The organism is Halocynthiibacter styelae, assembly GCF_016123485.1.
In the GTDB taxonomy this organism is placed as follows: domain Bacteria; phylum Pseudomonadota; class Alphaproteobacteria; order Rhodobacterales; family Rhodobacteraceae; genus Halocynthiibacter; species Halocynthiibacter styelae.
On the sequence record NZ_JADCKQ010000009.1, the window covers coordinates 115,343 to 170,752 of the forward strand.

Genomic DNA, 55,410 nt, shown 5'->3' on the forward strand with positions numbered 1-55,410 from the left:
CTTCCAGAAGCGCATCCCAGAAGGCACGGCCCTGGCTGGCTGGAACAGCGATTTCATAGGACAGCTCACCCGAGAAAGAGATCCGGTAGGCGCGGCAGTCAAAGCCACCGATCTGACCATCTTTCCATTCCATGAACGGCAGGGTTTCTTTGGACACATCCATGCCACCCAGCTTTTCCAAAACCTTACGGGCGTTCGGACCAACAACGGCAACCTGCGCCAATTGTTCCGTCACATTCGCCACGTGAACTTTCCAGTCCCACCATTCGGTCTGCAGCCATTCTTCCATCCAAGCGTGGATACGATCCGCACCGCCCGATGTCGTATGGCAAAGCCAAGTGTCTTCATCAATGCGCGCCACAACACCATCGTCAGACAGGAAGCCATTTTCAGAACACATCAGACCATAACGACATTTGCCGATCTTCAGCGTCGACATCATGTTTGTATACATCATGTCGAGGAATTTACCGGCGTCCGGCCCTTTGACGATCAGCTTACCAAGGGTTGACGCATCCAGCAGACCCACATTTGTACGGGTGTTGAGGATTTCGCGTTTCACCGCTTCCTGGTGGGTTTCAGCCCCACGCGGATAGGTATACGGGCGACGCCAGTGACCCACAGGTTCCATATAGGCGCCCTGTTCCTCATGCCAGGCATGCATCGGTGTGCGACGCAGAGGCTGGAAGACCTCGCCACGGGCTTCGCCACCAATCGCACCCATAGAAATCGGGTGATAAGGCGGACGGAAGGTGGTTGTGCCTACCTGTGGGATTTCCTTGCCAAGGCTGTCAGCCAGGATCGCCAGACCGTTGATGTTGGACAGTTTGCCCTGATCCGTCGCCATACCCAATGTGGTGTAACGTTTGGTGTGCTCAACGCTTTCATAGCCTTCGCGGGCTGCAAGCTGTACGTCAGACACTTTCACGTCGTTCTGGAAATCAAGCCAGGACTTCATGCGCTGCGCATGGGTCGCCTTGCGTGGCATGATCCAGACGGGTGCCATGATTTCTTCTGGTGTTGCTTCGGCTTTTGGAGCCGCGTTACTTGTCGCGGTGAAGCCAGCGGCAATCGCCGCGGCTTTACCGGCGTCATGGGCGTTTTCCAGAACCTCAGGTGTGTCAAGCGCACCAGAGGAAATACCGGACGTGATCACGAAACCTTCGCCATTGTCGCCAAGCGGCGGGCGCGCAGGGTCTGGTGCGAACCAGGACTGATCTGCATTCCAGTTCAGCTTGCCGCCACAATGGGACCAGAGGTGCACCACAGGCGACCAGCCGCCGGACATGGCAACCGCATCACATTTGATTTCCTCACGTGCGCCGCCTTCCCCTTCCATCAGGGAAATCTCGACACCAGTCACGCGCTTGCCGCCTTTGACCTTGGCAATCGCTTTGCCGGTCTCAACACGGATCCCCATGTCGCGGGCTTTCATTGGCAGGGCGCCATTCGCATCTGCACGGGCGTCCACAACCACAGGCACGTCAAGACCTGCGTCTTTCAGCGCAATCGCCGTGCGATAGCCATCATCATTGTTGGTAACAAGCACAGTTTTCTGGCCCGGGGTCACGCCCCAGTTCACCAGATAGTCGCGCATAGACGCCGCCAGCATCACGCCAGGGATGTCGTTGCCTGCGAAAGACAGCGGACGTTCAATCGCGCCGGTTGCGGTCACGATCTGTTTCGCACGGATGCGCCACAGGCGGTGACGCGGGCCATCCATGGTTGGGGCGTGATCGGTCACACGCTCATAGCCCAGGGCATAGCCGTGATCATAAACGCCCGCGCCCATCATGCGGGTCCGGATGGTGACATTGTCCATGGCTTTCAGCGCGGCCAGAGTTTCTGCAACCCAGGTCTCGGCATCTGTGCCGTCGATCTGCGCACCGTCAACAACCGCACGACCACCGAAATCAGCGGTTTGTTCAACCAGCAGAACTTTCGCACCGGAATCAGCCGCAGCCTTCGCAGATTGCAGACCCGCGATACCGCCGCCGACAACCAGAACATCCACATAGGCGTAGAAATGTTCATATTTATCCGCGTCGATTTCCTTCGGCGCAGCCCCCAGACCGGCGGACTGGCGCACGATCGGTTCAAACACATGTTTCCAGGCAAAACGCGGGAACATGAAGGTTTTATAGTAGAAACCAGCCGGCAGGAAACGCGCGGCATAGTTGTTGGCAACACCCACGTCGAATTCAAGGCTTGGCCAGTGGTTCTGGGAACGCGCGGTCAGACCGTCAAACAGTTCCGTTGTGGTGACACGCTGGTTTGGCTCAAATTTTGAACCTTCACCCATGTTCACCAATGCGTTGGGCTCTTCCGGGCCGGCGGCCACGATGCCACGCGGGCGGTGATATTTGAAGGAACGGCCCACCAGCATCTGGTCATTCGCCAGAAGCGCGGAGGCCAGGGTATCGCCCTGATAGCCGTTCATTTGCTTGCCGTTGAAGCTGAAGGTGATCGTTTTGGAACGGTCAATCAGACGGCCTTGTTGTTGCAGACGGGTGCTCATGCGGGCATCTCCCACTCTGGTCGTTTGGCTTTGATCGCGGCAATCACATCTGCCGGAGGTTCATAGGTCTGGGCGCTGTAGGTTGCGAAAACTTCCAGCGTCATGGTGCAGCGCGCCGCGTGGAACCACTTGCCGCAGCCATTTGCATGACGCCAGCGTTCGAAATTCACACCCTTCGGGTTTTCCCGGGTGAAGAGATATGTTTCGAATTCCGCGTCCGATGAGCCAGGCCCAAAGCGTTTCAGGTGGGCTTCGCCACCGCCATGGAATTCAGTTTCTTCGCCACGTACGCCGCAGCAGGGGCATTCAAGTGTAAGCATCAGTCTTTCCACTCCGGAGAAATGCTGGGAAAATAGTTACCAAACTCAGCTCTCGCTAGTTCAGAAAACCTTTCCGCAACCGATTTTATTGTTTCAGAATCTTCTTCAAGATGTGCAATGAGAGAGTCGAGAACCGAGTCCATCGCAGCAATTTTCATGTGTGCCAGCTTGGCATCATCGCCTTCCAGAGAAAAACCAGCAACCGATGAGTCGACCAGTTCTACCTTCTCAATTCGACTATGAAGAAACTCATCATGCTGCGATCTAAGTTCGTTGAACTTTTCCATCGCAGCATGATTGCCTCGAGCACGCTCCTGGATCTCCCAAATTTCGTTCAGCAGGCTGACACCTTCTCGCCCAGTCAAAAAAATGAGTTCTGTAGTTTGAACGTCTTCGATCATTGGAGAAGCCCCAACCATCTGCCGAACTCTCAAGGCTCTATAGTCGGTAGACAGCCCTGCAATTTTGGCCCGTTGAAGCTCTCCATCGATATGCCGTTTCAGAGAGAGTGTGAAATTTGCTGTTTTTAACAGCTTATTAAACCCTGTGTAGGCCGCCAGAGCCTGTACCCTCTTCAGCTCTTCAGTTCTTTTATTTTTCTCAATTTTCTGCGCTACTCCAAACATTACAACCGTAGTAGCGAGGGAAATCCCACCGCCAACTAATGTTGGAAACAAAGCAGACCAGTCCATCAGTGCGCCACCCCGGCTGCCACGCTTTCATCGATAAAGCGGCCCTGAGTGAAACGGTCGAGGCCGAACTCTGCAGCCAACGGACCAGGTTCGCCTTTGGCCACCAGTTCCGCCATCGCCCAGCCGGACCCCGGGATCGACTTAAAGCCGCCAGTGCCCCAGCCGCCATTGATAAACATATTACCCACAGGGGTTTTTGAGATGATCGGGGAACGATCCCCAGTCACATCCACGATCCCGCCCCACTGGCGCAGCATCTTCAGACGGCTGACCATCGGGAAGGTTTCGATCAGGGCACGCACGGTTTCCTCGATATGGTGGAAGGACCCACGTTGCGTGTAGTTGTTGAACGCGTCTGTGCCGCCGCCGATGACCATCTCGCCTTTGTCAGACTGGGACATATAGCCGTGCACTGTGTTCGCCATCACAACCACATCCATGCAGGGTTTGATCGGTTCAGACACCAGCGCCTGAAGGGCCACAGATTCCATTGGCAGCTGGAAGCCCGCCATATTCGCCATGTGACCGGAATTCCCTGCCACAACAGAGGCCAGCTTGTTACAGCCGATGTGACCTTTGGTGGTCTCAACACCCGTCACTTTGCCACCTTCGCGGGTTACGCCGGTGACTTCGCATTGCTGGATGATGTCCATGCCCATATCGGAACAGGCACGGGCATAGCCCCAGGCCACTGCATCGTGACGGGCCGTGCCGCCGCGTTCCTGCCAGAGCGCACCCAACACAGGGTAACGCGGGCCGTCGATACGGATGATCGGGCAAAGTTCTTTCACACGCTCAGGACCGATAAATTCAGTCGCAACACCCTGATAGGCGTTGGCTTGCGCCGTGCGTTTGTAACCGCGGATCTCCGCTTCGGTCTGAGCCAGCATCATCACACCACGCGGTGAGAACATGACGTTGTAGTTCAGATCCTGAGACATGGTCTCATACAGGCTGCGGGCCTTTTCATAGATCGCCGCAGAAGGATCCTGCAGATAATTCGACCGGATGATCGTCGTATTCCGCCCGGTGTTCCCACCGCCCAGCCAGCCTTTCTCAACGATCGCCACATTGGTGATGCCGAAATTCTTGCCAAGGTAAAACGCCGTTGCAAGGCCATGACCGCCCGCACCAACGATCACCACATCATATTTTTTCTTCGGCTCAGGGCTGGCCCAGGCCTTTTCCCAGCCCTGGTGATAGCGTGCAGCTTCACGGGCAATGGCAAACAGGGAATAACGCTTCATCAGCAGATCCTCATGCGTTGAATCGGTAAATGCGGACACACCAGTGGTCTGGGGTCCCTTGGCTTTCTGATGCAATTTTGCGCGAAATCCCCCGCAACTGCCAGCGGCAGATTCACCACATATTGCGACATAACCCCGACATAACTGTCGCAAATCATAGCAAACAGCTGTCTCACCCATCCTGACTGCGACAAAACACCTGCCCCCTTTTGATTACGGGCAAGGCAGGTTACATGGGGGCAAGGCATCTTTTGCAAAGGAAACCTGATGTTCTGGCTGGCCGCTGCCCTTCTGATTACCATAAGCACACTTTTTATCGCCCTGCCCCTGTTGCGTGGCGCGGCGGAAAGTGATGCGCAGGCCCATAGTGACGTGGATTTTTACCGCGCGCAGCTGGCGGCGCTGGACAAAGACGTGGCCCGCGCCGTGATCACGGCCGAGGAAGCCGCAAGCGCACGGGTTGAGATTTCCCGCCGCCTGTTGGAAGCCGACAAGCGCCACGCCCAGGCTGAAGACGCCATTGCCCGCCCTGCCCGGCCCCTGGTTGCAGGGCTTGTTGTCCTGACAATCGCCGGCGCGGGTTTTGGTATGTATCTTAAGTATGGTGCGCCTGGTGTGCAGGATCAGCCCCTGGTCGCCCGTTATCAGGCCGCGGAAGATCTGCGTCAGAACCGGCCGTCCCAGGCAGAAGCCGTTTCCGTTGCCCCGGAAAACCCCTATCAACAGCTGCCCGAAGATGTCACCCTGATTGAACAGCTGCGCCAGGCGCTGCAAAGCCGCCCCGATGATTTGCGCGGGTATCAGTTGCTGGTGGCGAATGAAGCCCGCCTTGGCAATTTTGAACCTGCATCACAGGCTCAGGCCCAGGTGATCCGTATTCTGGGGGATCAGGCCACTGCCCAGCACTATGCCGATCAGGCCGATCTGATGATCCTGGCTGCGAACAGCTATGTCTCGCCCGAGGCGGAAGACGTGCTGCGTCAGGCGCTGGAACGGGATCCCCGCAATGGGACGGCGCGTTTCTACATCGGGCTGATGCTGGCCCAGATCGGGCGGGCGGATGTGGGCTTTGAAACCTGGCGACGCCTGCTTGAGGAAAGTCAGCCGGACGATCTATGGGTGCCGGCGATCCGCAGCCAGATCATGCAGGCCGCACAGGCCGCCGGTGTGCGCTATGAGTTGCCGCCGGAAGGGGCTGCACCTTTGCGTGGCCCGGATCAGGCGGCGATTGATGCAGCATCCGAGATGACACCAGAAGACCGTCGCGCGATGATTGAGGGCATGGTTGCCAGCCTTGGCCAACGTCTGGCAGAGGAAGGTGGCAGCGCGCAGGAATGGGCGCAGCTGATTGTTGGCCGCGCTGTTCTGGGGGATACCGACGGCGCGCGCGCGGTGCTGGCAGAGGCGCGCGAGGTTTTTGCGGATAACGCGGAGGCCCTTACCATGTTTGACCAGGCAGAGGCCCAACTTGAAAACGCCCCGGAGGCAAACCAATGATCTGTGAAGAACTGTCTGATTTCTTTGCCGCCCTGCCCCGGGACCGCGCCATTATGGGCCTGGATCTGGGCACCAAAACCATTGGGCTTGCGGTGTCTGACCGGCTGTTGACGATCTCCAGCCCGCTGGAAACCATCAAGCGTAAGAAATTCGGCATTGATGCGGCAAAGCTTCTGGAAATTGCAGGCGCGAAAGAGATCGGCGGTTTTATCCTGGGCCTGCCTCTGAATATGGATGGCACGGAAGGCCCGCGCTGTCAGGCGACCCGCGCGTTTGCCCGCAATCTGATGGGCCTGACCGACCTGCCGATTGGCTTTCAGGATGAACGCCTGTCCACGGTAGAGGCCGAACGTGTGCTGATTGCGGCGGATACATCACGCAAACGTCGTTCCGAGGTCATTGATTACGTCGCCGCCGGGGTTATCTTACAGCAAGCGCTGGATCGTAAGCGCCATCTGTAAGGAACGGCCATGAGCAACAAGCACGGATCAGAGGTCTGGAACCGGGACGAAATTGAATCACCCTGTGTGAATATCTGCGTCATCCAGCCGAAAACACGGCTGTGCACCGGCTGTGGGCGCTCAATAGATGAGATCCGGGACTGGTCCGCCATGGAAACAGATGAACGCCGCGATATTATGGCGGCATTGCCCGAACGTATGAAGCAGATGAAACCGGCCCGCCGTGGCGGGCGCGCGGCACGCCTGAAGCGCTAGTTTCGGATCTGTAACAGACCATTTTCACTATACTTTAACTTTTCGGAAACTCCTGTTAATCGGGAAGAACGAGTTATGTAGTTGATTGATTGAACGAGGACCGATTTGCCGGACATCACGGGAAGCTCTCAATCCGACGTGATTGTGGTTGAAAATGACACCGGCACGCTGAATGGCGCGCAGGTCGCCGGGCCGATCGTTAATATCACCGCGCGTCTCGGCGACGATCAGGTCACAATCAACAACAGCACTATCTCTGGGGACATTCTGACGCAAAGCGGAAGCGACACAGTTTCCATTACGGATTCCACCGTGAATAATGCTGCGCTGGGGGGAGACAATGACACGCTGACAGTCAGCGGATCCACGATTACGGGCGTGCTGTCCGGGAACGTTGGGGATGATACCTTCACGATTACAGATTCTGATGTTGCCTCTATTTCCCTCGGCGGCGACAATGACACGCTGATCTTTGAGAACTCGACCTCGACCGGTACTATTGGTGGCAACGTCGGAGAGGATCACATCATTGTCCGGGGATCACAGGTTGCGTCTGTTGGCCTTGGTATTGATGATGATATGCTGACGCTGATTGATAGCACAGTGACCGGCGGTCTGTCTGGCAGTTCAGGATTTGACATCCTGAATTTGCCTGCGGGGACCGCCATTCAGGACAACACCCACGGTGCCATTCTGGTGGCAGCCAACGGCAGCTATCCCCTGTCAAGAGGCACTCTGACACTGCCGACCGGTCAGGTTGTTACCTACAGCACATTTGAAGAGGCACGGGGACTAGTTTGTTTTGTTGGTGGCACAATGATCGAAACGGACAAGGGTGAGATAGCCATCGAAAATCTGCGACCGGGGGATATGATCGCCACGCTGGACCAGGGGTTTCAGCCACTGCGCTGGATCGGAACCCGCCACATCAGTGCAGACACCATGGCCAGGACTCCTGCTTTCCGCCCGGTCTGCATCCAGGCAGGGGCGCTTGGGCATAATATGCCAACCCATGATCTTTACCTTTCGCCACAGCACAATGTGCTGATCCGGTCAAGAATTGTCGAACGTATCTGCGAGGCTGAAGAAATTCTGATCCCTTGCCTGAAACTTGCCGGACAGCCAGGAGTTGAACGTCCAGACACTGAGGGAAGTATAACATACTATCACCTGTTGTTTGACGCGCATCACATCATCCGCAGTGCAGGTGCCTGGACGGAAAGCTTTTTTCCCGGCCCTCTTGCGATGAAAAGCATTACTGCAGAAGATCGCCGCGACATCCGCCGCATTCTGCAAACACCGAACCATGAATGCCCAAACTTGCCGCCTGCTCGTCCACAGGTCCGCAAAAACAAAATCGTGCAGGAACTGCTGCGGTGTCACAAGAAAAACGCCAAGGTCCTTGTCAGCGCATAATACCCGCGTCCACATCGATCCATTCCGCAACACCGCCTGCACATTCCGGGCGGAAGTAGATGATGGCACGGCCATCTGGGCCGCTCTCCACACCCTCGCGCCAGGGCGCAACCCCGTGCAGCATATGACGATGCATCAGATAGGCCTCACCCGGTTGCGCAGTGACTTCAACGCGTTCGCAAGTTTCGAATACTATTTTACGTGCAGCCTGATAGGCCGCCGTGACGTCCAGCTTGTCCATGTCTTCCGGGGCGATATTTTCCAGCAAAGGCAATAACGCGTCGCGCATGATCACATGGCTTCCTGGCCAGATCACCAGTGGGCTTGCCCCTTCAGGTGCATCATTCACCGGAATACCCAGCACCCAGGCATGGGGTTCCTCAATGCGGCGCGCACGGGTTTCAGGATCGGGCCGCAACCCATCCAGATGGGCCGCATCGCGGTTGCGACGATAGCCAAGCGCTGCCTCAGTCTCGCCTTTGCGCGGGCGTGGGTAGCCGGGCCAGACAACCGACACTTGCCCTTTATGCAAAGGCCGCGTCTGGTTGAGGTTCGCAATGAAATCCATCGCATCACAGCTCAGTGGGCCGGAATTATTCACAGCGCCCAATGCATCATTCTTCAGAGCATCCACACCAATGAACCAGGTGCCTTCGCAATCAAGCCAGGCTTTGCGCTCGGCCTCATCCTTTGATGCCGCCAGCGCCGCAGGGCTAGCGTGTTCCAGCCAGGTAAGTAAGCGTTCATCACGCGGGAATTTCACAAACCCGATACGCGTGAACTCTTCTCGCAGATTCACCATCCCATGGCCTTTCGCAGCATATTCAACGCCACCAGCAACAGGAAAACACCAAACGCCCGCTTCAAAGGTTTCGGATCCATCGCATGGGCAAGCTTTACCCCGTAAGGCGTTGTTATCAAAGTCATTGCAATGATCAGGAAAAACGCCGGAACGTTCACCGCACCCAGGGTCCAGGGCGGGGTATCAACAGGATTTGAGATCAGAAAACCGATGACCGAAGGCACCGCAATAATCACGCCAAATCCCGCCGCCGTGGCAACGGCGCGGTGGATCGGCGTGTTATAGAGACTCATGACCGGCACGCCAAATGACCCGCCACCAATGCCCATCAGAACCGACAGGAATCCGAGGATTGGTGACAAGATCATACGCAGGATACCTGTTGGCATGGCCTCCCCCAGGCGCCATTCCGAGCGCCCGAAAGCCATATACAAACCAACCACCATGGCGAGGATACCGAAGATGCCCTGCAAGGTGGAGGACCGCAAAGACGTTGCCAGCATCACGCCGAAAACCGCGCCAACCACAATGCCCGGCAGCCAGGTTTTCAGGATCTCCCAGTCCACCGCGCCCTTTTTATTATGCGATGCGACCGAGCGCAGAGACGTCACGATGATCGTCGCCAGCGACGTCGCCAGACAGACCTGAAACAGGCTGTCACCACCGTATCCCAGGGCGCTGAACGCATAGAAAAACGCAGGCACCAGAACAATGCCGCCCCCGACGCCCAACATGCCCGCAAGCGCCCCCGCAAAACCACCGATCACGATGAGAAGCGCCACCATGGGCAGGAGATCTGAAAGCTCGGGCATTATGTGGTCTCCGGTTCTGGCAGCTGTTCAAGCGCCGCGATCACAACATCCGTGCCCGCCCCGTCCTTATGCGCGTTTTCCGACAGATAGCGCCGCCACAGCCGCGCGCCGGGGCGCCCGGCAAACAGCCCCAGCATATGGCGCGTGATCTGGTTCAACTTGCCGCCTGTCGCCAGGTGGTTGTCGATATAGGGCAGCATTTCATGCACGATCTGATCCGGCGTTTTCGCGGCGGTGTCGGCACCATAAATGCGTTGATCGGCCTCCAGCAGAATGTCAGATGGGTTGTGATAGGCAGACCGTCCGATCATCACACCGTCAAGCCCGCGATCCAGCAAATCAACCGCTGTATCAAGATCCTGCACGCCACCGTTCAGGGAAATATGCAGATCTGGAAAGGCCTGTTTCATTTCAAACACCAGATCATAATCCAGCGGCGGAATGTCCCGGTTTTCCTTGGGTGACAGCCCCTGCAGCCAGGCCATACGCGCATGTATGGTCGCTCGCGTGCAACCAGCAGCGCGGATCTTTTCAAGGAAATCCGGCAGAATATCACGCGGCACCTGATCATCCACGCCAATGCGACATTTCACGGTCACGGGCAGATCTATGGCCTCGCGCATTGCGGTCACACATTCCGCCACCAGTTCCGGCGATTTCATCAGAACCGCCCCAAAGGCCCCGCTTTGCACGCGGTCTGACGGGCAACCGCAATTGAGGTTCACCTCATCATAACCATGATCGGCGCAAATCTTCGCCGCCTGGGCCAGTTCCACCGGATCAGAGCCGCCCAGCTGCACCGCAACCGGATGCTCTTCAGGCGAAAAATCCAGCAAATGCAATGCACCGCCACGCACCAAAGCAGGTGACGTCACCATTTCCGTAAACAACAGTGTTTCGCGCGACATCAATCGGTGCATGTAACGGCAATGCCGATCAGTCCATTCCATCATCGGGGCAATGGATAGACGCGCAGCCCGCCGAACGTCGGAAAATCCTGATTTTTCTTGGTTTTTTGGATTCGCCATTTTGTGCGTTTTCCCCGTTTTGGCCCGATTTAGCCCCGTTTTTAAGTGCAGTGCTACAGAATGTAGCACCGACGGCGCCGTGTAGCACTTTTTTCCGCCTGAGTTCCAGCACTCCAATTCACGCGCTGCCGGGCAACCACCCCATCCCATCGATTGTCCCCCATTCGGCCCGATCGCCCCCGGTTTGGGTGTCAAACCCAATCAAACCTGCTTCCGAAAAAACCGAACGATCAGATGTTCCGGCTATGGAAAACCCGTACTGAAAGGAGCTCCCATGGGAACTATCACAGAACGCCTCAAGACCAATAGCAAGTCAAGCTTCACCGCCCAGATCCGCAAGAAGAAAAATGGCAAGGTCATCCTCAATTTGGTCGAGACATTCACCTCCAAACAGGCCGCGGAAAATTGATTAAAGCGTCGTGAAAAAGCGTTAAAGCGGCCAGGTGGTTTGGAAAGCGCAATGAATGCAAAGGTACGTAAAAGCGTTTCTGATTGCATTAGCGACTATATCGATGCCTCCCCTGAAGGTTTCGGCAAATCCAAGTCCCAAATGCTGAGCTATTTTCAGAGGTTGGATTTTGGCGCATCGTCCATTGAAAATCTTATGGCACGGGATTTCGTAAAGATCGCCAGGGAACGTCTGGCAGGGGTTCAAGCCGCCCTTCTGACTCGAAAATGGACACTCCCGCACACGACACCTCCCCCCCCCCGTAAACCGCAAACGGTCAACGGATACTCGCTGCACGTCTGTCAGGTCAGACGGATGGGCCTTTGCCCGAAGCCCTGCGGATCTTTGCGCTTTTTGCAGCCTTCGGAGTTACCGGGGTGACCCATGCTCTGGCAGATGGCACACTGAACAGCACTCCAGAAGACATCTCCGACGCGCTTTCGGACTTTGTTTACAAAGGCATGCAGGCGGTCAACTGACGGCCGCACCGTCGCGGCCCCGGATCACCCCATGCGTTTTTGCAAAGCTTTTGCTGCAAAAATCCCGCCCATCAGAGCGATCATAAACAAAAGAACATCCGCATTTCCCGTACCAATCACCGGGATCGCGGCACCAGGGCAAAACCCTGTGATCCCCCAGCCAATGCCAAAGATCGCCGAGCCGCCCAGCAGGCGTTTATTAATCTGACGGTTCTGCGGCACATGAAACACATTGTCCATCACAGGGGCCGCGCGGCGGAAAACAAGGCGGTAGCCAATCCCGGCCACCAGAAGCGCCCCGCCCATAACAAAGGCAAGGCTTGGATCCCAGGCGCCCGCGACATCAAAGAAATTCATAACTTTCGCCGGGTTCGCCATACCGGAAATGGAAATGCCGGCACCAAAGATCAGGCCTGTCAGAAAAATCGGAAGCAGTTTCATCATATTTCCCCTTACAGGCCAAAGATATGGCGCATGACGTAAAGCGTCAGGGCGCAGGTCAGCATAAATGTCAGTGTCGCCGCAATGGAACGTGGCGACAGGCGGGCCATACCGCAGACACCATGACCAGAGGTACAGCCAGACCCAAGGGTCACGCCGATGCCAACGATGAAACCGCCAATCAGGATCATCGGTTTGCTGACAGGCACCTGAATGTCAGGCCAGCTTCCGGTCACAAGCAAAACCAGCACAGGGCCACAAATCATTCCGGCCAGCAGTGCGACACGCCACCAGCGGTCTTGCCCGCCGAAAATCGCGCCAGAGATAATCCCCGTGGCCCCCAGAATCCGCCCGTTCAACGCCATCAGAAACACCGACGCCAGCCCGATCAAAAGCCCCCCACCCAGCGATTGCCAGGGCGTAAAAACTGTTTCCATGAAATCTCTCCTGATCTGTTGTTGCCGAAGTGGCATTGCGGACATCTTGTTTCAAGCGAACCCTGACATCCCCCATCCGAAACGCTGCGTCAGTGTATCTTTCGCGTTTTATTGGCGTTCCGGGGTTTATGCGCACAATTTTGCCTGCCCTCTTATACGAAGTATGGTTCAGGACCAGGGGGCAGAGATCGCATGTCCGCCCCGGGATATGCAGCACTTGAGTCAGATGCGCGCAATCACGTTGCAAAGTAGCGACAAGGGTGTCTCAATTAACTCTTTGTTTGCAAAAACTAAACTTATTCAACACTCTCATCATCTGGTATCCTGAAAGCACCCTCAAGAGAAGGAAGAACAAAAGATGTATAAGGTTTTCATTGTGTTGCTCTGTATTGGCCTGGTCGAAACCTGCATTGTTCTCCAGGCAACGTCACCGAACACCACAGACCAGATATCTGTCAGCAAAAAGCACCTGGATGCGACCGTGTTCTCACCCCTTATTAAGAAACCAGAGACAATCCGAAGCACCACACTCGCAAAAGCCACCAGCAGCCCGCCGTCATAATCCTGCAAAGTCGAAGCACGCAAGCTATACCCGAGAGAGGTGGTCCTGGATTTCCGACCAGTTTGCAGCCTTGTTAAGTCGGATCAGGGTTCCATTTCAGGCTGCTGGTTTACACAGTCTTGAAACCAGTTGAATCCAACACGGTGTCCGTCGCTGCCATTTATGTCGTCGATACCGATCCCCTGGGTTACGATAATGAGCCAATCAGGTTGGCGGGTTTCAATATGGTCTTTCCCAACCACGCGCCAGCGGCGGCGATCGAGCACCAATTCCGAACCCTGTAGGACTTTAAATAGAGGGTGTTTCGCCATCAGCCGATCCAGATCCTGGAGTGACGACAGATGACCCCATTCCAATTCGCTTTCAGATAGCCCTGTCCTATAAGCCGGAAAATCGCCTGAAACGTCTGAGCAGACGAAAGATGACATTTTGCGATTAAGTCACTCATGAGCCAAAAATTGGTGTTTCTGGCGCACTCCAGAACCTGTGCATCAATATCAGGATCCGGTGTATTTAAAGAATTCCAGATGCGCAGAAGATTGTCGCGATATCTTTTCGTGTACTGATCGCCGTTCACGACGAATTTGTCGTCGGCAAATGACTTGGGTGTCGCTGCAAAAATGGCCCTGATTTCATCTTGTGTTTCCGGTCGCGCAAGGCTTTGCCCATGCCGGACATATACCGCCCTGCGGAATCCATCCCGAAATGTGATCCGCAGATCGAAACTGTGTGAACGCGATTTCCCATTCACACCGCGGTAAGAAACCGGCGGAAGTTGCACCTCCAGGCCATATAATTCTGGCGACAACAGCGCTTCCAGCGCAACGGCCATTTCCCGTGCGCCATCGAAGTGATAGATCTTGCGTTGCCCCTTTGTTGCAGGCCTGGCAATGGCCATCGAGATCCGATGTGCTGTATTGCTGCGGGTCAGCGGATTGCGAAATCCGTCATATGGCAAAACGCCGTGAACCGGATCAACAACCAACGCAGGTTGTTTTTTCGTCTTGCCGAGTGATGTATCCCATTCAAGTGGAAGTGACATGTCTTCTCCAATCTCATGCGCAAGTGCGGATGAGTTAATTTCTGATTTAAGGGGGCCGGTAATTAGAGCACCGACGCCCACCAATTTTTGAACGTTTCACTTATTTCTCAACAACCGGGCCTGCGCATCTTTGTCGCAAAAACGAAAACCCATCTGCACTGGAAAACAGCGTTTCGAAGCCCGCGCCGAAGAGAAATACCCCAAGCAGATTCGAGTCAATTACTGTTTTTTATCAAAGTATTGCGAGAATTTTTCTCTTCTCAATATTCACATTTGGCCACCTATCCTTGTCTCCTTCTAAATCCCCGCCGCTGTTGAAGCTGGTGGGCTGTGTCTTCTGAAGGGGAGTTAGGACTCGGAAATCGACAAAGGAAGAGGTAGCACCCGATAAAATGTGAATAGATTGTCTAGTTTACTCAATGATACTTGAAAATTGTGCCAATGGAACGCGAGCGCCGTATCTCGACTTCATCGTTCAACCACTGCAAATACACGGCCGTGTCTCGGTCCACATCCGGTGGGATTTCAATTTCCTGCGTGCAGATACATTGTCCTAAAATGCCCCCTTGCAGGCGCGACAAGTCTTCAACGAGATATTTTCGCAAACGAAATGCCGTTGCGTAAGCAATGGAATACCGATCTTTAAGTTCATGCCCCGTGGGTCTGCTGAACTTTAACCGGGCGGCCTCTATTTCAATGAATTCTTCGGCCAGCTGGAAATAGACCAACAGATCCAGACGTCGGCGGTGGAGAAGAGTTCCGGATGTCATTGAAAACTGGGTCAGGCAGATGCGGCAATGATAGATTTTACGGGCCTCGTGATACCCAAAGTTACTTTGCTCGCACTTCGGACAAAACGGGCCGTCTGGCCATCGAATTTTCTTCAGTCGGTCTTCGCATTCCAGTTCGTCTGAAAAGCGCTCAACGACCCCGCCTTCCGGCAAACGGAGGTATAACTCCATCCAGTGCATTTGGAGTAACTGTGCCTCAGAGAGCGGTTCTTCGTTCATGCGGACACGGATAAAAGAAGGCCGGGCAAAACAAAAGGGGCTGGTTGTTATAGATGAGGATTATTGGCGATTTCTGAGGTGAACAGCGCGCGGGCTGGGCCGAAATCATGCATACAGGGATATGCAGGGAAAATAGCCCTTACAATGCAGTGCCACATTGATTTAAATGTGCCGGTCCACCTATGATCTCAAAACTAAACTCAGCCATTTGGGATACGTTCAATGCCCGTCTTCAAAACGCTCTCGGATGATGACCCACTTCTTTTAACCTCCCCACTGATACGATCTGTGTTGAAAACCGCTCAATATATAGAGGAAAATGGTGGCATTGGACTGACCCCCTCTGGGGCATTCAATCGTAAGTTTGTACTTTGGGCTGCAGGCGAATTTAACTGGCCCGGGTACTCTGAAGAAGAGTTGTTTCGCGTGAATAAAGTGTTGAACGAGTGGGACTTCCCCCCTGTTGGTGACATCCATGAGCTGCTTCTGGGATTAAAGCTCGCAAGACGTTACAAGGGAAAACTCTTACTCTCAAAAGCTGGAAAAAGTTTAACCGCGGCACCCGGAGCTCTGTTCACAGAATTAGTGCCTGCCTTCCTTTTCAGCGTTGACCACGGGGCACATCTAAGACGTGACAGTCACCTGTTGGGTAACTGGGATATTTTCCTCAATGTCATCAATGTGGAAGCGGATCATGGCGCAACAAGGTCTGCCCTGCGAGAAACATTGTACGGAGCACATGATGCTTCCGGATCCATACATGATTCAATTTCCTCGGACCTGTACGTCACCGTTTTGCGACCACTATGTTGGGCCGGATTATTGAAGGAAGATGATGGCAACTCTCGTTTTGACGAAGCATTCACAAAAACCGAATTGTGGCGACGGACGTTACGGCTGAATACAGATCGAGATTTGAAGTTTCGAGTGATACATTGAGCTCAGTGTTAAGCTAACCGTCTACAATAATCCTCACAAATCCACCCAGGTCACTCCCGTTGCCCGGCAACACATGTTCACATGTGGGAAAGGAAACGCATCCAACGATTGTGCAACGTTTTTATTGAGCTATATTTATCAGATGCATCACAACATCGTAACGCGCAAACAATTTGTATCGCTTGCTGCAGACAAGGTACTGCTACCAGCGACGCATATTCCAACAATCAAATCACCTTGGCGCCTTGAGGACGGTCGAAACCTTGTCAGGGAGCTCAACGAAAAGGTACACCAAACTGCCACGGGTCATGGGCCATGGGAGAGCATTCAAAATGCGAAAGTAAGGACGAAACTATCCGTTGGGTTTATCATCAGCGCCATTCGGGATGGGCATTTACAAATCTCCAAATTTGAGGGGTTAGACGGATATAGAAGCTTTTGTGTTTCGAAAGCTGAAATGGATAAACTTGCAGCGAAAATCATTCAAGAGGCCGGGCCTGACGTTCAGTCCTCGGATAGAGCTGTCTGCACAGCAGCAGCGTTCGGACGTTCCGTCGGCATGAGAGAAAACGAAGCGTTCTTACGACTAGTGCGCGGAGGCCATACACCCGCAAGTCAAATAACGACATCGAAAGCCGGGCAGCAGCGGTTCTACCTGACACAAGATGATATTGCAGCGTTTCATGAACGGTTTGTAACACAAAACACGTTGGCAACCAAATATAGCACCTTTTGGAGAACCATAATCAGCCAGCTAAAAAGTGAAGGTATTGCCCCATTTACATTCAAAGGTGAGGAATATGGGCACCTGTATTTACGTGCCCACGCTGAAGAATTTTTGCAGACGAAATATGCCCAAACGAAGTTAAGCGATCATAAAGTTCACAATCATTAGCATACCTAACAACAGTTTCAGGTTTTTCCGTATTTTAACACGGGTAACAGTCTAGGGCTGGCTCTTCATCTTTCCTTGCTTTCACCTTTCTTCCGTGCGTCAAACTTTTCCCAAACATGCATGCGGCCCTTTTGGCGTGCGTCGGCAAGCCAAAGTTTCTTGCGGACGCCTGCGACCTCAAGCTTACTGTACTTACCACCAGAGAACTTTGGCCAGTCGATAGCGAGCCCCAGCTTAACCAGTTCCTCAGAGAGATCGCGACCATCGGGCAAAAAGCACTTTGCGACAGTTCGGCCATATTCATCTTCATCAGTGATCTCGGCACGTATCTTATGCCCTTTGCACAGGCGCACCATGGCCCATTTAGCCTTCTGGCCAAGGGGATGATGAAGTTCCGGCGCGTCTATCCCATACAGGCGCACCTGGGTCTTTTGGATCGTAATCGTATCGCCATCTGTAACGTAAGCTGGCCCTTCCAGCACGCGTGAAAGCGTGATGGAATGAGCGGTCGCGGCATCGAAGGCCTCGCCCTTTGGTGGTGCATCAGAAGGCGCCGTTTTGGGTTGCGCAGAAGAAGCCGTCATGCTTCGCCCAGCCTTATAGGCTAGCGTTTCTCTAATCGGTTTCCTGTTTGGTTTGGCCTTAGGCCGATAGGTCGGCTTAAACAGCGTTCTTAAAATAAACTTCAACATGGCTGCACAGTACGAGGCCGTGCCCCTCAGGGCAAACGAATTGAAAATGAACCAAGGAACAACATCATCGATCAGCCAGAATGATCGCAGCTCAAATGCACTGCCAGTGCGTTCTCGGCCTGCACTGGCTTGGGGCTAACATTCAGATGGTACAGGTCTGCTACACACTCGAAGTCAGCCACAGGCAGCTTTGGGCAGTTAGTGAACTTTGCAAAGTATGAGGAATGGTCCAAAGCTCTAGTTGATGGACCAAGGCTTCGGCGCTATGTCATTTTCCCAAAGCAGCCGTTCGATTATTTTCACAATATTTTCGGAGGGTCATTGATCTTAGTCAGCTACGGGTACGCTGCAGGAGAATTTGCGACCATAGGACAATTCGCTGGCGGATTGTATCAGGGCTTCGGCATCGATACGGAAATGCCGATACATGTCGGCGATGGTGCCGGTTTGACCAAAGTGTTCAACTCCATGCGAAACGGTTTTATGTCCGTGAACCGAACCCAGCCAGGACAGGGTCGCCGGGTGGCCATCAATCACTGTGATCAAGGTGCAATGGCGCGGCAGGTCTTCCAGCAAGGTTTCGATGTGGGCCTGTGCGTCAATCACACCATTGGCACGGGCACGTTGCGCTGCGGTCCAGCCTGCGTTCAGGCGGTCGGCCGATGTGACAGCCAGAACACCTACGTCGCGACGGCCTTGTGCAATTGCCCCGGCTGCTTTGATGGCTTCAGGCCCAACGGCCCCCTGGTAGGCGATCACAACTTCACAATTTGGGCCTGGCTTGCGCAGCCAATAGGCGCCATCAATCGCTCCCTGACGGAAGGCATCATCCACGCGCTTGCCCGGTTGTTCAATCGGGTTGGTCGTCAGGCGCAGATAGACAGAACCGCCGGTTTCATCCCGCAACCAGGTGCGTTCATCCGGGTCGCCTTCGCCGTCCTTCTGCATGTGTTTGAACGCCCATTCCATAATGACGGAAAGTTCATCTACGAAAGCCGGCTCAAACGAGGCTAATCCATCCTGTGCCATGCCAATCAGCGGGGCGTTGATGGATTGATGTGCGCCACCTTCCGGGGCAAGGGTCACACCGGATGGTGTCCCGACGATCATAAAGCGCGCGTCCTGATAGCAGGCATAGTTCAGCGCATCGAGGCCACGGGCCACAAAGGGATCATAGACCGTGCCGATGGGGATCAGGCGCTTGCCAAAAATTGAATGGGACAGGCCCGCAGCTGCGAGCAGCAGGAACAGGTTCATCTCAGCAATGCCCAGCTCAATATGCTGGCCTTCCGGGGCGAATTCCCATTTCGCGGTGGACGGGATGTTTTCCGCCTTGAATGTGTCCGCCTGATGGGCGCGCGCAAACAGTTTGCGACGATTGACCCAAGGCCCCAGATTGGTTGTGCCGGTTACATCAGGGGATGTGGTCACGATGCGTTGGGCAAGCAGGCTGTCGCCTTTGGACAGGTCATCCAATATCTTACCAAAGGCCATCTGCGTGGACATTTCGCGATCTGCCGTCAGCGACAGCTCCGGCACATCAATCACGTCATCGGAATATCGGCGTGTGCCTTTGGAAAAGAACGGGGCATTCCTGAGGGTATTGTCGAAAGCAACGCGGTCCGTGATGGTTGCGTATTTGTCCCACTCCTCTCCCTCAGCCACTCCCATGTGTTTTTGCCAGGCTGCCATCTGGGTTTTGTTCATCAACCCGCCGTGGTTGTCTTTGTGGCCTGCAATTGGTGTGCCCCAACCCTTAACGGTATAAGCCAGAAAACAAACGGGTCGGTCGTGATCAATCGCGGCGAATGTATCCGCCATTGTGGCCACGCAATTCCCGCCCAGGTTTTCCATCAAAGCAGCCAGCTCTGCGTCGCTGCGCTTTGCGATCAACGCGGTGACATCCCCCTGGTCCCCCAATGTCTCCATCAGTCGTTCACGCCAGACCGCGCCCCCCATAAAGGTCAGAGCTGAATACAGCTGGTTGGGGCAGTTATCGATCCAGTCCCGCAGCTTTTCACCGCCGGGTTCTTCAAAGGCCGCACGTTGCAAAGCGCCATATTTGACACGGACAACATCCCAGCCAAAGGCATCAAAGATCTTTTCAACCCGTTGAAACAGGCCTTCGCGCACAACACCATCCAGGGATTGGCGGTTGTAATCAATGACCCACCAGCAATTGCGCAGGTCGTTTTTCCAGCCCTCTTGCAGGGCTTCATAAATATTGCCTTCATCCAGTTCCGCATCGCCAACCAGGGCGATCATGCGGCCCATATCCTGATCCTTACCCCAGGATTTCGCCTGAATGTAATCCTGAACGATGGAAGCAAATGACGTGATCGCAACGCCAAGACCAACTGAGCCGGTAGAGAAATCCACATCGTCAATGTCTTTGGTGCGTGACGGATAGCTTTGCACCCCGCCAAGCCCGCGGAAGTTTTCCATTTTCTCGCGGGTCTGATTGCCCATAAGATACTGGATCGCATGAAAGATCGGTGACGCATGAGGTTTCACCGCAACCCGGTCTTCCGGGCGCAAGGTGTGAAAATACAGTGCCGTCATGATCGAGACCATAGAGGCCGAAGATGCCTGATGTCCGCCCACCTTGATGCCATCAGCTTTCGGGCGAATGTGATTTGCATTGTGGATCATCCAGTGGGACAGCCACAGCAAACGTTGCTCAATGGTTTTCAGATCATCATGCATGGTTGCGCTCCTTAAGCTGCTTTGCTTGCGGCTGGTTTCGGCAGGGCCTGCACAATATCGGCGATCACATCATCGATGCCTTCAAGCCCGATCGAAAGGCGTACAAGACCTTCGCTGATCCCATGCAGGGCGCGTTCTTCGGGGGTGTAGGTCGAATGGGTCATGCTGGCGGGGTGTTGCACCAGGGTTTCCGCATCGCCCAGAGACACAGCGCGTGTGATCATCTTCAGCTTGTTCATCATGGTGCAGCCCGCGTTGTATCCGCCTTCCAGTTCAAAGGCGATCATGCCCCCAAACTGCGACATCTGACGCGTGGCCACATCGCGTTGTTCAAAGCTCTCAAGGCCAGGATACCAGACCTTTTGCACGCCATAAGACTGTTCCAGCATCGCCGCCACTGTGGCCGCGCTGGAACAGTGACGATCCATGCGCAGTTCCAGTGTTTTCAAACCCCGCAGGATTAGCATTGCATTGAAGGGCGCCATCACTGCACCGGTCATATCTTTCATACCGTACAGGCGGATTTGAGTGACCAGTTCTTCGGATCCCACAAGAAGCCCGGCAACAACATCACCATGCCCGCCAAGATATTTGGTGGCGGAATGCAGAACAATATCCGCCCCATGCGTGATGGGCTGTGTCAGATAGGGTGTCGCGTAAGTGTTGTCGACCACGACATAAGCGCTGTTGGCGTGTGCAATGTCTGAAACGGCCTGAATATCAACCAGACGCATATTGGGGTTCGCAGGGGTCTCAAAATACACGACTTTTGTCTTGTCACTGATCGCGGTCGTCAGGTTTTCGGGATTAGTCAGGTCCACATGCGTGACGGTAACACCAAATTTGGCCAGCCCATGCTGCATGAATGAGAACGTGCAGCCATATAGTGTTTTATCGAGAATAATCTCATCGCCTGGTGCAAGAAGGGTCCACATGGTCGCCGTGATCGCCCCCATGCCTGAAGCCAGAGCAAGACCTGCCTCTGCGCCTTCCAGAACCGCAATGCGCTTTTCAAGCAGGGTGCAGGTCGGATTGGAAATACGCGAATAAATGTGACCTGCGCGTTCACCTGCAAACATCTCGCCACCGGCTTCAGCAGTTTCAAAAGCGAAAGTCGACGTCAGATGCAAAGGCGGCGTCAAAGCGCCCTCATTTTCCATCGGATCATATCCGTGGTGGATTGCTCGGGTGGAAAAGCTTTCAGGGTGATTGCGCATGCTACGGCTCCGTTGATCAATAAGAGCAGAGTACGTGCCGGGAGTGATTAATTGTTGCTAAATTTTCCCTATTTCTGTCTAACATTGGCACAATCTGCCACGAATGGGTCAAAAATGGACGATAAAGATCAACGCATTATTCGGACTCTTCAACGTGAAGGTCGCATGACAAACCAGGATTTGGCCGCAGAAGTAAATCTTTCACCGTCTCCCTGTCTTCGACGGGTAAAGCTGTTGGAGCAAAGTGGTGTCATCAAGGGCTATAGCGCCGACATAGATGCGGAAGCCTATGGATTGGGCGTGACCGTATTTGTGCGCGTCAGCCTTGCTGATCATACCGAAGCCACGGTAAAACAGTTCGAAAGTGATATTGAGCGCGTGGATCAGGTCCTTGAATGCTATGTGATGACAGGATCCTCAGACTACCTGTTACGGGTTGTGGTTGCGGACCTTGCGGATTACGAAAAATTTGTGCGTCAAAAGCTTCATCCCATCGGTGGCGTGGCATCGTTAGACAGTAGTTTCGTCTACGGAGTGGTCAAAAAAACCAATGTTCTACCGATGTTAATTGATTGATCTCATCGCACGTCTGCCTTTTACGGAGGAACTTTGGTTGGCCAGACTGGCATATATTTACTGCCCGCTTACAATGCATATCTGGACAGAGGCACGCAGTTGAAATGCTGCTCATCCACGAGCCAAGACATGAATAAATGCAGTTCAACCTGTTATCGGAGAATTTTCCCAAATGCAGCAGTCAAATCTGCTTCCCATGGTATTCGCACGCTTCCCATGGTATTCGCACCAAGTGGCCGTCTGCTGAGCGGACTAAACTGCCATCCCAAATTTGGCTTAGAATGTCAGCATTGGGAGCGGCAATTTCTTTTTACTGTCCGTAGAGACGTTCAGCTTCATCCTTTTGCTTCGGATCACTCTACCCACTTCGGAGGTATGGCCATGAAGGTGACATTCACTTCCCCTTGCGGACCAAAGGCAACGGTGCTGGGGCGAACATCAGCCACGATGTCCTCTATGTCGTACACATCGCTCAAGAGAAAGACGCGTGCGCCCACTGCGATCACGATGAACGCTGTGAGGCCGAGCAATGTACGAATGATCCATTTACGTATGGATCTCTTGGGCTTGTCTTCCACAGTATCGACTTTCAAGAGACCTCTCTGTGACATGCCTTGTTGTTTGAGTTTTTCGGCATGGGTCTTGGTAGACCCCGTGCACATGGTTCAGGATTGATCAGCTTCCCGGCTTTCTGCCGGTGGCAGCAGCATCTTGGCCATCTGGTCCAGAAAGTCCTGGTGCGGCATGGTTTCAAGCATCGAGAGCATCATATCTGCATCCGCACCAACCGTGTTGTGGATGGGGGTGTCTTGCGTCACACATTCAAACACTTTCTCAGCGACCAGTTCCGGGTTAGGTTCAGAACCGCCTTGCGCCCGCATGTTGGCGCGGGTGGCCTCAATATGCTTTGAAATGGCATTGCCCCAAGAACTTAGAGCCTCGTCAGCATGAGCGTCTTTACGGACACTCGCACTCAGAAAGCCGGTGCCAAAGCTGCCCGGCGCAACGCTGCGCACGTTGATGCCAAGTGGCCCGTATTCATACGCCAATGATTCCGTTAATCCCTCCAGGGCGAACTTGCTAGCGGAATAGATTGAGACCATCGGACCCGCGAAAAAACCGGCTATCGACGTGATGTTGATGATGGCACCCGCCCCATTCTTCCGCATCATGGGCAAGACGGCGCGGCTTGTTGCCAGCGCGCCAAAGAAGTTGGTGTCAAACATTGCGCGGGCGTCCTCATCTGAGAATTGCTCGAACAGCGCAAAACCGCCGTAGCCTGCGTTATTGACCAGAGCGTGAATGTCACCAAAGGCGTCGATGCCTGCCGCGACTGCCTTTTCGATACTGTCTTGGTCGTTAACGTCCAGACGCTCGACAAGGACGTTTTCCAGTTCAGACAGATCTTCTTTTTTCTCAGGTGATCGCATCGTTGCGATTACGTTCCAGCCTTCATCGTGGAACTTTTTCACGATCAGGCGGCCAAAACCCGAGGATGCGCCGGTAGCGAGGATTGTTTGTTTCATCTTATGAATTCCAAATTCTTCGCCAAACGGGACAACCACAGTCGCAAGACCGCAGTTGCCCCGCCCAGTGGGGGTTAAACTGATTTTTTGTAGAAGCTGTCGACGGCATCCACGGCTTGATCAACGAATTGATCCTGATCATAGAGATCCATGTGCGACGCGCCTTCGATTTCGAGGTATTCCTTTGGCTCGGCCGCAATTTCAAAGACGTTCTTGTCCATATCCCGGGTTGCCGCTTCACTGCCCGCGATCACCATGAGTGGTTGTTGAAAATACTTGGCCTGCCCGACAAAGGTGCGGGCTGGATCGAGCGGCATCCCGATCAATGGGAACTCATTTGAATAATTCGGACAGGTGTCTGCGCCTACCCGGAAAAAATAGTAATCAATGGCTTCTCGCATCGCAGCCGGGGCCTGTTCGGGGGCTGGTCTGGGAAGGCCGCCGAAAATATCCGCCGTCGCGTATTCGCCTGCCTCATAGTAACGCTGCTTGCCTTCGGCCGCCGCTGCCATCAGCTGATCAATCGTTTCTTTCGGATATCCGCCAAACAGCAATGCAGCGGCGTCAAAGTTGCCAACGACCGTTGCGACAGCTTTCACCCGCGCATCACCAATTGCGACATTGCAAATATAGGGCGCACCAGCGCAAAGCCCGAGACCGAAGAAACGGTCGCGATCAACAAACGGCATGGTCCGTAGGAAGCTGATCGCATCCGTTGTGTTGGGGGCGGCGTTGTGAATGCTCTCATAGTTACGCACGTGACCCTCGCTATCTCCAAAGTTCTTTGGGTCAAATACAAGGAAAATGTATCCCTTCGCTGCCAATTTTGCGCCATAGACTGCGCCGGTCTGTTCCTTAACTTGGGAGCCGGGGCGAGTGTAGACGATCGTTGGATAAGACCCCGATGAAACAAAACCTTCCGGTAAGTAGAGATCACCGGCGATCTTGCTACCTTCACTCATGAAATGGACACGATTTTTGCCAGCCTGAAGCTGGGTTGCGTCAACGGGGATGTGGTGTGGTTTTATCATCATCGGGCCTCTGGGATGTTCATTTTACACTTTGTAGTGTAATGCAGATAAAAGTAGACAAGGTAAACTCGAAAGTGCAAAGAGTGGTTGGACCTCACGTTTGCCGTCATTGTCGACCAAACCTTGTTGAAACAGGAGCGCCTTCCAAAATGCCTAAAGGGCCTCAGAAGTTAGATCAGGTGGTTGAAGGAGCCATTGCCGAGTTTCAAGATGCTGGCGGCTTCGCAGCTGCGCACATGGATCGGATAGCCAACCGCGCAGGCGTCTCAAAACGCACGCTTTATAACTACTTCCCAAGCAAGGAAGCGTTGTTTGAAGAGATCATTCTGCGTGCAAGTTCGGTCTTTCAGGCGCAAGATGGCGTAGGCTTTGATCCAGCAGGTGATCCGCAAACCGAACTTTACGAGATGGCGATACGTCAGATTGCACCCTATCAGGATATTGGTCTGATACAGATGGCGCGGCTTGTCTTGGGCGAATGGATGCGCAATCCCGACCTTGTCGCCGGTATTGTGGGTCAACTTAATCGCACAAATGAAACACGCCAGTTCTTCAAAGATGCGGTGGTTGCCGGTGCGTTGAGTGAAGAAGCCGCCCAACGCGCCATTGACGACGTGAATGCCTTTATCAAGGGCAAATGCCTTTGGCCGAGCGTTCTATCCGGCAAGCCGGTTTCAAAGTCTGAGGCCGACCTCATCGCAAGCACAGTCAGCGATATGTTCGCAGCGAGATTCAGATAATCAGTGGACAAACCCGAGAAAACCGGGTTGTTGACCATAGCCTAAGACGTGTCACGCACGTATTTCTCTGTTGGTTAGTTGATTATCGAAGTGTTGAGGAACTGGAGTAGATCCTCAACACTTTGATCCCTATTTTCCATCATCAACATATGCCCAATCCCTTCGTACATCCTAAGTGTGGAATTGGGCAGTTCGCGTTGAAAGCGGTCTGCAAATTCGGGCCATGCGATGGTGTCCTTGTCGCCCCATAAGATCAATGATGGGATCGTGATCCGATCCAAATCTGTGACATAGGGTGTGTTGTCGATAGAATATGTTAACAGCTTTAGAGTCACGCCACGGTTGGGTGAGTATCGTTGTAGGCTCCAAATTTTGTCGGTGTAAGCCTCGGCGTTAAAGGAGGCATCATAGAAATAGCTTTCCACTCCGTCCCGCATGTCTGACCTTGCACCGATATATGTAAACAACACCTCTCCCCACCAGGTGCCCGCCATGGAAAGAACGTCTTTTTCGGTCTCGGATATTCTATCCACGCTTGGCCTAAACCCGCCGGATGCAACAAGTATCATTGCTGTAGGGTCGTTTGGGTATTCCAGCACATATCGGACCACACTGTCCCCACCGAATGAATGCCCTGCGATGGCAAAGTCATTGATCTCAAGCACATCTATCACATCTTTGATAAATACAGAAAATCGGATCGGCCCATAATCTTCTTCTGGCAGGGGGGCGGTCAAACCATGGCCGGGCAGATCAAAACGCACGATACGATACTGCGCTTCCAATGCAGGCACCCAGACATCCCAATCCCCAATTGAGTCCCCACCACCATGGACAAAAACCAACGTTGGGCCATTTAGGTTGCCCTCAACCTTATAGTTAACCTGCATTCCATCTGGAAGGATCAGAGTTTCAAATGCGTATTCGGAAAGCTCATCATAGGACAAACTACTCGAATAGTTACGGCTGAGCCAAAGACCAGCAGTCACAAGCAGGATTGTGCAAATGCCGGTCAGAATTTTCAAAAACTTGGCCATGGGTTGGATGCCTTTTGATCCGTTGGTTTGCGGACCATCTCCGCACTGTCGAAGTGGCCTTTTGCGATCCAGACTAGTTAGGTGAAACGTTGAGTTCGGCCGGGTACAGATACGCGTATCCGGTCGAAGCTGAAACAACGTCTACGCCAACAAATGTCGGGTCTACCAGACTGACAAGCGTCGCTTCAGGATTACCGCGATGGGTAAATGCACGGATCGTGGTCCCTACCGGAAACACGCATTCGGTGACCAGAAAATCAGTTATCCTAGCAACTTCAAACACTGATGCCATTGCCAAATCATCTGCTATTTGGCGGCTGTCATCGGGGATTTCCTCTAAATGTAGTCCTGAACGCCATGCGCGGGTATTCCGCCACGCGCTTTAACCGACCCAGCAACAGGCAAGGCATGATCCGCTTTAACAAAGTGACGTCCCTGTTCATATCCCAGTGCCTGCGCAAGACGGGGAACTTCGATCAGCTCTGAAGAAACAACACCGCCTGTTGGTTCAAGTTCAGGAAAACACTGTGCCAACAATGGCGCAAGGTCGCGCCAGTTTTGCTCTGCCTCCTGAACCTGTGCAGGTGACACAGGCACATTCGCGTCCGAAACAGACCCCATTGCCGTGTTAATCCACATCAAAGGGGTACCCGCCCGAAGGCGTGATTTGAGTTTCTCGGTCATTGTACGGATCTCGTTTATTTGATGCGTATTTTGTTAGAAGGGCTCTGCTGATAAAAAGCAGCAGAGCCAAGTATGTAGTTCGTACATAAAACTACAAGGGAGTATTTATGCGTCGTAAGACGGATGCGCCTTGCAAAGCTGGGCAACCGCATCATTACAACGTGCAACCGTTGCATCGGTGTCACCCGCAGCTTCGGCCTCAACCAGATCAGCAATCATATTGCCCAAGGCTTCGAATTCTGCCTCTTGCATGCCGCGCGTTGTTGCGGCACCGGCGCCCAGACGCAAGCCGACCCATTCTGGTGGACGTGGACTGTCGTTCGGGATCGCGTTCTTGTTGGCGGTAATGTCAGCCCGTTCAAGAACCACTTCAGCACGTTTGCCAGTGATACCCTTAGAGCTGAGGTCAACCAAAACCAAATGGGTGTCTGTCCCGCCAGAAACGAGGCGCAAACCACGGTTCTGCAGAGTTTCCGCAAGCTTTGCAGCATTCGCTTTGACCTGTGCGCCGTAGGCTTTGAACGCGTCGCTCATGGCTTCGCTCAAACACACTGCTTTTGCGGCCAATACTTGGCTGTGGATCGAACCTTGCACACCTGGGAACACTGCAGATTGCAGTTTTTTGAACCACTCTTCGTTGTTGGTCAGGATCAACCCACCGCGCGGACCGCGCAGAGTTTTCGTCGTGGTACAAGTCACGATATCGGCGTGTGGGAACGGGCTTGGGTGAACGCCAGCGGCAACCAGACCTGCGATATGCGCCATGTCTACATGGAAATATGCGCCAACTTTTTTCGCGATCTCGGCCATACGGGCAAAGTCGATTTCACGTGGGTAAGCAGAACCACCGGTGATGATCAGCTTTGGCTGGATCTCTTCAGCTTGTTTTTCCAGCGCGTCATAATCAATGACTTCGCTTTCAGCATCCACGCCGTAGTGGTGTGGTTCAAACCAACGACCAGAAAGGTTCGCTTTTAAACCATGGCTCAGGTGACCACCGGCGGCCAGATCCAAAGACAAAACCTTGTCGCCAGGCTTTAGCAACAAGAAAAACACAGCAAGGTTTGCCTGGCTACCAGAGTGTGGCTGCACGTTGACATAGTCACAGTTGAACAGTTCTTTTGCGCGATCAATCGCGGCCTGTTCCACGACATCAACAAACTGCCCACCACCGTGGAAACGGTTGCCAGGATATCCTTCCAGGGTTTTGTTGGTCATCGCGTGACCCAGGGTTTCAAGAACCGCGCGGCTGACGATATTTTCAGAGGCGATCAATTCGATCTGATCCTGCTGACGGGCCTCTTCGTTTTTCAGAGCCTCAGCGACAACTGGGTCGGTCTGGGTGAGAGCGTTTGAGAAATGCTGCGACATGGGGATCTCCGATTGGTTCATGTTTTGGCAACAATCTGTGAAACCCCCTGTTCAACGCAAATCAGTATTGCTATTATTTTGATGTAGAAAAAATAAGGCTCGAAAATATGTCTCTTAGCCCTGCCCGCCCCAAAGGGCCACATCTGAACGCACTGCGTGCTTTTGAAGCGGCCGCACGCCTTGGCAGTTTCACCGCCGCAGCCGAGGAATTATCGGTCACACCAGGGGCGGTAACCCAGCACATCAAAACCCTAGAGGCATGGGCTGAAACCCAGCTTTTCGTGCGCAATGCGCGTGGTGTAAAACTGACGCCCCTGGCCGAAGAGTTGCTACCAGGATTCACTCAAGCCTTTGACCAGCTTGGATTTTCCGTTCACGCCCTGCGCAACAAAGCGACACCACAAAAGGTCAAAATGGCAGCACTTCCAGCGATTGCACAATTGTGGCTGGCCCCGCGTTTGGGTGCATTACGCGAAGTGGCGCCTGAAATTTCAGTATCTGTCGTGGCGATGGACACGCCCCCAAATCTGGTCAGAGAGCCGTTTGACATGACGCTGTTTTTCTCATCAGATCCAATTGGCAAAAACGAAGCCAAAATCACCGGAGACCGGATTTTTCCCGTTTGCGCCCCTTCGGTTGCCGCGCGCCTAAATGATATCACCGACCTGCCGAAAGAAACCTTGTTGCATGATGGCGCCTGGGGCACGGATTGGGACATCTGGTTGAAACATCAACCCGATGGGGGATCTGTGTTGCAAACCGGCACAACACATTCTTTGTATTCGATCGCCCTGGAAGAGGCCCGCCATGGCGGGGGGGTTTTGATCGCGCATGAAGCCTTGGTGGAGAAGCATTTAGAACGCGGTGAACTGGTCCGCCCTTTTGCAGCCTCTGTCGACCTGCCGCGCCACATGGTTGCCAATATGGCGCCAACATTCCATGCCTCAGAAACCTTTCAGAAAATCGCATCCATCTTGCTGCCGCCCCAGCCCTAATCACACTTTGCCTACCCTGCGCCATGCGCTTGGGATCACTCTGCAACGGATTTCCGGGCGGCACAGCATTCTGGTCTGCGGCATTAACTACCACGGGCATGAGCTGGATCTGCACTTCAAGAAATTTGGCGGTCAGGAGCTGGAGGTACGGGTCGATCCGGAGGATCTCAGCCATGTCTCTGTCTGGCTCGAAGATGCCTGGTATACGCTGCCCGCCATGATGGACGGTGTCGAGGGTGTTCCCTTTGCCCTCTGGGAAAGCATGATGTTTGACCTGCGCCAGAGCAATCGCAATGCGACCACCATTGATCAGGATATGATGGATCGTGCGATGGCCCGGATCCGTGAGCTTGACGCGGAGCAACGCGCCCTGCGTCGTCTCGGACCAGTTCAGGTTTCCGCTTCCGACATCCGGCGGGCGGAACATGAAACCTTCCTGGGCCTGAAGTTCAGCTCAGGCGCAACCACCAGCATATCACAGGACGAAGAGCTGCTGAGCGACACGCTCTCAGCCATTGCCTCTGCCCCAGCTCCCCATGATCCGGAAGTGGCGCAACCGGAAACCACCTTCGAAAACCGGATCTTTATTGATGAAGACGAGTAAGTTCAGAAACTGCCCAAAGGTCCGCGAAATCATTAAGGATCTGCGTTCCACATACATGCCAACAGACGGGTTCCGCGCCCTTTCAGACCGGTTCGACATGCTCCTTGATCAGAGACGTGCAGACATCAAAAACGGGGTTCAGTCCAATGTACGCGGCATTGTCCTCATCGGACAATCCGGTGCCGGGAAGACCTCTGCGATCCGGGAACTGGTCAATCGTAACCGGAACAAAATGGCGACCGATCCGCAGGAGGATATCTGCGAGTTCATCAGCCTGAAGGTCCCGTCCCCCGCGACCATGAAGTTTGTCGGAACCTCCGCGCTGCATGCGCTGGGGTATCCGATCAGCAGCCTCAGATCCGGACCTGCAATCTGGGATATGGTTTATCGTCAGCTTTATCTGCGTCAGGTTAAGTTTCTGCATTTTGATGAGGCCCAGGATCTTGCACGCAATCAGACCGACAAAGAACGCCAGTCCCTGGTCAACACGCTGAAGTCTGTCATGGAAAATATTGTCTGCCCCACCGGACTGATCCTGTCCGGCATGCCGGAACTCAAAACCATCATGAACCAGGATGCACAGCTTGCAAGGCGTCTGTATCCGGTGGAGCTCACCAGGCTTCATGAAATAGGTCATAGTAAGCCTGTCATCAATCTGGTGCAGTCTTACGTCAGATGCGCAGGCATTCGCGCCGGTGGGGAATTGCAATCCGATATATTTGCGCAACGTCTGATGCAAGCTGCAGATTACGAGTTCGGTCTGCTGGCCGAGCTAACTGTTCAGGCAATCACCGGAGCACTGCTGGAGCGCGGCCTTGATACAGAGCTTTCCCTGCGGGACTTCGCCAATGTCTTCCGGATCCGCTCTGCAGCCACCGAAGGCCTCAATCCCTTCATCGCCGAGAACTTCAAAAGAATTCAGCCACGTCAGGTCCTGGGAGGAACGCATAATGCCCCACATCCTTAAATCCTGCCTGCCATATATCCCCGGAGAAACCGGGGCCAGCTACGCCAGCAGACGGGCGGCACTATTTCATCAGTCCCCGCGCGATTATTGCTCAGACTTTGGCATGCGCTGGCCTTTCCTGTGTTCAGGAAAGGCAGATCAACTGGACCGCCTCGCGATGCTGAGCGGAGAAAACAAAGATCAGATCATATTGTTCTGTCCCCAGAAACTGGGGATTGGCAAATATCGGGTGGGCAAGACCACGTCGGGATCAGGTGTTTTTGGGCAGATAGCAACCTTTGCAAAGTCACGCGGATGGCCCGTACTGGACTTTGACTGGCAATTTGGATGCTGCATTGCAGCTTCACCAAAGCCGACATGTCACATTTTCAATGTGTTGTGGTTTCGCGTTCCCGATGGTCGGCCTGAATGCCCATAGTATGATGAAGAATGGGTCAGATCATCAGCCCATCCGTCACGTCGACTAAGAAAGCTGTCTCAAGATTGGCGTGATCTTCGATGACAATCGTAAGCCCTTCGATCGCAATGGTTACCCCAATGTTGCTGTCATAACTGACACACGTGGCAAGCCAGTCTTCAATATTGGTGCCATCGCTCAGAAGATTGAGTCCACGCAAGTCAATCCGGTCATTTTCGCCACCGTCACATGTAAAGTCAGTAATGATGTCCTGACTGCCATCAAGATCGCCAGTCCGGAAAACGAACGTGTCATGCCCTGCGCCGCCAGTCAGAATATCGCTGCCGCTGCCGCCATAAATCTTGTCCTTCCCCTGACCGCCGTCAACGATGTCATCGCCGGAATGCGCATTGATGTAATCGTTGCCATCACCGCCATTGATGACATCGTTCCCGCTGCCGGATTTAATCCGGTCATTCCCCTGACCGCCACTGACAATGTCATCACCTGACCCTGCATCGATGACATCGATACCAGATCCCGCGTCGATAGTGTCATCACCGGATCCACCTTTTATGGTATCATCACCCTCGCCAGCTGACAGTGTATCGTTCCCGGAACCACCATTCAGCAGATCGTTCCCGTCACCGCCAAACAGAATGTCATCATGCTTACCGCCATAAAGTTCATCGTCACCATCATCACCGCTGAGCCAATCTTTTCCGCTCCCGCCACTTAAAGTGTCATTGCCGATGCCTCCGGACAAAGTGTCATACCCGGCGGAACCATCCAGGATATCATCCCCTTCGCCGCCGTATAAAACATCATCATCTTCCGACAATGGATTTCCAAACTGATCAAAGCGGTTTCCGTCATCGTCATAGAAGGAAACGATCCCACTGGCTTCACCACCAGGGCCTGCGCCACCGTAAATAACGTCGTCTTCAACGCCACCTGCTATAGTGTCTCCCAGGGATGCGCCGATAAGGGTGTCATCACCCAAACCTCCGTAGATTTCATCGGCGCCACCCTGACCGTTGATCGTGTCATCATAAGTTAAGTCCGGGTTGATGGTTGGGATCAGCTCAGGTGTGCGGATCAGCACAGAAACAAAAACATCAACCTCTGTGAACGGGTCAATGGCGCGTGGGTCGAGGGCCCCGTCATTTGAATAAGCCTTAGGTGAAGCCGCCACCAGACGCAGATATTTGATGCCGGTATCAGGATCGGTTTCGATGCGGTAAATACCACCTGAGGTGCCTGTGCTGTCATCCATATCATGATCACCGCCGTTCCCACCTGCGTAGAGATTGCCATCAGCGTCAATCATTAACGCACCAAATGTCAGGGCAGGCATACCGTCTTTCATTTCACCGTCAATCAAAGTGCCATCAATTTCAACCGATGAAAACTCGGGTACGCCACCATCAGAAACTGCGGATATATCGATCGTGTATAACTTGCCTGGAGCGCCTTCCTCACTGGGTTTCACAAGGCCATAGAAACACTGGTTGGCTGCGTCATAGGCCACGTCCCACATTTTATCCGTGATCATATCTTTGGGAAATTTGAAGGTTGTGGAAATCGGATTGCCGTCGCCATCAAAACTGTCAACATCAATCATAGTCACGCGGTCCATGCTGGAATGGAACGCCCAGAGATTACCGCTGTCATCAAAATCAGCAGTCCAGGACCGGTAGGGCGTGGATCCCATAGAATAACTGTTACCTTCGGCATCCATCATCACAAGGTCAGCCTTTGCAACCGCGTTCCCAAGTGAATCCGTGCCATCTGCCACCGCAATGCCGTAGATCATGTCATCTTCCATATTGAAGCCGATCGCGTTGATTTTCACGGTCGCTTCCGTGCCGGCCTCTGCGTAGGTTTCGGTTTCAGGATCAAAGACATGCAACTGCCCTTCGATCACCTGGTAGATGTTGGTCTGACCTTCAGCGAAGGCTTTGACGGTTACAGTCTGCCCTTCGACTTCCATGTCTTTGTCGTAGTGGAAAACCGGACCATCGGTATTGATTGTCGGGCCTGTTGGTTCAGATGTGCTGTCCGCAGATCTGAAAGTCAGTTCGCCGGTTCCACCTGTGCCTGTGAAGGAAACTTCATGGGCTTCAAACACGGCGCTATTCGTGTCAAAGCTGTCAATGACCTCACCATTCCAGATAACTTCAACCGCGCCACTGATTGTGCCTGAGCCATAATTTGCGGCCAAGTCAAAGTTGATGCTGTAATTGGTGCCGTTCTGCGTCTCTACGGTTTGGCTCATGGAAATATGACCATCTGCACCCGTGCTGACATCCCACGCACCATTTTCACCGTATTGGGAAAAACTGGTGGCCCCCTCACTGCCCTCTAAAAGGTTTTCGACCACATAGTCCCCGTGGATGGTATCCGCGCGATCCCCACCTGTGATCTGATCATTCCCGGCAAGGCCTATAATGAGGTCCTCTGAAGCAGTGCCTTCCAGCGTTTCTGATGTGTTGTTTCCGATAATATTTGGCATGATATTCTCCGATTAGGCGATGTTCCGGGTTGTTTTCTGATGGGGGTTACCAACCAATTCCTTCATAATTTTCAGCACATTCCGTGACTGAACTGATGCGAACAAGATCCAGAACCGGACGCTTGCCAGCCCGGGCTACGGCACGGCGGTAGGTGTCATTTGCATGTGTCACGATCAATGCGTCTGATTTTTCCAGAACATCACTGATGTCCTCTTGCAGCATGTCAGGCAGATCGGCGACCAGCGCTTGCAGGCCTGGACTTCCGTGCCGCACGTACCCCATCTGGCCGGAAACCGGCGTGTCAGAGGTGATCGCCATGTCATGTGCGACGACTTTAATCCCCTCAGCGGTAAGGGCCGCCATGACTTCAAGTATAGGGCTTTCGCGCAGATCATCTGTGCCAGGTTTAAAGGCGATGCCCAAAACCCCAACCCGTTTCGCACCGGTGCGGCGTACCATTTCGATGGCGGCCTCAATATGGGCTTTGTTTGTGCGATCCAGAGATTGAATCAGAGGCAAATCAACGCCCATATTTGAAGCGATATGAGCGACGGCACGGACTTCTTTTGGCAGGCATGACCCGCCATAGGCAAAGCCAGGTTTCAGGTAGCAGGCACTTATATTTAACTTCGTGTCTTGTACAAACACATCCATCACATCATGGCCGTCGACACCCAGGGATTTGCATAACCGACCGACTTCATTGGCAAAGCTGACTTTTGTCGCATGCCAGATGTTATCAACATATTTCACCATTTCTGCGGTTTCGATCGACGTTTCGATCACGTTTTCGTCCACGGGCAGGTAAATCTGGCGCATGATGTTGGCTGTCCTCGCGTCGGTTGTGCCAACCACGGTTTTCGGCGGGGTGTAGAAGTCGTCCACCGCAACACCTTCGCGCAAAAACTCAGGGTTGAAGCAGATACCAAAATCTTTACCCGCCACTTTTCCAGATATTTTCTCAAGGATAGGCGTCATAAGACCCAAAGTGGTGCCTGGCGGGACAGAACATCGCATGACGACGACGTGGAATTCTGTTTTCCGGGCCAAGCCTTTACCAATGGATCGTGCAGCGGCCTCGATATAGCTGTAATCACAGCCCCCATCCTTTGCGGTCGGCGTGCCGACAGACAGAAAGGTGACGTCAGTGTCGCACACAGCCTGGGTGAGGTTATCAGTGGTCGAAATAAGACCTCCCTCAACACCGGCTTCAAGCATTGTATCAAGGTCTTTTTCATGAAATGGGGCAACACCCCGGGCAATCTGTTCTAGCTTCACCCGATCAACATCCACCCCAAGAACAGAGTACCCAAGATCAGACAAACAGGCACAAGACACGGCACCAACATAGCCAAGACCCACAACACTGATTGCGGGTTTTTGCTGGATCGCCTGAAGGGCAACTGGGGTTGCACGGGTCATATCATGTTGGGAAATATTCATCATCTTCAGGTTCCTTATTCAAATAATGATTGATTTAAGAAAGAATAACCTGCTGTTTTAAAATGAACTTTTGGGAAAAGAATATGGAAAGAAGCAAAAGTTTTACTGTGCTATACTTTCGATATGACGGGCGTGAATTAAAGATATCCCTGGCCAAAACAAAAATCCCGCAAGCGGTACAGAACGCTTGCGGGAATTACCTGACAAGTAAGCTGAGGGGCGCGTCAGGCAATATAGTGCTCGATCTAAGCCACATGTTCCTCAATGCGGGCATATACATCTTCATAACGGATTAAATCGTCTTCCCCGAGGTACGATCCGGTCTGAACTTCGATCAAATGCAGATCCACTTTTCCTGGATTTTCCAGACGGTGTATTGCCCCCAGGGGGATGTAAACCGACTGATTTTCCGTCATGAGAGTGATGCTTTCATCTACAGTCACATTGGCAGATCCTTTCACCACCACCCAGTGTTCGGCACGGTGGACATGGCTTTGCAGGCTAAGGGCTGCCCCTGGCTTGACCATAATGCGCTTCACCTGAAATCGTGCGCTGAGGCTCAAAGTTTCGTAATAGCCCCAGGGACGATAGCAACGATCAAATTCATCGGCTTGGGGGGCCTCTTTTTCTTTCAGGGCCTGCAAGGCCTCTTTTACCTGTTCACTGTCCTCGGTACGCGCCACAAGGACAGCATCCCGGGTCGCAATTGCAGTGATCCCCTCCAGACCGATGCCAACGAGTTCTATATTCGTATCAACAGATCGCAGTTGCGTATCCGAACAGTTCAGTGCTGTCGTGTTGGCGCTTAATACATTTCCATCACGATCGCTGGGGCTGTCTGTCATCACAGATTTCCAGCTCCCAAGATCCGACCAACCGCAATCCAATGGGATTACCGTAAGCGATTCAGCCGCTTCCATCACTGCATAATCAATGGATATATCTTCACACCGCGCCCAGGCATCCGGGCCGAGACGTGTAAAGCACAGGTCTTCTTTGGCCATGGCAACAGCTGCGCGGCAAGGCATCAACAAAGCGGGGGATAGCTTCTCAAAAGCGTCAATGATTGCGTCGACGCGGAACATAAATATTCCGGAATTCCAAAGGTGCCGCCCGCTGGCAAGCATGGTTTCTGCCACATCAATTTGTGGCTTCTCGATAAAAGAACGCAACTCAACAGGTTCAGGAGTAAAACCTTCCAATGGCTTGGCAAGCCCCAGGTACCCATAACCGGTTTCAGCACGCACAGGGCGAATGCCAAACGTCACGAGCTTGCCCTCTGAAGCGGATTTTTCTCCAGCTTTAATTGCGGCCAAAAAGGCGTGCTGGTTCACTACGACATGATCTGAAGGCGCCACCAGTAATACGGCGTCAGGTGTGTCTTCATGCGCCAAAGCGGCGGCAAGGATTGCAGGGGCTGTGTTGCGACCAGTCGGTTCAATCATGATCGAACCAGGCGCCACGCCAATATCATCCAGCTGTTCCGCGGCGATAAAGCGAAAATCACTATTCGTCAGAATTGTCGGGGCCTCAAATTCAGGGCCAGAAAGACGCTGTGCTGTGGCCTGAAACAAGCTTTCCTCGCCAACCAATTCGGTGAATTGTTTCGGGTAGGCCTTACGGGACAAGGGCCAAAGGCGGGTACCGGTGCCACCGGCAAGAATGACGGGAATAATCATCTGTACATCTCCGTTTAAAATACTGTTTCTCACAGGATCAGTGTAGAAAGAGGAGGATTGATGATCTGCTGTGCCAAAGGTGATCTGACAGGGGAAATGGCGTAGTCATACGCCTAAAGGATAGGGGTTAAAAAGGTGAGGGCACCAGACCAATGTAGATCGCAAGGCCCAAAACAAACCCGCAAGCTGTTGTGAGTAATTGAAATTTCGCCATGCCATTTTGCAGAGACGCCTGGAGGCTTATCCCGCGTTCGGTTGATTGATTGCCCCGGTTTGACCAGTTTTGTTTGCTGAGGTGAAAGATCATATATACTTTCACAGCCGCATTGGTCACTTGATTGATATACAGAATGAAAGGCCAGCTCAGATCGATGGTGCGACTATATCGGAACAAGAACAGGCACAGCAAAATGCGGCTGGCGATCACCCAGATCAGGCAACTCCAGAAATATACGGGGTCTATGAATGACCCTAAAATGGCAAGAATAGGACTGACCAACATGGTCCACATGGCGATACGTTGATCAACAATACACCACCAGATAAAAGGGTTTACCTGTCGTGGCCCAAGGGCAATCGCACGGCGTCCATTGCGCAGCATATTGCCTGACCAGCGGCGAAAATTCTGCACCATGCGTTCGAAACCATTCTCTTTGATCACCTCGATCGTATAAACAGTAGCATCCGGCACATAAGTCATCTTTGCGCCACAGGTCAGCATGTAATACCAGGTCGATTTGTCGTCCCCCGACAGAAACCGAAACCTTCCCCAAAGCCAGTGATCCAGGTGGTCTGCCTCAATTGTGCGAATGAACCTCTCGGACATGATGTGTTTGGCACGAAACATCGACATGCGGCCGGTTAGGGTCAAGACTTTGTCAGACAGTGCATGACTTTGCATCGCCAAACGTCGCTGGGCAAACCGCATATTCAACCAGCTTTGGATCCAGGCCGGGCCGTAACAAATGACCTCTTCATTGGTGGTGAGGGCCTGAAGATCTGGATCCACACCAAACATCGGCATGGTCTTTTCCAGCACATCCGTACCGTAAAGCGCGTCTCCGTCCATGAAAATCACCAGATCATCAGCTTGCGCGCCCGCCCGATTGATTGCACGTAAAATCAAACCAATCGCCATGCGTTTTCCCGGCTGGTTCTGGCGCACGAAAACAAGCTGCGCGAGATCACCAGTGATATCTGCGGCGTGGGTTTCGACAAATTCACGGATGATCATTTCATCATAGGCGGACCCCGTTCCTATATAGAGCGTCGTCGGAATACCTTCGCGTTTAATTTGTGCCAAAATGGACCCGATCACACGTTTTGTAATGGCAGGCTCTTCAAAATAGGTGGTCATCTGAATGTGCAGATGGGGGGGGCGCCAGCCACTTTCCCAAAGCTGCGATGCACCCGCGCGCATGGCGGGCCATTTTGAACGCTGATAGATTTCAGCGCGGACCGCATGATTAAACCACCATCCAAAGCGCCATATGCCAAGCGTACCCAGGGTAATCGTGATATGCATTAAGTCAGGTTGGAAAAACCGATTGGACACGCCTGTCAGCAACCAGGCTATAACAAGGATCATGCAGCCCAGAATGAACAGCTGTAGCAAACTCCATTTCCGGAAGCCCTTTACCGCTGGCTTTGAAAACGCGCGCAGTCTTACGGTCAGATCTTTGTCAAAGCCATATTCTGTTTCAGGGCATGACATGACTTAGCGCTCCAGGCCAATCAAGGACCCAAAATCTGCCCAATCTTTCGACGCACTTAAGGTTACCGGGGCATTGGTGCGGAACGTGTGACGGGTTTGTGTCACATTCATATCATTAAAAGCGACAGATACAATGATCCCAAAGTCATCAGATATATCGGGATCGATACTGGCCTGAATATCGGAAATCGTCCCCATGACAGATCGCGTTTGCCCTGCTTCTGAAAACCGAATGCGAGATTGCATCCCAATATGAACGGTCTGCGACATCTCTTCACTCAGCCATGCCCGGACCATACGTGGACGGTTTTCCTCAATCGTGATCGCCAGCATGCCGCGCGCGATATATTGATCTTCAAATACGTCAATCTGCAGAATTGTACCTGCGGTGGTTGCCACAATATCGACTGCATCCATTGCATCTTTGTGATTTCCAAGTTCACGCTTTAAACGCCCAAGCGCATCGTTTTGAGCCTGAATTTCGACGTCGAGCCCGCGCAGAATATCATAAAAAGGCCCTTTTGCGAGGCGGGCAAGGTCATCAAAGTCACGAAGGTCATGCCAGGCATTGATGACGTCATCAAGATCCCGACCCGAAAAGAAGTTCCGGTCGTTAAGTGATGCGACTGTCTGATTGTAGGCCTGCAAAAGGACGCGACGTGTTGGGTCTCCGGTGTTCAGATGCACCTGACGTGTGTTCTCCAATGCCTGCAGACGCGTTTCTGCAGCGCTTATTCTGCCGCGAATATCTGTCAGCTTAGCATCATGTTCAGGCAGGTTCAGCCGGATCAGTGTCTGGCCACGCTGAACTTCATCCCCGATGGCCACAAGGATTTCATCCACATAGGCCGCGTCCGTGTTTCTGTGTTCAACCAGAGGGGCCACAACACGGGCATGCATCAGAGAAACCTGTGATATGCGGGTCCAGATTTGTTGACCTATCAGCCCAAAAACCACCACGCTGAGTATAAGATAAAAGGCGACATTCCAGATTACGCGCAGAAACTGGGGGGAGGCCCGTGCGGTGTCGCTGGCTTTTTCATCATCAGTTTCCCCCATTGGCACCAGATCAACGGGCGTATCAAGGCTGGTGATCATATCACCTGTGCTTACCATTTTTCCTGATAAAATTGAGCGGTAAAAAATTGCTAATGTTTCACGTTGTCGACCCGTCAGGTTTTTGAATTTCAGGTATGTGTCCTGTGTGTCGGTTTCAAACTCGACGAAAAACTGAATATCCACACCTTGAAAAGGGATGCTGAGCAGGCCTGACTTTGGCAGGATATCTACCGCTTCCGGGTAATCTATCCGGTCAAGGGACCAATGTTTTATTGTCACGATCTGACCTGCCTCAAGCGTAAGCTTAAGCGGGGCAGAGACTTGATAGGAAAGCTCTGACATGGGGCGTTCGTGTCGAACTTGCACAGCTATTCCCTTCCTGTCGTTTCCTCATTGGTGTGGTTAAATTGCAAATTCCCCTGGCGAGAGGGCCTACTCAAATTCAGCATCTTTTGCGATCAGCGCCGCTTGTGTTCGGTTTTTAGCGTTTAGTTTTTTGCATAGGGTGCGAACGTGAAGCTTGATCGTGACTTCCTGCAAATTCAGATCACGCGCTATTTCTTTGTTGGAATGACCCTGACACAAACCACGCAATACCTGACGTTCCCGCTGGCTAAGTTGTTTTGTGAATTCGGTTTCCGCTGTTTCACCTATATCCGCCATAACGTTGTGGGGTACGTAAGTTTCCCCGGCAACCATGAACCGCACTGCATTCATAAGCGACTTGGCCCCCATGGTTTTGGGGATGTATCCGACGGCACCTGCTTCTAATGCATCTTGTGCAATCCGGTTGGGCGCGGTTCCACTGAGAATTGCAAAGGATTGCCCGGGATGTTGCTTGATCGCGTCTTTCAAGCCATCCAAACCATTCATGCCTGGCATGTTAAAGTCCAATAAAACCAAATCAAACGGGCCTTTATTGGTCAAAACTTTCATCGAACTCATATAATCCGGTGCGGTGATAACCGCCGCCCGACCTTCGGTTTCAAGGTAGGCAGAAATCGAATCCCGCACCATCTCGTGATCATCAGCGATTAAAATACGCATTGGAAAATATCCTTTTTAATAAATATGGCATCGCCATTATATCCTTTAGGGTTGCGGTTATCCTAGCTTTGCACGTTCTCCATCCGTCCGGGTCGTTATTCAGGGCAGGTTTGATCTTCCTTTTCGGTATACAGTACATACGAAAGGATAGGTCCCTGACCCTTTGCACCCATCCTGAATTTTCAAACCAGACTAACCTTACCTGATCAAATGAGATTATAGACAGGGGAGGTTGCCCAATCATGAACCGTATTTTCCGCGTCATAAGTACGATACTCGCCATTTCTGCCGCAAATGTGGCATTCGCGGGTGATGTTATTCTGACCGTTTCCGGCAAAGTTACGACATCAACAGATAGTAATCTGTGGGAGTTCGACAGAGCAGCTTTAGAAGCGCTTCCCACCTCAATGATCCGGACAACAACAATCTGGACCGACGGACCGCAGGTTTTTGAAGGGGTCTCATTGGCGGTGTTGTTGGATCATGTTGGTGTTGAAGGCGGAACAATTCTTGCGGTTGCATTGAATGACTATGCCGTTAAAATCCCAACGACTGACGCAATTGAGGACGGGCCAATCATTGCCTATCAACGGAACGATGCGCCCTTATCCGTCCGCGATCGCGGGCCGCTGTGGATTATATATCCGTTTGACGATAACGAAATATACAGATCGGAAGAATATTATTCGCGCAGTATCTGGCAACTGGATCGTATCGTAATCGAAGATTAAGGGGATAAATATTTCTAAAACACTCCCCCCCCACATCATTAGCCGATGGCGCATGTTTTTTGTGGCTTGCATGATTGTGATCAGCGTTGCCTTTATCGCCCCGCTGGGACGCACAGTTGTTGCAGATCTGGAATCCCTTTCACGTGCAGAAAGCGACGACATAAGTTGGAACGTTGCTCAGGTGGAAATCGAACTTTTACGCATGCAGAATGCTGCATATGCAGCCATGAGTGGCCCGGAATCTGATTTTTCATCTTTCAGGCAGCGGTATGATATTTTTTACAGCCGAATGTCGACACTGTCCCAAAGCGCATTCTATCGTTCTCTGGAAGGCGACAGTCGCGCACAGGGTTTATTCACCTCAGCGCGCGCATTTCTGACAACGGTGACACCGGTGGTAGATGGGCCTGATGACAACCTGCGCGCAAGACTTCCCCTGATCCAAACCCAGATTGAGGTATTGCGTCCGATGCTCAGACAACTCGCTCTCATTGGGCTTGAACATTCGGTAAACCAGGCATCCGCACGCCGTGATAAGCTTACCAGCACACTGATCCGTCTGGCAGTGGCAAGCTTATCGCTGGTCCTGGTCCTGGGGGTTGGCTTCGTCATTTTGCAAAAGCTACTCAGGGCACGCGAACACATCTTGAATGAAAACCGCATCATGCGATCACGTTTTGAAGCGGTGGTCAGCTCTTCTCTGAACGCCGTCCTTGTTGTTGATGTTCATGGAAAAGTAATTGAGTTCAACGGATCAGCCGAAGCCATTTTTGGATATTCTCGCGATGAGGTAATTGGTGAAGAGATGGCCGAGCTAATCGTGCCAGAACACTTGCGTGACATGCATCATCGGGGGATGCAAAGATTTCTTGATACGGGAGAAATGAAGGTCATTGGTGCCGGGCGGGTACGCCTGGAAGCCATGCGTAAATCGGGCGAGATTTTCCCTGTTGAACTGTCAATTTCGCTGGCCGAAGCGGGTGGTGTGCGCGTGTTTGTATCCTATCTGCGCGATATTACACAGGAACTAAAAGCTGAGGATGAATTGCGTAATGCACGCGATAAAGCCCTGGCCGGCGAGAAGGCGAAATCCGAACTGTTAACCGTGATGAGCCATGAGATGCGTACCCCCCTGCATGGCATTCTTGGCTCTCTTGAGTTGATTGACCAAACAGCGATGGACGCGCGGCAAAAACGTCACCTCAATTCGATTGCGGTATCCGGAGAATTGCTGTTGTCGCATGTGAACGACGTCCTTGATCTGTCCAGTCTGACAGCTGGCAACGCTCTACCTGAACAAGCATTGTTTGACTTAGAGGGAGTTGTTCAAAACGTTGTTGACAGTTTGCTTGCCAGTGCGGCGCAAAATGAAAACAGCTTGCAGATCAATTTCCTCACCCCCAATTTGCATACGGTACAAGGGCATAAATCTGCTTTGCAGCAATGTCTGGTAAATCTTGTGGGCAACGCAATCAAGTTTACGAAGAACGGCACGGTTACTATTGAGGTCGAAAAATTGTCTCAGGATGATGTTTTTGAGATCCGGGTTTCAGATAACGGTGCGGGTATTTCCCCTGAAAACCTGACGCGCGTTTTTGAAGAATTTGTCACACTTGATGCCACATATGCACGGGAAAATACCGGAACAGGTTTGGGCCTGGCGATCACCAGGCGCCTGGTCGAAGCGATGGGCGGTGAAATCTCTGTCGACAGCGTGCTTGGTGAAGGCAGCATGTTTACAGTGCGATTGACATTGCTATCGGCAAGCCCGATCGGAAATCTTCAGCGACCTCAGCAAAACAACAGCCCTGCAGTAAATGCGGATGGGCTGCGTGCCCTCATTGTTGATGACAATGAAATCAACCGTCTTATCCTGGTGGATATCTTACAGGATATGAAATTTGATGTCGCTGAGGCGGCAGATGGATATGAGGCAATCAGACAAGTGGCAGCGGGTTATTTTGACGTTGTATTTCTGGATATCAGCATGCCCGGAATTGATGGCATAGAAACGCTAGATCGTCTCCGACAGTTGGATGTGGCATGGCGTGATTTACCTGCCATTGGGGTGACAGCACATGTCTCACCAAGTGATCATGACGTTATTTTAAAGGCCGACTTTTCGGATCTTTTGTTGAAACCGGTTGACGTGCCCGGGTTGCAGAAGCGGCTTGCGATGGTTCTTGGGCTTAAGTCGGATACGGTTCCCCCAGCAAACATCGACGATCAGGTTCATGTCTTCATCAGGAGATTTGGGTCGGTCAAATATGATCAATCTGTACTTGAGTTAAAACAAGGTGTTACAAAATTACTGCGTGATTTTGATCAATCCCCTTTACTGACACCAGAAATAAAACAATGCGCACATAAGCTTGCCGGAAGCGCCGCGATCCTGGGGGAAACGAAGCTGCACCACGTATTGCAAGAGATCGAAGCATGTAAAAACACTGAAGGTTTGATTGAGTGTTTCAATACGCTGCGGACCCAAAACACAACAGTAGATAATGCCGACCACGGACGGTAACAAATCACCTCCTGTGACAAGAAAAGATAGTAGTGAAAGCCGTTACCAAAAGGTTAATTTAATGACCACTTAGGGCCTATTCTGTTGAAAAACTCGGGTTTTTCGCGGGACGGCTTCACAGGATGAATGGCTTCCGCCTCTATTTCACAGGACGGCTCTGGCCTGCCTCGCGTTTGGTGCCAGCTTGGCTAACTTTTTGAGGTTCTGGGCGGTTGCGGCGAGAATAAATTCATCATGTGCGCCACATGCGTTGCCGGCAGGGTTATGGCAAAGCCATGATCCCGAGAGGGGCCGCGCAATCGAAGCCGCTCTAAGCCGTGAATGCGTTTCAGGTGGGCGAACGACATTTCGACCTTTTTGCGCAGTCGGCATGAGATGGCATATTGCTGCGGTTGCGACAGGGCGCGCGGGCGACATCCCGAGATGGTTCATAAATGGAGCGTGTAACTTTCCGCTGTGGCTCCCTGGGACAGCATCGCTGTTTGAGAGGGCAAATGTCGCAGTCGAATTGGCTTGCCTTGTAACGGATTGTCTCATCTTTGTTTATTCGCGAACAGCGCGTGGTGCATCCTCTGGGTCAATTCCCTCAGGATCCCAATCTGCCTTTGGCATAGATTTTTGACGATTGGCATTAGCGGCAATGATGCTTGCGTCCGCTGCGTATCTCTGACCGCTTGCGAGACCTGCACCGATGCATTGCGCGACAACGTTTTCGAACACATGCCGCAGGAGATCACTGTCACGGAACCGGCCATGCCTATTCTTGGAAAAGGTCGAGTGATCCGGAATTGTGTCCGCCAAATCCAACTTACAAAACCAGCGATATGCCAAGTTGAGATGGACTTCATCACACAAGCGCCGTTCAGAACGAATACCCATGATATAGCCAACCAGCAACATGCGCATCATCAGTTCAGGATCAATCGAGGGACGCCCAGTTGAGCTATAGAACTGCGCCAGATGCCCACGCACCCCAGATAGATCGATGATCCCGTCAATTGCCCGCAAGACATGATCAACAGGAACATGATCCTCGATAGAGAAGTCATTCCCTCTCATGGTTTGTGATACAAACCATTGCCAGTCATCGAAACAGGGCGCTTTGCGTTTCTTGCCTTGGTCCCAACATCCAAACAATCTCCTATCTCAATAAGGAAATTGAAGCAGTCAGGCGTAACTAAATCAACAAGAGTTTTTCAACAGAATAAGCTGAGTGATGCCATGCCAGCTTAGAATCCACTGGAGATTAGTGGCCTGCAAAGCTCAGCAATCTGATCTCCCCGTCGGTTAAGTCTTCTTGGCGATCGAAACGCAATCTGATGCTTTCCGGACGCGCCGTTCCGAGCATCCCTATATCGACCCACCAGTCGGCAAATTGACCATGTGCCGCCATAGAACGCTTACGTCGTAATTGGATGGTTTTCATTCGGCCGTTTGGAAATGTCAGATCCACCTTAATCCACCGGACACTCAACGTGTTCAGACGGACATGGAGTAGCTCAGCCTCGCGGGTTTCTAACGGCAATTGAAAAGACGCCTCGCCGTCAGTAATCATGCGGAACTGGCTCGTGATGATCTCACTGCCAGATGCGCGTAACACGCCAAGCAATTGGCGCAGAGCACTGGCTTGAGGTACTTCGGTGTAAGGAAACTCCCAGATCACCAACTCGGGTGCGTTATTGCCAAATCCGCCGGACAGGGCAAATGCTTCAAGTGGGCCAATCAACCCGCCACCAGACACAGACGCGTTGATGACGTCCCGACCCAAAGCCGACGATATCGCATCCGCAACCTGGTATTGGTCACGTTTATAGCGGTCACTGAAACTGGTACCAAAAAGCATTGCCTCGGGTACATCACTGGCTTCATCCAACAGGCCAGGGCTATTTTCCTCACGCACAACTGAGTAATCAAATTGGTATGTTGCTTCAGCATCACCACGATGCCCGCATGTGGCATCCACAATATCGCTGAGCGAGCCGCGTTCATCAAACACGCCATTGTTCGGCATATCGGACAGGTCAAAGCCCGGGGCGACATTCAGAGCTTCAGCGAGCGCCAGGGCACTTCGTGCTGCACCCGTGTTGGTCCAATGTGTATCACGGCGAAAGTAATATTCTGTCGCGGGATCAGCCAGTGCGACCCGCAACGAATTGGGCACCACAGCCCCGGCTGATCGCATTTGTTCGAGGAATTTTTCAAATGACACGGCTGCTTCATTCACATTGTAGATACCTGATGCACCGAGCGTTTCGTTCACGATTTCCTGGCCGGCAATGACAGCACGCGGGGGAGCGACCATAATCGCCAGCAAGATATTACGGCGCTCAAATTCACCGATGACCGCACGCATAAGGCCTTCTGCTTCGGTGGACATCATAAAATCCGGATCCAGTTGATCTGATGTGAAAATCCAACCGTTGTCCGTATTGCTGTATATCGGTGCCAGTCGTTTATATCGGTCTGCAAGTTGGCTTTCATGCATCAGCGCATCACAATAGGGGACGCCCAATGCAGATGTTCCGAGCAGAACAGTAGCGACAACAGATAAGCAAAGCGAATTCATGTCATATCCTCCATATTGATGTAACGTTCTGGAATTTCCCAAATGACGACTTCGGGAAATGTTTCGGCGGTTACCAGTGTATCCAAGAACCTGCGCATTGGACTGAACGGGCCGTTGCCTTCTTCCGCATAACTGATCAGATCAAGCCCAAGTTCCTGACGCAGAAAACCGGGGAAATTGAATTCCTGGCGTGCAGAAAAGCTGGTTCCCACCAAAGCGACGGGGACTTCAGCATTTCCAAACATCGCGCTGGCACCCGCCGTACTGACCGTTACGGATGGGCGAATGCGTTCGATTGTTGGCCCCGTCATCGAACGAAAGGGGCCGGTATCGATTAATGTCAGCAAATCGCCCTCAAACGGTTTGGACGTGGATGTGGTTGTTTCAAATACAACACGGCCAGTCATCTCAAGTTTCCGCGCGATTTCCTGTGCAGATAACCTCGCGCCGTGGGGGCTCCAATGGGTGTCGGTGATCATAAAGGTTTCACCACTCTCACGCCCGGCTATCAGAACCGCGCGCAAATCAATTGCCGTTAAGCCGTGCCTGCGAAGGATCGCTTGCAATGCCGCATATCTGGCTTCAAGACCTATCATACGGTCATGATCAAGCTTGTCAGAATAGATCCTGGATTTATCAGGTACGATTACGGGTATCAGTCGAATATCGTACTGGTTCAAGTGATAGGAAACCTCAAGAAGTTCGGCTTCAAAATCAAATGCCTCCGGAAGCACAAATTCTTCAGCTGTGAACAGCCAGCCATCTTTGCCGGATACCACTTGTGTGCCTGTCTGCCCCAGAATGCCATATCCAAAAGCATTCCAGACATGAATTGCCCGGCTGCGCAGAGGCAGGTTTTCAGTAAACTTATTTTCAACCGCACGTTGGTACTGCCCGGCCCAGGGCGTTCGATCGTATAGCCGCAGATCCGTGCGTGCCAAACCCATAGCGCCAACACCGATCGTCAATGCCGCAATCGCTGTGGTGCTTATCTGCGGTGCTTTTAAATTATGCATTATGACGTCTCCTAAAACTGAAAGTAGAGGAATGGGGAAAATGTGCGGGCCATCATCACCATTGCGCAAAGGCCAAACAGGAACACTGATGTGACATGCGACAGTGCCCCCCGCATCCGAAATTCTGCAAGGTGACCATATGTGAACAAACACGCAATAATCAGCATGATGAATTCGAGCGGCTGATTGAAATGCACTGTTTGTGGGCTGATTGCGATGCCATTTTTTCCAATCATGCCCGCGTATATGGCAAAAGCGTCCGAAACGTTGGGGGCGCGAAACATCACCCAGCCCAGCATCACCGCCAGCATCGTAAGAGGCCAGCCGAGATAGCGTGGCCAGATACTTGCCCGGCGTGTCTGTGCATGCTGCGTTTTCCAGCGCTCCAGAGCCAGAAAGGTTCCGTGCCAGCCGCCCCAAAGGATAAAGGTCCAGTTGGCCCCATGCCACAAACCGCCCAGCACCATCGTCAGCATCAGATTGCGATAGGTTTTGAACGTACCTTTTCGGTTCCCCCCCAGCGGCACATACAGGTAATCACGCAACCAGTTTGAAAGGCTAATATGCCAACGTCGCCAAAACTCGGTTATGGATTGGCTGACATAAGGCGCGTTGAAGTTTTCAACAAAGCGAAACCCGATCATAAGACCCAGACCGATGGCCATTGCAGAATAACCCGCAAAATCAAAAAACAATTGCATTGAATAGGCCAGCGCGCCCAACCAGGCCTCTGCCAGAGTGGGATGGGACAATGCGAACATGCGATCGACCATCGGTGCAATGCTATCCGCCACCAGAAGTTTCATCGCAAGACCTGTCACAAAACGACCAACCCCGGCAGTGAAAATTTCAAGACTATGCTGACGCTCTGAAAACTGATCGGCAAGGTCTTTATATCGAAGAACCGGACCCGCGATAAGTTGGGGGAATAGCGCTGTAAATGCCAGAAAATCAGTCAGATTGCGCGCGGGTGGGGCGTCTTTTCTGGCGACATCTAGGATGTAACTTATCGACTGAAACGTCAGAAACGAGATACCGATAGGCAAGAGGATCTGTATCGCAAGTGATGTCGTAATCCCCAGGATGTTCAGGGCCGGCGCCATATTCTCAAGCACAAAATATGTATATTTAAAGTAGGCTAACACAGCAAGGTCCAGCGCGATCCCGATCCCAATGGCCCAATTGCGTTTTTGTTGTGTACGACAGGTTATAGCCAGGCTGGCTGCGACGTAGCTGATGACAGATATGCCGACCACCACCAACAAATACCCCAGTTTCCACCAACCATAAAATACGTAGCTGGCAACTAGAATAAGCAGAGATCGATGCTGTAAAGGCGCAAGATAATAGGCTGTTAAAAACAGCGGCAAAAATGCGAACAAAAAGATGGGCGATGAGAAAACCATTTTTGTTCACTTCGCCACAACAACCGGGCCAAAGGTATTTGGGATCATCATGATGTCGTCACCTACGACAACAAAGGTTATATTTTGCCCCCGCCGCAATGTGACGTCGAATTCCTTTGACCCGTGACTTGCCACCACCTGCAGGGTGGCGGTCACTGGGTTCACGGCTCTTATCGCGGCTGTCTTTGGGGCGACCTCGTCAATAACGCCCGGGCCGCCCCCGGAAACCACAACCGATGCGTCACTGTCATCTGCATTGAGAAGGATCAGGTGAACTTTGGAGGCTCGTTCTCTCGGCGGCTCAGAAATAATGGCCACCTGTGCGCTCTCAATTGGAATGATACTGTAATAGCCCCCTGGGCTGATATTGGTGAAAAAGCCGGCCGAAATGGCAATATAAGTATTCGCAGGTAAGTCTCGTTCAGCAAGCGAACTACCCCACACTGGCTCTGACCAGGGAGCATCATCTCCGATCCAACGAATGAAGACGGAATCCGCGGGCGGAGGCGTTCCATAAAGCCCTGTATCAGTTGTGTCGGTTAAGCCGGGTTTCGCGCAAAAGATTGCAGCTATAATTACACCAGTAGATAAATTCCGCATCGCATAAACTCCTTCGATCAGAAGGATAGGCGATAGGAAGCGTTTACCATTGAACGCATTGGATTAAGCCAACTGTACAGAAGGATATAGTGTTCGGTTCTTACATTTATCAAACCAAACGAGAGTAGTTTTCCGGTTATTTGGTTGTACGTAATATTGTGCAATATGGCCTCGGGTATTTAGAGAAACCGACTTCCGCTTTGGGCTGGGTGCCGTCAATCACAGAGGCAAAAACTATGCAAATCCCCCACTGCCGGGGCAAAACGTATCGCTGCAACGCCGCAAGTCAGCAACGAGCCCTAATTACCTCGTATGCGTGTGCCGTCGTCAAAACAAACCATCTGTTGATCCGATCGATTTTCATACCGTAAGCGAATTTCTTCAGTGAGCATGTCGATAGCGTTTGGGTATTGACGCGATGAACGGGCAAAACCTTGTTGTGCGAGGGATTGTTCGAATTGATGGGCAGACGGAGTTTCAAAAAAATCCCGACCTAAGAAATTAGTGCTGCCTTTAAAGTTAACTTTGTGATCATCAGAAGACGCAAGATATAGAAATACGGTTGATAACACTCCGTTTTTGGCGGTAATCTCAACCCCATCATCCGGTAACTCAAAGCATGTCGCGTCGACTTCTGGGTCATCGCCTTGGTTAAATCGTCGCGCTGACAGAAGAAGTGAAATGTTTTCGACGGACGTACCCAATGGCAAAATTATGACTGTCTCGCCAAGCGTCAACTCTATATATGGGACGGTCATTGTCGTTGGCTTCCTCTATCTGCTCAGCCGAGTGTCTGACTTTGGGCCCCAATTAGCAAGGCAGCTTTGTCCGCATAGCAGAACTTAGCACCGAAGAAATGCTGCGACAACGTACCAATGTCCGCTTCGGTGAAGCTGCAATGCAGCGAAACCAAGCTGTGCGAAGGCTTGGTTAGCGTCGGATGCAAGACTTTGCATATGTCACTATCTGCCCATTGCCGTCCTTGGTGGAGAAGGCATCTAAGGTCGGCTTTCCGCCTTTGGGAAAGGTTGTAGCAATGGCCCTAAGCAATGCATGGAGGTTGCGTCGTGGCCGTCGGTGGAATTGCATTCAGTCTCTCTCAAGTGAATTTCTGCCATCATATGCCCCACATCCTTTCTAAATTATCCCTTCATTAGACAGGGTAAGTATATTCCCATATAGAGATGAAAATTGAATGTATCGCTCTAATATGGAGATCATTGTGAAGATCAAATCGTTACATACTTTTACAACCGTCGCCAGAATCGGAACCATTGGCGGTGCATCGAAAGAGCTGAATTGCGTTCAGTCGAACGTAACCACCCGGATCAAGGCATTAGAGGCAGAAGTGGGTGTCAGCCTTTTTAATCGAAGTCGCACCGGAATGACTTTGACGTCCGCGGGCGTCGCGTTCCTGCCCTATGCGCAAGAGGTCATTCATGCCGAAGAGCGCGCCCGTGCTTCGATTGAATCCTTCGAAAGTTCGGTTCGTATGCTCAGAATCGGCAGCATGGAGAGTACTCTTGCTGTGCGCTTGCCTGGTATTCTCTCGTCATTGCGCGCAAAAAAACCGAACCTTCGGCTGCACATTCATTCAGGGCCAACCGAAGAGCTGATCGTAAAACTGTTGCAGGATCAAATTGATATCGCGCTGATTGGGGGGAAGTTCACACATCCAGAGTTGCGGGGGTATCCGCTGTTTGCGGAAGAAATGGTGATGATCTCGGCAACGGAATTTGAAACGCCGGAAGACCTAAAATCGCTTCCCGTAATCGTATTCAAGCAGGGCTGTTCGTACCGGGACTACTCTCGTCGCTGGATGCGCAAGTCTGGTCTTGCCCCCAATGAGATATTCGAGCTGGGGACGCTTGATGGCATATTGGGATGTGTTGCATCTGGTGTTGGTGTCAGCTGCCTACCGCGGTCCGTTGTAGATGGAAGCCAACTTCGCAACCTGCTGCGAATACACACATTGGATGACCCTGAACGCTTCATCGATACATATGCCATGCTCAATCCAAAATCGGTTCGCAACGGTGCCGTGGAAGCATTTCTACATGATGCACGAACAACATTGCTCTCAAATTAGGAGAACCGTTTTGAACTTGAACTTCTCTAGTTGAGAATGTTGACATCAAGAATTTGAACTAAAACGGATGACGGCTACAAGCTATGCTCCTCTCACTCATTGAGGAGACCTAATGTGAAACTCAAAGACACAGGATTGCATTTCGGCATCGTAAGTGTGTTTGCCCATTGGGCAGGTGCGATTTGCATTCTGTGTTTTGCGGTTGGTGTCGTATGGGAGATCGTCAACCCGTCGCATCAGATCCAGGCCTTTATCCAAAGCATTGCCTGTCTCATCGCCTGCCTTCATGTGTTCCGGTTGGTATGGCGACTGAGAAAGTACCATCCGGACCTGTCGGGTGGGGAAAATCCTGCCCAGGTTTTGTCTGCAAACGGCGTTGCTTTTGGGGTGTTGTCGGCGGGGGCCGTCTTGCTCGCAATGCTCTGGATCAGAGAAGGGGGCGCGATTGTTGGGGATTCTTGGTGGTTCACATCATTGTACTGGCTGGGATTTGTCTTCTTTCTTCCTCGCTTACTGCTGCACCTCTTTGAGGTTTCCGGCCATGTTTTCAAGTTCAGAGATGAGAGCCGGAACCGCATGTTTGATATCGCTATTGAGCTTTAGTCCACCCCGAGAAAGGAATTCTATGTCCTATCAATCAGACATCCTCGACAAACTTGGTCTAACGTCGCCAATCATTCAGGCACCGATGGCAGGCGTTTCGACGCCGGAAATGGCTGCGGCTGTATCCAACGCTGGTGGCCTTGGATCTATGGGGCTTGGCGCTTCTTCGGTCACAGGGGCCCGCGAGATGATCCACCAAGCCAAAGCTTTGACCGGACGCGCATTTAATGTGAATGTATTCTGCCATCGCCCGGCTCTTTCTAACCCCGAAAAAGAAACGGCATGGTCAGCGCTTTTGGCGTCAGAGTTTGACCGTTTTCACGCATCCCCTCCTGCACAATTGACAGAAGTCTACATGTCCTTTCTGAAAAATGACGCCATGTTTGAAATGCTGTTAAACGAACGCCCTGCAGTAGTCAGCTTTCACTTCGGTCTTCCTCGGGAGGTACAGATCAAGGCGCTTAAACAGCGCGGGATTATCTTGCTTGCTACTGCAACAAACCTAGAAGAAGCGAAGCAGATTGAAGCCGCAGGCATTGACGCTGTTGTTGCACAAGGGTGGGAAGCTGGCGGACACCGGGGTTGTTTCGACGATCGGACCGGAGATGATCAGAATGGTACTTTTGCGCTGGTGCGTATCTTGACACGTAACCTGACAGTTCCAGTGATAGCCGCTGGCGGAATCATGGATGGGGCAGGGATTTGCGCGGCGTTGGGCCTTGGCGCGGTTGCCGCACAATTAGGCACAGCTTTTATTGCTTGTGACGAAAGCGCCGCAAGCATCGGCTATCGTAACGCACTTGCTGGCCCGGGCGCATACCATACCTCCATGACACGAGTTATTTCAGGTCGACCCGCTCGCTGTCTGGCCAATCGGTTTACCGAATGGGGCAAACTCATTGCGGCCGAGAAAGTCCCAGATTACCCTGTCACATACGATGCGGGCAAAGCCCTAAATGCCGCTGCCTTGGCGGGCGAAGAGCCTGGTTATGGAGCGTATTGGGCCGGTCAAGGCGCTCCGCTGTCACGCCCGATGTCGACAACCCAACTGATGCACAATCTGGTCATGGAAATAAATGACCCGCTGAATTTTTGAGTTAGGTACGGTTCTTGAGACGTTCTAATCCCATTCTTCCTTAGTCAGCCAGACGGATCAGGCATCAGAATTGAACTGAAAATCCATGACATCTTTACATCGGAAAACGGGACCAAAGTCATGACCGTCGGGGCGAAAGCGTTCAATGCCTGCCTTGCGTAATTCTCGGGAGATTGCGCGGCTGTCGATGTTCAGGCGTTGGGACAGAAGTTTTACGGTTGTGAATTTTTTATAAAACGCAGCCGCAGATTCAGGCGGGATATGATTCCCATTCCGGTGGGTTTGTGGGTTGAATAATGTGATGGTTGAGACAAACCCAGCCTCAACCATTGCATTTAAATAACCGTTTTTGTTCAAGCCAACTATGAGTGCGAACTCAGCGACGGTTGGCACATCAGGGCGATCAGGTCTGATCGCTGCATCGACCTGATCTTTTCGGACAAAGATGCCTGCATACCCCGCCAGGTCAGGTCGCTTTCCGACATCAAGGTCGCCTGACAGCGCCTCGTGAACAAGAACATCGATCCCGGCGCGTATAGATAGATCCAGAGATCTCGATCGCGTGCAAGTGGTCGCCAGTCGGCGCTGGTTGAAGAAGTGTCCGCGTCATGAAATCTTGCTGGAGCTTCATTCAAAAATCTGGCCTCCAGCTGTTCAACCAGATCTCGGTCGGCCTTTGCAGATTGGTCTTTAATAAAAAGAGCAACCTCTCGCCGACTACTCCAAAGCTGTTCGGATTTTGCGTGCAACATTGTCTCAATCGCTTCATTTGGATCGATTAATTCCATTGCTCTCGCAACATGCAAATAGAGGCGGAGACCTATGTTCCCCGGAAGTTGAAGCCATGAACGAGCGATTGACAAAGAACACTCTTGGCACAGGTCAGCGGCAGCATGAAAACAATCGATAATCAAACGGACCAAATGCAGAATGCCATCTCGGTGTTCATTCTGTTCGTGATCTTCAATGGCAGGCACTGAGGTGTCGTTCAAATCGAAGGTGTTCGTGATTTGCCCAAGCTCCACTTGAACATAAATCGCTTGACGCAACTGGTCAGTGGCAATTTCAACAACACGGTGAGCAGCTTCTGGGAATTTGATCAGCTTGTCGCTCAACTCTCTGGTCTGATAGGTGTCATCGACCGTTAGTCTCGCATAGCAAAGATCACTAATTCTAACAGCCTCCGTTGCAGGAAACTCTTTCTTTTCAGCCATCAGCCTTGGTGAGATGCGAAGATTTGGTGCAACAAAGCCCACCGCTTGCAACAAGTCGCTGTCAAGTAACTCACCGGTCTCAATAACACCGATAAGCTCCCTGTAGCCGACGGAGATATTACGGATTTCAGCTCCATGAACTTTCGCGCAGATTCTGCGGTGGGAATGGGCAAAGAACCAAACATCGGGGCGGTGCTGTTCGATCATGCTATCCAGGTCTGAATGAAAGGCTGCCGACAGCGTGTCGATCTTTCCGGCAGCGG

51 protein-coding genes and 2 pseudogenes (1 of these 53 running past the window's edge) are annotated in these 55,410 nt (G+C 52.4%); 18 read left to right on the forward strand and 35 right to left on the reverse strand.

Annotated features, from left to right (window positions below; genetic code table 11):
* The 4 genes in view from H1D41_RS12645 to H1D41_RS12660 are tightly spaced (each overlapping or abutting the next) and all read right to left on the reverse strand, a layout consistent with a single transcriptional unit that may run on beyond the window.
* Positions 1-2,518, reverse strand: the 5' portion of a protein-coding gene (locus H1D41_RS12645) for a sarcosine oxidase subunit alpha family protein (protein WP_228849248.1). Its footprint begins 497 nt before the window's first position; the window shows 2,518 of its 3,015 coding nt (coding positions 1-2,518); the start codon lies at positions 2,516-2,518; its stop codon lies beyond the left edge, outside the window.
* The gene (locus tag H1D41_RS12650) at positions 2,515-2,838 is read right to left on the reverse strand and encodes a sarcosine oxidase subunit delta (protein WP_228849249.1); all 324 of its coding nucleotides are present in this window, start codon (positions 2,836-2,838) and stop codon (positions 2,515-2,517) included. Before H1D41_RS12650 ends, H1D41_RS12645 begins: the two co-directional genes overlap by 4 nt.
* Complete coding sequence (locus H1D41_RS12655) at positions 2,838-3,530, reverse strand: hypothetical protein (protein WP_228849250.1); 693 nt, start codon at positions 3,528-3,530, stop codon at positions 2,838-2,840. The genes H1D41_RS12650 and H1D41_RS12655 overlap by 1 nt, the downstream gene beginning before the upstream one ends.
* On the reverse strand, positions 3,530-4,777 hold the full coding sequence (locus H1D41_RS12660; protein WP_228849251.1) for a sarcosine oxidase subunit beta family protein: 1,248 nt from the start codon (positions 4,775-4,777) through the stop codon (positions 3,530-3,532). The genes H1D41_RS12655 and H1D41_RS12660 overlap by 1 nt, the downstream gene beginning before the upstream one ends.
* A 267-nt stretch (positions 4,778-5,044) precedes the next feature.
* Here H1D41_RS12660 and ccmI point away from each other — a divergent pair, with 267 nt between their 5' ends.
* The 4 genes from ccmI to H1D41_RS12680 all read left to right on the forward strand — a co-directional run bounded on the left by ccmI (position 5,045) and on the right by H1D41_RS12680 (position 8,406).
* Entirely contained in the window at positions 5,045-6,274 is a 1,230-nt protein-coding gene (ccmI, locus tag H1D41_RS12665; RefSeq protein ID WP_228849252.1) for a c-type cytochrome biogenesis protein CcmI, read from the forward strand.
* Positions 6,271-6,735, forward strand: coding sequence for a Holliday junction resolvase RuvX (gene ruvX / locus H1D41_RS12670; protein WP_228849253.1), 465 nt, complete (start codon positions 6,271-6,273; stop codon positions 6,733-6,735). The genes ccmI and ruvX overlap by 4 nt, the downstream gene beginning before the upstream one ends.
* Before the next feature lie 9 nt (positions 6,736-6,744).
* Positions 6,745-6,990 (forward strand): DUF1289 domain-containing protein, encoded by a 246-nt coding sequence (locus H1D41_RS12675; protein ID WP_228849254.1) that lies wholly within the window; start codon positions 6,745-6,747, stop codon positions 6,988-6,990.
* A gap of 105 nt (positions 6,991-7,095) precedes the next feature.
* Entirely contained in the window at positions 7,096-8,406 is a 1,311-nt protein-coding gene (locus H1D41_RS12680) for a Hint domain-containing protein (RefSeq protein ID WP_228849255.1), read from the forward strand.
* Here H1D41_RS12680 and H1D41_RS12685 read toward each other — a convergent pair.
* From H1D41_RS12685 to dusA, 3 genes are read right to left on the reverse strand one after another with little or no spacing between them, the layout of a single operon-like run.
* A complete protein-coding gene (locus tag H1D41_RS12685) occupies positions 8,396-9,208 on the reverse strand; it encodes a hypothetical protein (RefSeq protein ID WP_228849256.1) in 813 nt (270 codons plus the stop codon). The genes H1D41_RS12680 and H1D41_RS12685 overlap by 11 nt on opposite strands.
* Entirely contained in the window at positions 9,202-10,020 is an 819-nt protein-coding gene (locus H1D41_RS12690) for a sulfite exporter TauE/SafE family protein (protein ID WP_228849257.1), read from the reverse strand. The genes H1D41_RS12685 and H1D41_RS12690 overlap by 7 nt, the downstream gene beginning before the upstream one ends.
* The gene (dusA, locus tag H1D41_RS12695; protein ID WP_267473684.1) at positions 10,020-11,048 is read right to left on the reverse strand and encodes a tRNA dihydrouridine(20/20a) synthase DusA; all 1,029 of its coding nucleotides are present in this window, start codon (positions 11,046-11,048) and stop codon (positions 10,020-10,022) included. Before dusA ends, H1D41_RS12690 begins: the two co-directional genes overlap by 1 nt.
* A 274-nt stretch (positions 11,049-11,322) precedes the next feature.
* Between dusA and H1D41_RS18325 the strand changes: the two genes are divergently transcribed.
* On the forward strand, positions 11,323-11,457 hold the full coding sequence (locus H1D41_RS18325; protein ID WP_267473685.1) for a hypothetical protein: 135 nt from the start codon (positions 11,323-11,325) through the stop codon (positions 11,455-11,457).
* Positions 11,458-11,819: 362 nt separating this feature from the next.
* Positions 11,820-11,975 (forward strand): hypothetical protein, encoded by a 156-nt coding sequence (locus H1D41_RS12700; protein WP_228849258.1) that lies wholly within the window; start codon positions 11,820-11,822, stop codon positions 11,973-11,975.
* 24 nt (positions 11,976-11,999) lie between these two features.
* On the opposite strand, the gene H1D41_RS12705 is transcribed toward H1D41_RS12700, so the two are convergent.
* The 5 genes from H1D41_RS12705 to H1D41_RS12725 all read right to left on the reverse strand — a co-directional run bounded on the left by H1D41_RS12705 (position 12,000) and on the right by H1D41_RS12725 (position 15,467).
* Positions 12,000-12,416, reverse strand: coding sequence for a DUF6691 family protein (locus H1D41_RS12705; protein WP_228849299.1), 417 nt, complete (start codon positions 12,414-12,416; stop codon positions 12,000-12,002).
* Positions 12,417-12,427: 11 nt separating this feature from the next.
* The gene (locus H1D41_RS12710; protein WP_228849259.1) at positions 12,428-12,853 is read right to left on the reverse strand and encodes a YeeE/YedE family protein; all 426 of its coding nucleotides are present in this window, start codon (positions 12,851-12,853) and stop codon (positions 12,428-12,430) included.
* Between the two features lie 645 nt (positions 12,854-13,498).
* Positions 13,499-13,726, reverse strand: coding sequence for a hypothetical protein (locus H1D41_RS12715; RefSeq protein ID WP_228849260.1), 228 nt, complete (start codon positions 13,724-13,726; stop codon positions 13,499-13,501).
* Positions 13,726-14,457, reverse strand: a complete 732-nt coding sequence (locus H1D41_RS12720; RefSeq protein ID WP_228849261.1) for a hypothetical protein — start codon at positions 14,455-14,457, stop codon at positions 13,726-13,728. Before H1D41_RS12720 ends, H1D41_RS12715 begins: the two co-directional genes overlap by 1 nt.
* A gap of 416 nt (positions 14,458-14,873) precedes the next feature.
* On the reverse strand, positions 14,874-15,467 hold the full coding sequence (locus H1D41_RS12725) for a transposase (RefSeq protein WP_228849262.1): 594 nt from the start codon (positions 15,465-15,467) through the stop codon (positions 14,874-14,876).
* 222 nt (positions 15,468-15,689) lie between these two features.
* Here H1D41_RS12725 and H1D41_RS12730 point away from each other — a divergent pair, with 222 nt between their 5' ends.
* Together H1D41_RS12730 and H1D41_RS12735 are read left to right on the forward strand one after the other, a co-directional pair.
* Positions 15,690-16,406, forward strand: a complete 717-nt coding sequence (locus H1D41_RS12730) for a hypothetical protein (RefSeq protein WP_228849263.1) — start codon at positions 15,690-15,692, stop codon at positions 16,404-16,406.
* Positions 16,407-16,530: 124 nt separating this feature from the next.
* Positions 16,531-17,301 (forward strand): hypothetical protein, encoded by a 771-nt coding sequence (locus H1D41_RS12735; protein ID WP_228849264.1) that lies wholly within the window; start codon positions 16,531-16,533, stop codon positions 17,299-17,301.
* Positions 17,302-17,366: 65 nt separating this feature from the next.
* Here H1D41_RS12735 and H1D41_RS12740 read toward each other — a convergent pair whose 3' ends face one another.
* The 3 genes from H1D41_RS12740 to H1D41_RS12750 form a co-directional block, all read right to left on the reverse strand.
* Positions 17,367-17,993 carry a thermonuclease family protein gene (locus H1D41_RS12740; RefSeq protein ID WP_228849265.1) on the reverse strand — a complete coding sequence of 209 codons (627 nt, stop codon included), beginning with the start codon at positions 17,991-17,993 and terminating at the stop codon, positions 17,367-17,369.
* 327 nt (positions 17,994-18,320) lie between these two features.
* The gene (locus tag H1D41_RS12745) at positions 18,321-20,699 is read right to left on the reverse strand and encodes a 1-deoxy-D-xylulose-5-phosphate synthase N-terminal domain-containing protein (RefSeq protein WP_228849266.1); all 2,379 of its coding nucleotides are present in this window, start codon (positions 20,697-20,699) and stop codon (positions 18,321-18,323) included.
* 11 nt (positions 20,700-20,710) lie between these two features.
* On the reverse strand, positions 20,711-21,916 hold the full coding sequence (locus tag H1D41_RS12750) for a methionine gamma-lyase (RefSeq protein ID WP_228849267.1): 1,206 nt from the start codon (positions 21,914-21,916) through the stop codon (positions 20,711-20,713).
* 114 nt (positions 21,917-22,030) lie between these two features.
* On the opposite strand from H1D41_RS12750, the gene H1D41_RS12755 reads away from it, so the two are divergent.
* Complete coding sequence (locus H1D41_RS12755) at positions 22,031-22,492, forward strand: Lrp/AsnC family transcriptional regulator (RefSeq protein WP_228849268.1); 462 nt, start codon at positions 22,031-22,033, stop codon at positions 22,490-22,492.
* Between the two features lie 353 nt (positions 22,493-22,845).
* On the opposite strand, the gene H1D41_RS12760 is transcribed toward H1D41_RS12755, so the two are convergent.
* The 3 genes from H1D41_RS12760 to H1D41_RS12770 form a co-directional block, all read right to left on the reverse strand.
* Positions 22,846-23,085: a hypothetical protein gene (locus H1D41_RS12760; RefSeq protein ID WP_228849269.1), complete on the reverse strand. Its 240-nt coding sequence runs from the start codon at positions 23,083-23,085 to the stop codon at positions 22,846-22,848.
* A gap of 72 nt (positions 23,086-23,157) precedes the next feature.
* On the reverse strand, positions 23,158-24,018 hold the full coding sequence (locus H1D41_RS12765) for an SDR family oxidoreductase (protein ID WP_228849270.1): 861 nt from the start codon (positions 24,016-24,018) through the stop codon (positions 23,158-23,160).
* Between the two features lie 74 nt (positions 24,019-24,092).
* On the reverse strand, positions 24,093-25,052 hold the full coding sequence (locus H1D41_RS12770; RefSeq protein WP_228849271.1) for an alpha/beta hydrolase: 960 nt from the start codon (positions 25,050-25,052) through the stop codon (positions 24,093-24,095).
* A 146-nt stretch (positions 25,053-25,198) separates the two neighbouring features.
* On the opposite strand from H1D41_RS12770, the gene H1D41_RS12775 reads away from it, so the two are divergent.
* Entirely contained in the window at positions 25,199-25,789 is a 591-nt protein-coding gene (locus tag H1D41_RS12775) for a TetR/AcrR family transcriptional regulator (protein ID WP_228849272.1), read from the forward strand.
* A 74-nt stretch (positions 25,790-25,863) separates the two neighbouring features.
* Here the strand turns inward: H1D41_RS12775 and H1D41_RS12780 are convergent, their stop codons facing one another.
* From H1D41_RS12780 to glyA, 3 genes are all read right to left on the reverse strand, one after another.
* Positions 25,864-26,826, reverse strand: coding sequence for an alpha/beta fold hydrolase (locus H1D41_RS12780; protein WP_228849273.1), 963 nt, complete (start codon positions 26,824-26,826; stop codon positions 25,864-25,866).
* 336 nt (positions 26,827-27,162) lie between these two features.
* Positions 27,163-27,510 carry a hypothetical protein gene (locus H1D41_RS12785; RefSeq protein ID WP_228849274.1) on the reverse strand — a complete coding sequence of 116 codons (348 nt, stop codon included), beginning with the start codon at positions 27,508-27,510 and terminating at the stop codon, positions 27,163-27,165.
* Positions 27,511-27,615: 105 nt separating this feature from the next.
* Entirely contained in the window at positions 27,616-28,881 is a 1,266-nt protein-coding gene (glyA, locus tag H1D41_RS12790; RefSeq protein ID WP_228849275.1) for a serine hydroxymethyltransferase, read from the reverse strand.
* Between the two features lie 107 nt (positions 28,882-28,988).
* Between glyA and H1D41_RS12795 the strand changes: the two genes are divergently transcribed.
* The 3 genes from H1D41_RS12795 to H1D41_RS12805 are packed head-to-tail and all read left to right on the forward strand — an operon-like array spanning position 28,989 to position 31,447.
* A complete protein-coding gene (locus H1D41_RS12795; protein ID WP_228849276.1) occupies positions 28,989-29,876 on the forward strand; it encodes a LysR family transcriptional regulator in 888 nt (295 codons plus the stop codon).
* A 7-nt stretch (positions 29,877-29,883) separates the two neighbouring features.
* Complete coding sequence (locus H1D41_RS12800; protein WP_228849277.1) at positions 29,884-30,480, forward strand: Mu transposase C-terminal domain-containing protein; 597 nt, start codon at positions 29,884-29,886, stop codon at positions 30,478-30,480.
* Positions 30,467-31,447 carry a TniB family NTP-binding protein gene (locus H1D41_RS12805; RefSeq protein ID WP_228849278.1) on the forward strand — a complete coding sequence of 327 codons (981 nt, stop codon included), beginning with the start codon at positions 30,467-30,469 and terminating at the stop codon, positions 31,445-31,447. Before H1D41_RS12800 ends, H1D41_RS12805 begins: the two co-directional genes overlap by 14 nt.
* Positions 31,448-31,881: 434 nt before the next feature.
* On the opposite strand, the gene H1D41_RS12810 is transcribed toward H1D41_RS12805, so the two are convergent.
* The 6 genes from H1D41_RS12810 to H1D41_RS12835 all read right to left on the reverse strand — a co-directional run bounded on the left by H1D41_RS12810 (position 31,882) and on the right by H1D41_RS12835 (position 41,302).
* Positions 31,882-34,359: a DUF6923 family protein gene (locus tag H1D41_RS12810; RefSeq protein WP_228849279.1), complete on the reverse strand. Its 2,478-nt coding sequence runs from the start codon at positions 34,357-34,359 to the stop codon at positions 31,882-31,884.
* Between the two features lie 46 nt (positions 34,360-34,405).
* Positions 34,406-35,806: a UDP-glucose dehydrogenase family protein gene (locus H1D41_RS12815; RefSeq protein ID WP_228849280.1), complete on the reverse strand. Its 1,401-nt coding sequence runs from the start codon at positions 35,804-35,806 to the stop codon at positions 34,406-34,408.
* Between the two features lie 242 nt (positions 35,807-36,048).
* Entirely contained in the window at positions 36,049-37,482 is a 1,434-nt protein-coding gene (locus tag H1D41_RS12820) for a mannose-1-phosphate guanylyltransferase/mannose-6-phosphate isomerase (RefSeq protein ID WP_228849281.1), read from the reverse strand.
* A gap of 127 nt (positions 37,483-37,609) precedes the next feature.
* Positions 37,610-39,196, reverse strand: coding sequence for a glycosyltransferase (locus tag H1D41_RS12825; RefSeq protein WP_228849282.1), 1,587 nt, complete (start codon positions 39,194-39,196; stop codon positions 37,610-37,612).
* 3 nt (positions 39,197-39,199) lie between these two features.
* Positions 39,200-40,621: an HlyD family secretion protein gene (locus H1D41_RS18415; RefSeq protein ID WP_228849283.1), complete on the reverse strand. Its 1,422-nt coding sequence runs from the start codon at positions 40,619-40,621 to the stop codon at positions 39,200-39,202.
* A gap of 66 nt (positions 40,622-40,687) precedes the next feature.
* Positions 40,688-41,302, reverse strand: coding sequence for a response regulator transcription factor (locus tag H1D41_RS12835; protein WP_228849284.1), 615 nt, complete (start codon positions 41,300-41,302; stop codon positions 40,688-40,690).
* A gap of 242 nt (positions 41,303-41,544) precedes the next feature.
* On the opposite strand from H1D41_RS12835, the gene H1D41_RS12840 reads away from it, so the two are divergent.
* A complete protein-coding gene (locus H1D41_RS12840; protein ID WP_228849285.1) occupies positions 41,545-42,033 on the forward strand; it encodes a molybdopterin-dependent oxidoreductase in 489 nt (162 codons plus the stop codon).
* Positions 42,034-42,085: 52 nt separating this feature from the next.
* A complete protein-coding gene (locus tag H1D41_RS12845; protein ID WP_228849286.1) occupies positions 42,086-44,557 on the forward strand; it encodes a hybrid sensor histidine kinase/response regulator in 2,472 nt (823 codons plus the stop codon).
* Positions 44,558-44,701: 144 nt separating this feature from the next.
* Here the strand turns inward: H1D41_RS12845 and H1D41_RS12850 are convergent.
* From H1D41_RS12850 to H1D41_RS12875, 6 genes and pseudogenes are all read right to left on the reverse strand, one after another.
* A pseudogene (locus H1D41_RS12850) lies at positions 44,702-45,686 on the reverse strand (transposase).
* Between the two features lie 117 nt (positions 45,687-45,803).
* Positions 45,804-47,123 (reverse strand): alginate O-acetyltransferase AlgX-related protein, encoded by a 1,320-nt coding sequence (locus H1D41_RS12855; protein WP_228849287.1) that lies wholly within the window; start codon positions 47,121-47,123, stop codon positions 45,804-45,806.
* Entirely contained in the window at positions 47,120-48,208 is a 1,089-nt protein-coding gene (locus tag H1D41_RS12860; protein WP_228849288.1) for an alginate O-acetyltransferase AlgX-related protein, read from the reverse strand. Before H1D41_RS12860 ends, H1D41_RS12855 begins: the two co-directional genes overlap by 4 nt.
* A complete protein-coding gene (locus tag H1D41_RS12865) occupies positions 48,151-49,545 on the reverse strand; it encodes an MBOAT family O-acyltransferase (protein ID WP_228849289.1) in 1,395 nt (464 codons plus the stop codon). The genes H1D41_RS12860 and H1D41_RS12865 overlap by 58 nt, the downstream gene beginning before the upstream one ends.
* Positions 49,546-49,551: 6 nt before the next feature.
* Complete coding sequence (locus tag H1D41_RS12870; RefSeq protein WP_228849290.1) at positions 49,552-50,145, reverse strand: alginate O-acetyltransferase AlgF; 594 nt, start codon at positions 50,143-50,145, stop codon at positions 49,552-49,554.
* Positions 50,146-50,444: 299 nt separating this feature from the next.
* On the reverse strand, positions 50,445-50,903 hold the full coding sequence (locus H1D41_RS12875) for a hypothetical protein (protein ID WP_228849291.1): 459 nt from the start codon (positions 50,901-50,903) through the stop codon (positions 50,445-50,447).
* A gap of 437 nt (positions 50,904-51,340) precedes the next feature.
* On the opposite strand from H1D41_RS12875, the gene H1D41_RS12880 reads away from it, so the two are divergent.
* The 3 genes from H1D41_RS12880 (at position 51,341) to H1D41_RS12890 (ending at position 53,933) form a co-directional block, all read left to right on the forward strand.
* Positions 51,341-52,234 (forward strand): LysR family transcriptional regulator, encoded by an 894-nt coding sequence (locus tag H1D41_RS12880; protein WP_228849292.1) that lies wholly within the window; start codon positions 51,341-51,343, stop codon positions 52,232-52,234.
* Positions 52,235-52,348: 114 nt separating this feature from the next.
* The gene (locus H1D41_RS12885) at positions 52,349-52,837 is read left to right on the forward strand and encodes a hypothetical protein (protein ID WP_228849293.1); all 489 of its coding nucleotides are present in this window, start codon (positions 52,349-52,351) and stop codon (positions 52,835-52,837) included.
* Positions 52,838-52,859: 22 nt separating this feature from the next.
* Positions 52,860-53,933 carry an NAD(P)H-dependent flavin oxidoreductase gene (locus H1D41_RS12890; RefSeq protein WP_228849294.1) on the forward strand — a complete coding sequence of 358 codons (1,074 nt, stop codon included), beginning with the start codon at positions 52,860-52,862 and terminating at the stop codon, positions 53,931-53,933.
* 57 nt (positions 53,934-53,990) lie between these two features.
* On the opposite strand, the gene H1D41_RS12895 is transcribed toward H1D41_RS12890, so the two are convergent.
* Positions 53,991-54,326 carry a hypothetical protein gene (locus tag H1D41_RS12895; RefSeq protein ID WP_228849295.1) on the reverse strand — a complete coding sequence of 112 codons (336 nt, stop codon included), beginning with the start codon at positions 54,324-54,326 and terminating at the stop codon, positions 53,991-53,993.
* A pseudogene (locus tag H1D41_RS12900) lies at positions 54,296-55,410 on the reverse strand (hypothetical protein); the annotation flags it as partial. The gene H1D41_RS12895 and the pseudogene H1D41_RS12900, both read right to left, overlap by 31 nt.

Coding starts and splice junctions, on each gene's coding strand:
- H1D41_RS12675 (WP_228849254.1), top strand. CDS start 6,745: ATGAGCAACAAGCACGGATCAGAGGTCTGGAACCGGGACGAAATTGAA.
- H1D41_RS12845 (WP_228849286.1), top strand. CDS start 42,086: ATGTTTTTTGTGGCTTGCATGATTGTGATCAGCGTTGCCTTTATCGCC.
- H1D41_RS12880 (WP_228849292.1), top strand. CDS start 51,341: ATGTATCGCTCTAATATGGAGATCATTGTGAAGATCAAATCGTTACAT.
- H1D41_RS12780 (WP_228849273.1), bottom strand. CDS start 26,826: ATGGCCAAGTTTTTGAAAATTCTGACCGGCATTTGCACAATCCTGCTT.
- H1D41_RS12810 (WP_228849279.1), bottom strand. CDS start 34,359: ATGCCAAATATTATCGGAAACAACACATCAGAAACGCTGGAAGGCACT.
- dusA (WP_267473684.1), bottom strand. CDS start 11,048: ATGGCGAATCCAAAAAACCAAGAAAAATCAGGATTTTCCGACGTTCGG.
- H1D41_RS12740 (WP_228849265.1), bottom strand. CDS start 17,993: ATGTTGAAGTTTATTTTAAGAACGCTGTTTAAGCCGACCTATCGGCCT.
- H1D41_RS12865 (WP_228849289.1), bottom strand. CDS start 49,545: ATGGTTTTCTCATCGCCCATCTTTTTGTTCGCATTTTTGCCGCTGTTT.
- H1D41_RS12855 (WP_228849287.1), bottom strand. CDS start 47,123: ATGAATTCGCTTTGCTTATCTGTTGTCGCTACTGTTCTGCTCGGAACA.
- H1D41_RS12890 (WP_228849294.1), top strand. CDS start 52,860: ATGTCCTATCAATCAGACATCCTCGACAAACTTGGTCTAACGTCGCCA.
- H1D41_RS12835 (WP_228849284.1), bottom strand. CDS start 41,302: ATGCGTATTTTAATCGCTGATGATCACGAGATGGTGCGGGATTCGATT.
- H1D41_RS12820 (WP_228849281.1), bottom strand. CDS start 37,482: ATGATTATTCCCGTCATTCTTGCCGGTGGCACCGGTACCCGCCTTTGG.
- H1D41_RS12685 (WP_228849256.1), bottom strand. CDS start 9,208: ATGGTGAATCTGCGAGAAGAGTTCACGCGTATCGGGTTTGTGAAATTC.
- H1D41_RS12725 (WP_228849262.1), bottom strand. CDS start 15,467: ATGAACGAAGAACCGCTCTCTGAGGCACAGTTACTCCAAATGCACTGG.
- H1D41_RS12710 (WP_228849259.1), bottom strand. CDS start 12,853: ATGGAAACAGTTTTTACGCCCTGGCAATCGCTGGGTGGGGGGCTTTTG.
- H1D41_RS12745 (WP_228849266.1), bottom strand. CDS start 20,699: ATGCATGATGATCTGAAAACCATTGAGCAACGTTTGCTGTGGCTGTCC.
- H1D41_RS12765 (WP_228849270.1), bottom strand. CDS start 24,018: ATGAAACAAACAATCCTCGCTACCGGCGCATCCTCGGGTTTTGGCCGC.
- H1D41_RS12715 (WP_228849260.1), bottom strand. CDS start 13,726: ATGGCGAAACACCCTCTATTTAAAGTCCTACAGGGTTCGGAATTGGTG.
- H1D41_RS12730 (WP_228849263.1), top strand. CDS start 15,690: ATGCCCGTCTTCAAAACGCTCTCGGATGATGACCCACTTCTTTTAACC.
- H1D41_RS12870 (WP_228849290.1), bottom strand. CDS start 50,145: ATGCGGAATTTATCTACTGGTGTAATTATAGCTGCAATCTTTTGCGCG.
- H1D41_RS12840 (WP_228849285.1), top strand. CDS start 41,545: ATGAACCGTATTTTCCGCGTCATAAGTACGATACTCGCCATTTCTGCC.
- H1D41_RS12805 (WP_228849278.1), top strand. CDS start 30,467: ATGAAGACGAGTAAGTTCAGAAACTGCCCAAAGGTCCGCGAAATCATT.
- H1D41_RS12655 (WP_228849250.1), bottom strand. CDS start 3,530: ATGGACTGGTCTGCTTTGTTTCCAACATTAGTTGGCGGTGGGATTTCC.
- ccmI (WP_228849252.1), top strand. CDS start 5,045: ATGTTCTGGCTGGCCGCTGCCCTTCTGATTACCATAAGCACACTTTTT.
- glyA (WP_228849275.1), bottom strand. CDS start 28,881: ATGTCGCAGCATTTCTCAAACGCTCTCACCCAGACCGACCCAGTTGTC.
- H1D41_RS12795 (WP_228849276.1), top strand. CDS start 28,989: ATGTCTCTTAGCCCTGCCCGCCCCAAAGGGCCACATCTGAACGCACTG.
- H1D41_RS12690 (WP_228849257.1), bottom strand. CDS start 10,020: ATGCCCGAGCTTTCAGATCTCCTGCCCATGGTGGCGCTTCTCATCGTG.
- H1D41_RS18325 (WP_267473685.1), top strand. CDS start 11,323: ATGGGAACTATCACAGAACGCCTCAAGACCAATAGCAAGTCAAGCTTC.
- H1D41_RS12650 (WP_228849249.1), bottom strand. CDS start 2,838: ATGCTTACACTTGAATGCCCCTGCTGCGGCGTACGTGGCGAAGAAACT.
- H1D41_RS12660 (WP_228849251.1), bottom strand. CDS start 4,777: ATGAAGCGTTATTCCCTGTTTGCCATTGCCCGTGAAGCTGCACGCTAT.
- H1D41_RS12775 (WP_228849272.1), top strand. CDS start 25,199: ATGCCTAAAGGGCCTCAGAAGTTAGATCAGGTGGTTGAAGGAGCCATT.
- ruvX (WP_228849253.1), top strand. CDS start 6,271: ATGATCTGTGAAGAACTGTCTGATTTCTTTGCCGCCCTGCCCCGGGAC.
- H1D41_RS12755 (WP_228849268.1), top strand. CDS start 22,031: ATGGACGATAAAGATCAACGCATTATTCGGACTCTTCAACGTGAAGGT.
- H1D41_RS12720 (WP_228849261.1), bottom strand. CDS start 14,457: ATGTCACTTCCACTTGAATGGGATACATCACTCGGCAAGACGAAAAAA.
- H1D41_RS12750 (WP_228849267.1), bottom strand. CDS start 21,916: ATGCGCAATCACCCTGAAAGCTTTTCCACCCGAGCAATCCACCACGGA.
- H1D41_RS12705 (WP_228849299.1), bottom strand. CDS start 12,416: ATGAAACTGCTTCCGATTTTTCTGACAGGCCTGATCTTTGGTGCCGGC.
- H1D41_RS12825 (WP_228849282.1), bottom strand. CDS start 39,196: ATGTCATGCCCTGAAACAGAATATGGCTTTGACAAAGATCTGACCGTA.
- H1D41_RS12875 (WP_228849291.1), bottom strand. CDS start 50,903: ATGACCGTCCCATATATAGAGTTGACGCTTGGCGAGACAGTCATAATT.
- H1D41_RS12785 (WP_228849274.1), bottom strand. CDS start 27,510: ATGACCGAGAAACTCAAATCACGCCTTCGGGCGGGTACCCCTTTGATG.
- H1D41_RS12815 (WP_228849280.1), bottom strand. CDS start 35,806: ATGATGAATATTTCCCAACATGATATGACCCGTGCAACCCCAGTTGCC.
- H1D41_RS12770 (WP_228849271.1), bottom strand. CDS start 25,052: ATGATGATAAAACCACACCACATCCCCGTTGACGCAACCCAGCTTCAG.